General features: G+C 69.4%; 50 protein-coding genes, 1 tRNA gene and 1 pseudogene (1 of these 52 running past the window's edge). 31 read left to right on the forward strand and 21 right to left on the reverse strand.

The features are described 5' to 3' along the window. Window positions 1–93: 93 nt before the first annotated feature. Window positions 94–1425, reverse strand: coding sequence for a hypothetical protein (locus H5T77_RS02765; protein ID WP_292644736.1), 1332 nt, complete (start codon window positions 1423–1425; stop codon window positions 94–96). 113 nt (window positions 1426–1538) lie between these two features. On the opposite strand from H5T77_RS02765, the gene H5T77_RS02770 reads away from it, so the two are divergent. From H5T77_RS02770 to H5T77_RS02800, 7 genes and pseudogenes are all read left to right on the forward strand, one after another. Then, window positions 1539–2243, forward strand: a complete 705-nt coding sequence (locus H5T77_RS02770) for a glycosyltransferase family 2 protein (RefSeq protein WP_292644739.1) — start codon at window positions 1539–1541, stop codon at window positions 2241–2243. After that, a pseudogene (locus tag H5T77_RS25615) lies at window positions 2240–2659 on the forward strand (TIGR04282 family arsenosugar biosynthesis glycosyltransferase); the annotation flags it as partial. The gene H5T77_RS02770 and the pseudogene H5T77_RS25615, both read left to right, overlap by 4 nt. 253 nt (window positions 2660–2912) lie before the next feature. After that, the gene (locus tag H5T77_RS02780) at window positions 2913–3605 is read left to right on the forward strand and encodes a methyltransferase domain-containing protein (RefSeq protein WP_292644744.1); all 693 of its coding nucleotides are present in this window, start codon (window positions 2913–2915) and stop codon (window positions 3603–3605) included. After that, the gene (locus tag H5T77_RS02785; protein ID WP_292644746.1) at window positions 3602–4747 is read left to right on the forward strand and encodes a molybdopterin-dependent oxidoreductase; all 1146 of its coding nucleotides are present in this window, start codon (window positions 3602–3604) and stop codon (window positions 4745–4747) included. The genes H5T77_RS02780 and H5T77_RS02785 overlap by 4 nt, the downstream gene beginning before the upstream one ends. Continuing rightward, entirely contained in the window at window positions 4744–5178 is a 435-nt protein-coding gene (locus tag H5T77_RS02790) for a hypothetical protein (RefSeq protein WP_292644749.1), read from the forward strand. Before H5T77_RS02785 ends, H5T77_RS02790 begins: the two co-directional genes overlap by 4 nt. A gap of 4 nt (window positions 5179–5182) precedes the next feature. Further along, window positions 5183–5869: a response regulator transcription factor gene (locus H5T77_RS02795; RefSeq protein WP_292644752.1), complete on the forward strand. Its 687-nt coding sequence runs from the start codon at window positions 5183–5185 to the stop codon at window positions 5867–5869. A 79-nt stretch (window positions 5870–5948) separates the two neighbouring features. Next, window positions 5949–7100, forward strand: coding sequence for a sensor histidine kinase (locus H5T77_RS02800; RefSeq protein WP_292644754.1), 1152 nt, complete (start codon window positions 5949–5951; stop codon window positions 7098–7100). Here H5T77_RS02800 and H5T77_RS02805 read toward each other — a convergent pair whose 3' ends face one another. Continuing rightward, window positions 7101–7703, reverse strand: coding sequence for a PadR family transcriptional regulator (locus H5T77_RS02805; RefSeq protein ID WP_292644756.1), 603 nt, complete (start codon window positions 7701–7703; stop codon window positions 7101–7103). A 119-nt stretch (window positions 7704–7822) separates the two neighbouring features. On the opposite strand from H5T77_RS02805, the gene H5T77_RS02810 reads away from it, so the two are divergent. The 4 genes from H5T77_RS02810 (at window position 7823) to H5T77_RS02825 (ending at window position 12102) form a co-directional block, all read left to right on the forward strand. Further along, window positions 7823–8923 (forward strand): aromatic ring-hydroxylating dioxygenase subunit alpha, encoded by a 1101-nt coding sequence (locus tag H5T77_RS02810; protein ID WP_292644757.1) that lies wholly within the window; start codon window positions 7823–7825, stop codon window positions 8921–8923. Between the two features lie 10 nt (window positions 8924–8933). Beyond that, complete coding sequence (locus H5T77_RS02815) at window positions 8934–9947, forward strand: PDR/VanB family oxidoreductase (protein WP_292644758.1); 1014 nt, start codon at window positions 8934–8936, stop codon at window positions 9945–9947. A 58-nt stretch (window positions 9948–10005) separates the two neighbouring features. Further along, window positions 10006–11310 (forward strand): MFS transporter, encoded by a 1305-nt coding sequence (locus H5T77_RS02820; protein WP_292644760.1) that lies wholly within the window; start codon window positions 10006–10008, stop codon window positions 11308–11310. Between the two features lie 204 nt (window positions 11311–11514). Beyond that, window positions 11515–12102: a superoxide dismutase family protein gene (locus H5T77_RS02825; protein ID WP_292644761.1), complete on the forward strand. Its 588-nt coding sequence runs from the start codon at window positions 11515–11517 to the stop codon at window positions 12100–12102. A gap of 230 nt (window positions 12103–12332) precedes the next feature. Here the strand turns inward: H5T77_RS02825 and H5T77_RS02830 are convergent, their stop codons facing one another. Beyond that, window positions 12333–13280: an aminoglycoside phosphotransferase family protein gene (locus H5T77_RS02830; RefSeq protein ID WP_292644763.1), complete on the reverse strand. Its 948-nt coding sequence runs from the start codon at window positions 13278–13280 to the stop codon at window positions 12333–12335. 81 nt (window positions 13281–13361) lie between these two features. On the opposite strand from H5T77_RS02830, the gene H5T77_RS02835 reads away from it, so the two are divergent. The 5 genes from H5T77_RS02835 (at window position 13362) to H5T77_RS02855 (ending at window position 18919) form a co-directional block, all read left to right on the forward strand. Beyond that, on the forward strand, window positions 13362–13850 hold the full coding sequence (locus H5T77_RS02835; RefSeq protein WP_292644766.1) for a nucleoside deaminase: 489 nt from the start codon (window positions 13362–13364) through the stop codon (window positions 13848–13850). 76 nt (window positions 13851–13926) lie between these two features. Next, window positions 13927–14532: a TetR/AcrR family transcriptional regulator gene (locus H5T77_RS02840; RefSeq protein ID WP_292644769.1), complete on the forward strand. Its 606-nt coding sequence runs from the start codon at window positions 13927–13929 to the stop codon at window positions 14530–14532. 100 nt (window positions 14533–14632) lie between these two features. Next, window positions 14633–16225 (forward strand): MDR family MFS transporter, encoded by a 1593-nt coding sequence (locus H5T77_RS02845; protein ID WP_292644770.1) that lies wholly within the window; start codon window positions 14633–14635, stop codon window positions 16223–16225. Between the two features lie 92 nt (window positions 16226–16317). Next, window positions 16318–18747 (forward strand): DUF6351 family protein, encoded by a 2430-nt coding sequence (locus H5T77_RS02850; RefSeq protein WP_292644772.1) that lies wholly within the window; start codon window positions 16318–16320, stop codon window positions 18745–18747. 28 nt (window positions 18748–18775) lie between these two features. Beyond that, entirely contained in the window at window positions 18776–18919 is a 144-nt protein-coding gene (locus tag H5T77_RS02855) for a hypothetical protein (protein WP_292644773.1), read from the forward strand. Window positions 18920–18929: 10 nt separating this feature from the next. Here the strand turns inward: H5T77_RS02855 and H5T77_RS02860 are convergent, their stop codons facing one another. Then, window positions 18930–19664, reverse strand: a complete 735-nt coding sequence (locus H5T77_RS02860; protein ID WP_292644775.1) for an SDR family NAD(P)-dependent oxidoreductase — start codon at window positions 19662–19664, stop codon at window positions 18930–18932. 161 nt (window positions 19665–19825) lie between these two features. On the opposite strand from H5T77_RS02860, the gene H5T77_RS02865 reads away from it, so the two are divergent. The 4 genes from H5T77_RS02865 to H5T77_RS02880 are packed head-to-tail and all read left to right on the forward strand — an operon-like array spanning window position 19826 to window position 25414. After that, a complete protein-coding gene (locus H5T77_RS02865) occupies window positions 19826–21943 on the forward strand; it encodes a neutral/alkaline ceramidase (protein WP_292644776.1) in 2118 nt (705 codons plus the stop codon). Continuing rightward, window positions 21943–22896 (forward strand): sphingomyelin phosphodiesterase, encoded by a 954-nt coding sequence (gene sph, locus H5T77_RS02870; RefSeq protein WP_292644777.1) that lies wholly within the window; start codon window positions 21943–21945, stop codon window positions 22894–22896. Before H5T77_RS02865 ends, sph begins: the two co-directional genes overlap by 1 nt. Continuing rightward, the gene (locus tag H5T77_RS02875) at window positions 22893–24209 is read left to right on the forward strand and encodes a D-arabinono-1,4-lactone oxidase (protein WP_292644779.1); all 1317 of its coding nucleotides are present in this window, start codon (window positions 22893–22895) and stop codon (window positions 24207–24209) included. The genes sph and H5T77_RS02875 overlap by 4 nt, the downstream gene beginning before the upstream one ends. Then, a complete protein-coding gene (locus H5T77_RS02880) occupies window positions 24206–25414 on the forward strand; it encodes an amino acid deaminase/aldolase (protein WP_292644780.1) in 1209 nt (402 codons plus the stop codon). Before H5T77_RS02875 ends, H5T77_RS02880 begins: the two co-directional genes overlap by 4 nt. 59 nt (window positions 25415–25473) lie before the next feature. Here H5T77_RS02880 and H5T77_RS02885 read toward each other — a convergent pair whose 3' ends face one another. The 8 genes from H5T77_RS02885 to H5T77_RS02920 all read right to left on the reverse strand — a co-directional run bounded on the left by H5T77_RS02885 (window position 25474) and on the right by H5T77_RS02920 (window position 36584). Then, window positions 25474–26073, reverse strand: a complete 600-nt coding sequence (locus H5T77_RS02885) for a TetR/AcrR family transcriptional regulator (RefSeq protein WP_292644781.1) — start codon at window positions 26071–26073, stop codon at window positions 25474–25476. Between the two features lie 78 nt (window positions 26074–26151). Further along, a complete protein-coding gene (locus tag H5T77_RS02890; protein WP_292644783.1) occupies window positions 26152–27657 on the reverse strand; it encodes a family 43 glycosylhydrolase in 1506 nt (501 codons plus the stop codon). A gap of 8 nt (window positions 27658–27665) precedes the next feature. Next, a complete protein-coding gene (locus tag H5T77_RS02895; RefSeq protein ID WP_292644785.1) occupies window positions 27666–30221 on the reverse strand; it encodes an alpha-L-arabinofuranosidase C-terminal domain-containing protein in 2556 nt (851 codons plus the stop codon). A 10-nt stretch (window positions 30222–30231) separates the two neighbouring features. Further along, window positions 30232–32508, reverse strand: coding sequence for an immunoglobulin-like domain-containing protein (locus H5T77_RS02900; RefSeq protein WP_292644787.1), 2277 nt, complete (start codon window positions 32506–32508; stop codon window positions 30232–30234). Window positions 32509–33064: 556 nt separating this feature from the next. Next, complete coding sequence (locus tag H5T77_RS02905; RefSeq protein WP_292644789.1) at window positions 33065–33628, reverse strand: hypothetical protein; 564 nt, start codon at window positions 33626–33628, stop codon at window positions 33065–33067. A 44-nt stretch (window positions 33629–33672) separates the two neighbouring features. Beyond that, window positions 33673–33981, reverse strand: coding sequence for a hypothetical protein (locus tag H5T77_RS02910; RefSeq protein ID WP_292644792.1), 309 nt, complete (start codon window positions 33979–33981; stop codon window positions 33673–33675). Between the two features lie 788 nt (window positions 33982–34769). Continuing rightward, on the reverse strand, window positions 34770–35300 hold the full coding sequence (locus H5T77_RS02915) for an NUDIX hydrolase (RefSeq protein ID WP_292644794.1): 531 nt from the start codon (window positions 35298–35300) through the stop codon (window positions 34770–34772). 1211 nt (window positions 35301–36511) lie between these two features. Then, a tRNA-Thr gene (locus tag H5T77_RS02920) sits at window positions 36512–36584 on the reverse strand. Between the two features lie 300 nt (window positions 36585–36884). On the opposite strand from H5T77_RS02920, the gene H5T77_RS02925 reads away from it, so the two are divergent. After that, window positions 36885–37811 (forward strand): LysR family transcriptional regulator, encoded by a 927-nt coding sequence (locus H5T77_RS02925; protein ID WP_292644797.1) that lies wholly within the window; start codon window positions 36885–36887, stop codon window positions 37809–37811. A gap of 108 nt (window positions 37812–37919) precedes the next feature. Here H5T77_RS02925 and H5T77_RS02930 read toward each other — a convergent pair whose 3' ends face one another. The 4 genes from H5T77_RS02930 to tmk form a co-directional block, all read right to left on the reverse strand. Further along, window positions 37920–39125 carry a hypothetical protein gene (locus H5T77_RS02930; RefSeq protein ID WP_292644799.1) on the reverse strand — a complete coding sequence of 402 codons (1206 nt, stop codon included), beginning with the start codon at window positions 39123–39125 and terminating at the stop codon, window positions 37920–37922. 248 nt (window positions 39126–39373) lie between these two features. Continuing rightward, window positions 39374–40885: an alpha/beta hydrolase gene (locus H5T77_RS02935; protein WP_292644801.1), complete on the reverse strand. Its 1512-nt coding sequence runs from the start codon at window positions 40883–40885 to the stop codon at window positions 39374–39376. Further along, entirely contained in the window at window positions 40882–42084 is a 1203-nt protein-coding gene (locus tag H5T77_RS02940; protein WP_292644803.1) for a DNA polymerase III subunit delta', read from the reverse strand. The genes H5T77_RS02935 and H5T77_RS02940 overlap by 4 nt, the downstream gene beginning before the upstream one ends. Further along, the gene (gene tmk, locus H5T77_RS02945) at window positions 42081–42731 is read right to left on the reverse strand and encodes a dTMP kinase (RefSeq protein WP_292644806.1); all 651 of its coding nucleotides are present in this window, start codon (window positions 42729–42731) and stop codon (window positions 42081–42083) included. Before tmk ends, H5T77_RS02940 begins: the two co-directional genes overlap by 4 nt. Before the next feature lie 146 nt (window positions 42732–42877). On the opposite strand from tmk, the gene H5T77_RS02950 reads away from it, so the two are divergent. The 7 genes from H5T77_RS02950 (at window position 42878) to H5T77_RS02980 (ending at window position 48064) form a co-directional block, all read left to right on the forward strand. Next, the gene (locus H5T77_RS02950; protein ID WP_292644808.1) at window positions 42878–43495 is read left to right on the forward strand and encodes a DUF4178 domain-containing protein; all 618 of its coding nucleotides are present in this window, start codon (window positions 42878–42880) and stop codon (window positions 43493–43495) included. Then, a complete protein-coding gene (locus H5T77_RS02955) occupies window positions 43492–44013 on the forward strand; it encodes a DUF2617 family protein (protein ID WP_292644811.1) in 522 nt (173 codons plus the stop codon). Before H5T77_RS02950 ends, H5T77_RS02955 begins: the two co-directional genes overlap by 4 nt. Further along, entirely contained in the window at window positions 44006–44515 is a 510-nt protein-coding gene (locus tag H5T77_RS02960; protein ID WP_292644813.1) for a DUF4247 domain-containing protein, read from the forward strand. Before H5T77_RS02955 ends, H5T77_RS02960 begins: the two co-directional genes overlap by 8 nt. 24 nt (window positions 44516–44539) lie before the next feature. Then, complete coding sequence (locus tag H5T77_RS02965; protein ID WP_292644815.1) at window positions 44540–44962, forward strand: DUF350 domain-containing protein; 423 nt, start codon at window positions 44540–44542, stop codon at window positions 44960–44962. Window positions 44963–44988: 26 nt separating this feature from the next. After that, window positions 44989–46530: a polyamine aminopropyltransferase gene (locus H5T77_RS02970; protein WP_292645022.1), complete on the forward strand. Its 1542-nt coding sequence runs from the start codon at window positions 44989–44991 to the stop codon at window positions 46528–46530. Further along, window positions 46530–47555 carry an ion channel gene (locus H5T77_RS02975; RefSeq protein WP_292644818.1) on the forward strand — a complete coding sequence of 342 codons (1026 nt, stop codon included), beginning with the start codon at window positions 46530–46532 and terminating at the stop codon, window positions 47553–47555. The genes H5T77_RS02970 and H5T77_RS02975 overlap by 1 nt, the downstream gene beginning before the upstream one ends. 74 nt (window positions 47556–47629) lie before the next feature. After that, window positions 47630–48064, forward strand: coding sequence for an HIT family protein (locus tag H5T77_RS02980; RefSeq protein ID WP_292644820.1), 435 nt, complete (start codon window positions 47630–47632; stop codon window positions 48062–48064). A 43-nt stretch (window positions 48065–48107) separates the two neighbouring features. Here H5T77_RS02980 and topA read toward each other — a convergent pair whose 3' ends face one another. Beyond that, window positions 48108–50825, reverse strand: coding sequence for a type I DNA topoisomerase (gene topA, locus H5T77_RS02985; protein ID WP_292644823.1), 2718 nt, complete (start codon window positions 50823–50825; stop codon window positions 48108–48110). 326 nt (window positions 50826–51151) lie between these two features. On the opposite strand from topA, the gene H5T77_RS02990 reads away from it, so the two are divergent. After that, window positions 51152–51919, forward strand: coding sequence for a hypothetical protein (locus tag H5T77_RS02990; RefSeq protein WP_292644825.1), 768 nt, complete (start codon window positions 51152–51154; stop codon window positions 51917–51919). On the opposite strand, the gene H5T77_RS02995 is transcribed toward H5T77_RS02990, so the two are convergent. Together H5T77_RS02995 and H5T77_RS03000 are read right to left on the reverse strand one after the other, a co-directional pair. Further along, window positions 51867–53345, reverse strand: a complete 1479-nt coding sequence (locus H5T77_RS02995) for a DUF7059 domain-containing protein (protein WP_292644827.1) — start codon at window positions 53343–53345, stop codon at window positions 51867–51869. The two genes, H5T77_RS02990 and H5T77_RS02995, sit on opposite strands and share 53 nt — an antisense overlap. Before the next feature lie 26 nt (window positions 53346–53371). After that, entirely contained in the window at window positions 53372–53707 is a 336-nt protein-coding gene (locus H5T77_RS03000; RefSeq protein WP_165109518.1) for an anti-sigma factor antagonist, read from the reverse strand. A 183-nt stretch (window positions 53708–53890) separates the two neighbouring features. On the opposite strand from H5T77_RS03000, the gene H5T77_RS03005 reads away from it, so the two are divergent. After that, the gene (locus H5T77_RS03005; RefSeq protein ID WP_292644834.1) at window positions 53891–56203 is read left to right on the forward strand and encodes a DEAD/DEAH box helicase; all 2313 of its coding nucleotides are present in this window, start codon (window positions 53891–53893) and stop codon (window positions 56201–56203) included. 15 nt (window positions 56204–56218) lie between these two features. Further along, a complete protein-coding gene (locus tag H5T77_RS03010; protein WP_292644837.1) occupies window positions 56219–56542 on the forward strand; it encodes a hypothetical protein in 324 nt (107 codons plus the stop codon). Here the strand turns inward: H5T77_RS03010 and H5T77_RS03015 are convergent. Together H5T77_RS03015 and H5T77_RS03020 are read right to left on the reverse strand one after the other, a co-directional pair. Further along, a complete protein-coding gene (locus tag H5T77_RS03015; RefSeq protein ID WP_292644840.1) occupies window positions 56539–56895 on the reverse strand; it encodes an Rv3654c family TadE-like protein in 357 nt (118 codons plus the stop codon). The two genes, H5T77_RS03010 and H5T77_RS03015, sit on opposite strands and share 4 nt — an antisense overlap. 11 nt (window positions 56896–56906) lie before the next feature. Next, a protein-coding gene (locus H5T77_RS03020; RefSeq protein ID WP_292644843.1) for a TadE/TadG family type IV pilus assembly protein crosses the window boundary here: on the reverse strand, window positions 56907–57215 show its 3' portion. It continues 66 nt past the right edge of the window; only the last 309 of its 375 coding nucleotides appear in the window; its start codon lies off the right edge, out of view; the stop codon is at window positions 56907–56909.

Raw genomic sequence — 57215 nt, forward strand, 5'->3', positions numbered from 1 at the left:
GAGACCAACACAGTCCCCTGTCGCGCTCGATAGGACCGTGTTGGTCTCGACACGCTCGGCCGTAGGCGGCCTCGCGGCTCGACCAGCGGGCAGTCACCAGCTCGTGTAGAGAAGGTGCTGGACGAGGAGCGCGGTGAGGAGCTGGAGCGCGAGTCCCGGGCGGCGCCAGCGTTCGGGCAGGAGGGCGCAGCCGAGGATGAGCCAGGGCATGAACGGCAGCCAGATCCGTTCCACCTCGGACCGGCTCATCTGGGAGGCGTCCGCGAGGGCGACCATGAGGACCGCGGCCGCGACCAGGACGACGACCACCCGATCGGCCAGGTTGCGCCGGGCGGCCCACGTGGCACCGAGCCCGGCACCGACGAGCGGCCCGGCGCTGATCGCGAGCGCGCCGAGGTTTCCCCAGGTCCAGTAGGCGCCCGGGCGCTTGTGCGCGATCCCGTCCCAGTAGCGCTCGACCAGGACGGGATAAGCGTCCCACCAGGCGAAGCCGCCGGCTGCGAAGACGAGCACCACCGCGAGCGCCGATGCCACCGCGACCGGGAGCACCCACCAGCCCCGGCCGAGCAAGAGCACGGCGAGAGCGAGCACGCCGGTGAGCGGGAGTCCGTAGGACATCATCACGACGTAGCCGAGGACCAGGCCGGCGAGGACCGCCCACGGCCAGCCCCGACGAGCCCCTGCCCGGCAGGCGAGGGCGAGGCAGCACATCCCCCAGGCCACCGCGACCGCCATCACCGCGTCGGCCGAGACCGCCAGGAACACCGCGCTCGGAGACAGGACCAGGTACGGCGCCGCCGCCCGAGCCGCCTTCTCGTCGCCGAGGACACGGACGGTCGTCATGACCGCCAGCGGCAAGGTCGCGGCGATCACCGTGACGACCAGACCGGCCGCCAGATCACCACCGAGCCCCACCTTCACCAGGAGCACGAAGACGAGCACCATCCCGGGTGGATGCCCGGCGATGTGGACCGGCCAGTTCCCCTCCGGGGCGTCGTACGGGATCCGGGAGACGTACTCACGCAGCAACCCCGGGACGTCGTCGACCGCCCTGGCCGTCTCGAGGTATTCGGTCGGGTTGCCCAGCACCCGCGAGATGCCACCGGGGCCGTCCACCAGCGCCAGTGCCAGCAGCCACACCAGCCCGGCGACGTACGCGACCAGGAGCAGGCGCCGCCAGGGCAGCCGCCTCGCCAGCGGGTCGGCCCAGCGCAGCGACGCGAGCGCGAGCGCCACCGCCGGGAGCGTGCCGATACCCACCTTGACCTGCGGATATCCGTGAAGCGGGGCGAACGTGCCGTCGTCGAGGTGCACCCGTGGCCACACCTGCCAGTCGAAGAGCGGCGGCACGACGATGGCCGCCACGACGATGGCGACCGTGACGACGAGCCCCACCATGGCGGCGCGGTGAGCTGAGGAGTTCACGAGTGCGAGCGTAGGTCCACGACGGCGCGATGACGGCTGACGTACGGGGCCTGTCATCGGACCGTAAGATCTGCGGGCCCCACTGGCGGCGGCACGTTCCTAGAGTCGATCGCATGGCAGAACCCAGCCCCGACACCGCGCCCCACACCGAGCCCGACACCGACCCAGACACCGATCTGGTGCTGCCCTGCCGCGACGAGGCCGCCGCGCTGCGCGAGCTGCTGCCGCGCGTGCCGGCGGGACTCTCCGTGATCGTCGTCGACAACGGCTCGACCGACGGCACCGCCGACGTCGCCCGCGCGCAGGGGGCGCGGGTGGTGTCGGAGTCGCGGCCGGGGTACGGAGCGGCGGTGCACGCCGGGCTGCTGGCTGCCACCGCGCCCTACGTCGTGGTGATGGACGGCGACGGCTCCTTCGATCCCGCGGCCGCGCTGACCCTGGTCGAGACGATCAGGAGTGACGAGGCGGACCTGGCGCTGGGCTGCCGCAGGCCGGTGACTCGCGGCGCCCAGCCGTGGCACGCCAGGATCGGCAACCGGCTGGTGCTGAAGGCGCTGCACCGCCGCACCGGCCTGCGGGTGCGCGACATCGCCCCGTTGCGCGCGGCCCGCCGAGAGGCGCTGCTCGGGCTCGGCGTGGAGGATCGGCGCTCGGGCTACCCGGTCGAGCTCCTCGATCGCGCGGCCCGGGCCGGCTGGCGGGTGCACGAGGTCGACGTCGACTACCACCCCCGGACCGCCGGGACGCGCTCGAAGGTCTCCGGATCCGTGCGGGGCAGCGCCCAAGCGGCGTACGACTTCTGGCGGGTGCTCTCATGACGACGCTGCTCCTCGTCGCCAAGGCACCGGTGCCCGGCCTCGTGAAGACCCGGCTGGCGGCCGACGTCGGCGACGCGGCGGCCACGGCTGTCGCGGCGGCCGCTCTGCTGGACACCGTCGAGGCGTGCACGCTGGCGGTCGGACCGGACCGGTGCCGGCTCGCCCTCTCCGGCGACCTCGCCGACGGGGTCCGGGCGGCCGAGATCCGGGCAGCACTCACCGGGTGGACCATCGCCCCGCAGCACGGCGACGGCCTCGGGGAGCGGCTCGCGAACGCCCACGCCGACGTCACCGGACCAGTCGTGCAGATCGGCATGGACACCCCTCAGGTGACCCCGGCCGGGCTGCTGGCGGTGGCCGGCGGCCTGGACGCGGCCGACGCCGTGCTCGCCCCCGCCGAGGACGGCGGCTGGTGGGCGCTGGCCCTTCGCGACCCCTCCGCCGCCAGCGCGCTGCGCGACGTACCCATGTCCACCCCCCAGACGTACGCAGCCACCCGCTCCGCGCTCGAAGGAATGGGCCTGCGTGTCGCTGCCGGTGAACGGCTGCGCGACGTCGACCACCTCGCCGACATCGCTCCGGTCGCGGCGGCCGCCCCGGGGACACGGTTCGCCGCGGCAGCCGCGAGATCGCCCCGGAGATCGCCGCCGAGATCGCGCGGTCGCCCCGATGACGGCCGTGGCGACGGAGTCGGCGTTCGCGCACGTCTTCGCCAGCGAGCAGTGCCGGGTGGTGAGCATCGACGGCCGGGCGTCGCGACTTCCGGTCGAGGACTGGACCCGCAGCGCCGACGCCGCCGACCTCGCCCTGCTCTCCTACTGCGCCGGGCCGACGGTCGACCTCGGCTGCGGACCCGGCAGGATGACCGCCGCGCTCACCGATCGAGGCCTGCCGTCGCTCGGCGTCGACGTCGTCCCCGGGGCCGTTGCCGAGACGAAGGCACGTGGCGGCCGCGCGGTCTGCCGCGATCTCTTCGAGCCCCTCCCCGGAGAGGGCTGGTGGACCACCGCGCTGCTCGCGGACGGCAACCTCGGGATCGGCGGGGACCCGCTCGCCCTCCTCGCCCGCGTACGCCGGCTGCTGGTGCCGGGTGGCCGAGTGGTCGCCGAGGTGCATCCGCCCGGAACCCCGAGCGGTCCGCTGCTCGCCGAGCTGACCTGCGACTGCGGTGACGCCTCGCGGTTCCCGTGGGCGATCGTCAGCGCAGACGCGATCGGGTCGATCGCCGCCGAGGCCGGACTCGCCGTGAGGCGGCTCGACCCGCTCCCGCATCGCCGAACCCGGGCCCGCCGGTCGGCCTCGGCCCCGCTCACACCCGCCGGAGACCGCTGGGTCGCCGTACTCGTGGAGGACAACGCATGAGAATCCCCTCTGAGGACTCGTTCACCTCGCGCCTGCGCAGCGCCGCGGTCGCCGCACGGGTGGGGCTGTGGCTCGGGATCTGCTTCCTGGTCGCGCTCGCGACCGGGCTGATCAGCCACTACGCCCAGGTCGACCACCAGCCGGTGCCCCTCCCGACGAGCCCGTCGTGGGGCTACCAGGTCACCCAGGGGCTGCATGTCGTCGCGGGCACCGCCGCGATCCCGCTCCTGCTGATCAAGCTGTGGGTCGTCTTCCCCAAGCTCTTCCAGCCGATGCCGCGCCGGGTCCGCGAGGCTCTCCCGACCGCGCTGGAACGCGGTTCGATCGCGATCCTGGTCAGCACCTCGCTGGTCCAGCTCACGACCGGTCTGCTCAACGTCGCGCAGTGGTATCCGTGGGGCTTCAGCTTCCGGAGCACCCACTACGCGCTGGCCTTCGTCGCGGTCGGAGCGCTGCTGGTCCACATCGCGGTGAAGCTCCCGGTCGTACGCGACGCCCTGACCGGGGACGTCGAGGACACCGCCCACGACCGGCCGAACGCACGCCAGTCCGGGCCGGTCAGCCGTCGCGGGGTGCTGGTGCTCGCCGGCACGTCGGCGCTGGCCGCCGCCTTCCTCTACACCGCCGGCACCGTCCCCGGCGTCGGCCGCATCGCGGCCCTGTCCCCGCGGTCACGCCAGCACGGCATCCCGATCAACCGGACGGCCCACTCGGCTGGTGTGGTGGCCGAGGCGAGCAGCTCCGACTACCGCCTCGAGGTCGTCCACGGCACCACGTCCCGGTCCCTGAGCCGTCAGGACCTGGTCGCGATGGAGCAGCGGACCTGCACCCTGCCGATCGCCTGCGTCGAGGGGTGGAGCGCGACGGGCGACTGGGGAGGCGTACGCCTCCGCGACCTGCTCGACCTGGTCGGCGCCCCACCAGGGCGTGAGGTGCGGATCCGGTCGATCCAGACGTTCAGCGCCTCTGCGGACACCGTCCTCCCGCCGAACTTCGCCGACGACGACCGGACTCTGCTGGCGCTCGAGCTCGACGGCGAGACGCTCTCGATGGACCACGGCTACCCGGTGCGGCTGATCGCGCCGAACCGTCCTGGGGTCATGCAGACCAAGTGGGTCTCCCGGATCGAGGTGCTCGGATGAGAGGGGCGCGTGGCGGGCTCATCCTCCTCGGCACGGTCGGGATGGCGTACGGAGCCTGGCTGCTCCTCAGCACACAGGATCTCGGCCAGGTCGTCGAGGTCATGATCTGGCTGGCGGCGGCGGTCGTGATCCACGACGGGATCCTGGCTCCGGCGGTGCTGGCGCTGGGCTGGCTCGGCGGCCGGCTGCTCCCGAGGGCGGTCGCCCGCGGTGCGGTGACGGTGCTGGTGCTGCTCGGTCCGGTGACCCTGGTGGCGATCCCTGTCCTCGGCCGGTTCGGTGCGAAGCCGGACAACCCGACGCTCCTGGACCGCGACTATGTCCAGGGGCTGCTGGTGTTCGCGGTCCTGTGCATGTGCGCCGGTGTCGCCGTCGCGCTCGGCGAACTACGCTCACGACAAACCACCCAGCCGACCGTCGAGGAGGAGTAGACCCATGGCACGCGTGCTCGTGGTCGACGACGACCTCACCGTTCGGGAGGTGCTGGCCTCCTATCTGCGCGCGGGATCGCACGACGTCGTCGAGGTCGGTGACGGCGAGCAGGCGCTGCGCGCGATGAGCGAGCGCCCCGCCGACATCGTCATCCTCGACCTGATGCTGCCGGGCATCGACGGGCTGGAGGTGTGCCGTCGGCTGCGGCTGACGAGCGAGGTGCCGATCATCATGCTCACCGCGCTCGGCAGCGAGGCCGACCGGATCATGGGGCTCGAGCTCGGCGCCGACGACTACGTCGGCAAGCCGTTCAGCCCGCGGGAGCTGGTGCTGCGCGTCGACTCGGTGCTCAAGCGCACCGGCCACTCCGGTGAGGGTGGCGTGGTCTCCGACGGCCTTCTGGTGGTCGATGCCGACCGGCGGGTCGCGACCGACGCCGGGGCGGAGCTGTCGCTGACCACACGCGAGTTCGATCTGCTCCGCTACCTGATCGCCCATCCCGGCAAGGCCTTCACCCGGGAGGACCTGCTCGAGCACGTCTGGGGATGGACGATCGGCGACCGCTCGACGGTCACAGTCCACGTACGCCGGCTGCGGGAGAAGATCGAGTCCGACCCGACCCGGCCGCAACGGCTGGTGACGGTCTGGGGCGTCGGCTACCGCTGGGAGCCCGCGGGCGTGGTCGCATGAGCGAGCGTCAGCGAGCGAACCATCCAAACATCATGCGACCGCGTCCGTATTCTGGCGCTTGCGCTACGGAGGCGGTCGCATGAAGACGGCCGACGCGATCCAGATCGCCCTCGTCGCCGGGGGCGCGGGTCTCGCCGTCGGCCTGGTCGGGCTCGTGGTCGCCTGGCTGACGCGGCGCTGGTCGATCCGCTGGCAGCTCACCCTGGTCGCAGCCGTCGCGGTGCTGACGGTCTTCGGCGGCGTACTCGGGATCGCGTGGCTGATGTTCCTCTCCGGCCACGATCTGCAGGTCCTCACCGTGGTCACCTCGATGGCCGTGGTGGTGGCGATCCTGGTGGCGTTCGTCATCGGCTCTGCGATGGTGCGCTGGTCGGGCGCGGTCCAGCTGCAGGCCCGGGAGATGGCCCTCGGGGGTCATCAGCTGCCCTCGGAGAGCGGGCCGCGCGAGCTCCGGTCGCTGTCGGCCGAGCTCGCCGAGACGCAGCGGCGGCTCGAGGAGGCGAGCGCGCGGGAGGCCCGGCTCGAGGACTCCCGCCGCGAGCTGATCTCCTGGGTCGCCCACGACCTGCGTACGCCGCTGGCCGGGCTGAGGGCGATGGCCGAGGCGCTCGAGGACGGGATCGCGGCCGACCCGCACCGCTACCACCAGCGCATCCGCGTCGAGGTCGAGCGGCTCGCCCGGCTCGTGGACGACCTCTTCGAGCTCTCCCGGATCCAGGCCGGCGCCCTCACCCTGACCCCGGAACCGGTCCTGCTCGGCGACCTGGTCAGCGAGGCGCTGGCCGGCGCCGACCCGGTCGCCCGGGAGCGGCGGATCCGGCTCGGTGGCCAGGTCGAGGACGGTCTCGAGATCACCGCCGACCCCGCCAGCCTGTCCCGCGTCGTCTCCAACCTGCTGATGAACGCCATCCGCCACACCCCCGCCGACGGCACGGTGGAGGTGCACTGCCGGATGACCCCAGGAGACGTACGCAGCGTCGACCTCAGCGTCAGCGACGGCTGTGGCGGCCTGGATCCCGGTGACATGGAGCGCGTCTTCGACCTCGGCTGGCAGGGCACACTCGCCCGCACCCCGACTGCCCCCGAGGGCACCGGCAGCGCCGGCTTCCAGGGCGCCGGCTTCGGCCTCGCCATCGTCAAGGGCCTCGTCGACGCCCACCGCGGCGCGGTCTGGGTCGAGAACCTTCCGACCGCGACCGGCTGCCGGTTCCACGTGCGCCTGCCGGCCTGATCACGCCGGCTCAGTCGACGGCGAGCCCTCCAGCTCCTCGACGAGCAGAAGCCCGCGCTCGGCCCAGGTGATCGCGGCTCGAGCCTGGTCGATCAGGCCGTCGTAGGCGAAGATCTTGTAGCGCACGATCCGGTCCCACTCGCTCGCGTCGTAGTGCTCCAGACGCCGGGCCAGGGTGGGGTGGCTGCGGTCGACGAGCGTGGCGCGGGTGGCCTCGAGCATCGCCAGGTGCTCGGTCCAGTGGTCGCGGAACTGCTTCAGCTCGGCGCGCGCGGCGCCGGGCTCGGCCCACTCCAGGTAGGCCGCCTTGAGGTAGGCGGGCTCCCGCTGCCGGCGGATCTCGATGGGCGAATCCATCCACTCCCGGAAGGCCTTCACCCCGGCCTCGGTGACGGCGTACTCCTTCTTCGTGCCCTTCTTGCCCCATGGCACGACCGCGGACTCGAGCAGGCCGTCGCGCTCCATCCGGTTCAGCTCGGGATAGATCTGCGAGTCGGGCGCGTGCCACACGTGGGCCACCGACTGGCTGAACTGCTTGGAGACGTCGTAGCCGGTCATCGGGCGTGAGGTGAGAAGCGCGAGCAGCGCGAACCTCAGCGACATCGTGACCCCCTCTCCACGTAAAGACCGTGGCCGCGAGCGTACCTGCCTCTTGCCACTAACTATAGAGATAGGTAGTTTGTGACGAGCACAACACCTATCTCCATAGGGAGTTCCCCAAAATGACCACACTGGATTCCCCTCCGGTCACCGCCGCGAGCAAGATCTTCAACTTCCCCCGCAACGCCTGGTACGTCGCGGCCTGGGACCACGAGGTGACCGCGAAGCAGCCGCTCGCCCGCACCGTCGCCGGCCGCCCGCTGGCCCTGTGGCGCAACAGCGACGGCCGTGCGGTCGCGCTCGCCGACGCCTGCTGGCACCGGCTCGCGCCGTTGTCGAAGGGCAAGGTGCTCGGCGACGAGATCCAGTGTCCCTACCACGGCCTGCGCTACAACTCCGCCGGTCGCTGCACGGGGATGCCCGCGCAGGAGACGATCAACCCGAGCGCGATCGTCCCGTCCTACCCGGTGGTCGAGCGCTACCGCTACGTGTGGGTCTGGGTGGGTGACCCCGACCTCGCCGACCCCGACACCGTGCCCGACATGGAGCAGATGGACTCCCCGGAGTGGGCCGGCGACGGCGAGACGATCTACGCGCCGTGCAACTACCAGCTGCTGCTCGACAACCTGATGGACCTCACCCACGAGGAGTTCGTGCACAGCTCGAGCATCGGTCAGGACGAGCTCTCCGAGGCCGAGTTCGAGGTGAGCCACTCCGACCGCGGCGTGACCGTGACCCGCTGGATGCGCGACATCGACGCGCCCCCGTTCTGGCTGAAGAACATGCGGGACAGGTTCCCCGGCTTCGAGGGCAAGGTCGACCGCTGGCAGATCATCCACTTCGAGGCCCCCTCGACGATCCGCATCGACGTCGGCGTCGCCAAGGCCGGCACCGGCGCGCCCGAGGGCGACCGCAGCCAGGGCGTCAACGGCTTCGTGATGAACACGATCACCCCGGAGACCGCGCGCACCTCGCACTACTTCTGGGCCTTCATGCGCAACTACCGCCTGGACAGCCAGACCATCACCACCCAGCTGCGCCAGGGCGTCCACGGCGTCTTCGGCGAGGACGAGGAGATGCTCGCCGCGCAGCAGCAGGCGATCGACGCCAACCCGGACCACGAGTTCTACAGCCTCAACATCGACGCCGGCGGGATGTGGGTACGCCGGATCCTGGACCGCATGCTGCAGGCGGAGGGTCTCCCCGCCGCCGCGGCGAAGTAGGGCGGCGACGATGGCCGTCAACACCCAGACCTGGTGGCAGCAGGGCCGCGTGGCCGAGTGCGACGAGCTCGCCGAGGGCGTACGCCGCATCGTGCTCTGCCCCGACCGCCCCGTCCACGCCGCGCCCGGCACCCATGTCGACCTCCGGCTCGACCTCGACGGGCATGTCCGCAAGCGGTCCTACTCGGTCGTCCGCTCCGAGGACGGTGGCCGCCGGCTCACCATCAGTGTCCAGCTGGCCCCGAGCTCACGCGGCGGGTCGCGTCACATGCACGGACTCTGCGTCGGGGACGTGGTCGAGATGACCGGTCCGGTCCAGAGCTTCCCGCTCGGGGTCGGCGCCGACCGCTACGTGCTCGTCGCCGGCGGCATCGGCATCACCGCCCTGGTGGCGATGGCCGACACCCTGCGCCGCCGCGGCGCCGACTACACGCTCGTCCTGGCCGGCCGTAGCCGACGCGTGATGGCCTACCTCGACCACCTCGTCTACACCCACGGCGACCGGGTCCGGGTGTTCGTCGACGACGAGGACGTACGCCTCGACGTGGAGTCGCTGGTCGGCGAGATCGCCGGCTCCCCCGGGGCGCCGCGGACGGAGATGTACATGTGCGGCCCGATCCGGCTCATGGACGCGATCCGCCGCTCGTGGATGGCCCACGAGCTGCCGGAGCCCAACCTCCGGTTCGAGACCTTCGGCAGCAGCGGCGCCTGGGCGGCCGAGGACTTCGTCGTGCATCTCCCCCAGCTCGACCGCTCGGTCCGCGTCGGCAAGGACAGCTCCATGCTCGACGCGCTCGAGGACGCCGGGGTCGACGTGATGTGGGACTGCCGCAAGGGCGAGTGCGGGATCTGCCAGGTCAAGGTCCTCGACGTCGACGGCCGGATCGACCACCGCGACGTCTTCCTGAGCCAACAGCAGAAGGAGGCGTACACGTCCTTGTGCCTGTGCGTCGCCCGAGCCGCCCGTGGCGAGTCGGAGCCGGGCTCGGCCGACCCCGCCGCCGTCACCCTCCACCTCCCGTGAAACCCCACACCGAAAGAGACCCGAGATGAACCTTCGTGCGCGCATAGACGCTGCCGCGATGACCCCGTACCAGTGGATGGTCGTCGCGCTCTGCGTCCTGCTGAACTGTCTGGACGGATTCGACGTGATGGCCATGGCCTTCACCGCCTCCTCGCTGTCCGAGGACTTCTCGCTGAGCGGCTCGGAGCTCGGTGTGCTGCTGAGCGCCGGCCTGGTCGGCATGGCGGTCGGCTCGCTGGCGCTGGCTCCGATCGCCGACGTCATCGGACGCCGGCCGCTGATCCTGATCAGCGTCGGCCTCGCGACCGTCGGCATGCTGCTCTCCGCGGCCGCCCCGACCGCCGTCCTGCTCGGCCTCGCCCGCGTGGTCACCGGGCTCGGGGTCGGCGGCATCCTGGCCAGCACCAACGTGATCGCGAGCGAGTACGCCTCGGCGCGCTGGCGCGGCCTGGCGATCGGCCTCTACACGGCCGGCTACGGCATCGGCGCCACCCTCGGTGGCGTGGCCGCCCGCGCCATGCTGACCGACCTCGGCTGGCGCAGCGTCTTCGTCGCCGGCGGTGTCGCGACCGGGGCCGCGCTGGTTCTCCTGCTCGTGCTGCTGCCCGAGTCGGTCGACTTCCTGGTCCAGCGCCGCCCGCGCCAGGCCGTCGAGCGGATCAACCGGATCCTCGGACGCCTCGGCCACCCGGCGGTCACCGCGGAGACGCTGGCGGCGACGCCGCGGGCGACGACCCGGCATCGCAGCGGCAACCCCGGCGTACTCCTGAGTGCTGACCTGCGCCGCTCCACCCTGCTCATCTGGGTGGCGTTCCTGGCCACGATGTTCGGCTTCTACTTCGTCAACAGCTGGACCCCGCAGCTGCTGGTGACCTCGGGGCTCTCGGAGGCGGACGCGGTCACCGCCGGCATGATGCTGGCGCTGGGCGGCACGGCCGGCTCGGTGCTCTACGGTGTCGTCGCCTCCCGGCTGGACAGCCGCCTGGTCCTGATCGGCTTCACCGTGCTGTCAGCGGTGACCATGGTCGTCTTCATCACCAGCACCGCGCTGCTCACCGTCGCGCTGGTCATCGGCGTCGTCGTCGGCGCACTCATCAACGGCTGCATCGCCGGCCTCTACACGATCACCCCGGCCGTCTACGGCGCCGAGATCCGCAGCACCGGCATGGGCTGGGCGATCGGCATCGGCCGCATCGGGGCGATCCTGTCGCCGATGCTCGCCGGGCGCCTGCTCGACTCCTCGTGGACCCCGGTCAACCTGTACGTCGGCGCCGCCGTCGTCGTCGCGATCTCGGCCGTCGCGCTGGTCTTCCTGCGCACCGGTCAGATCGCGCGCACCGCTCCTGACATGGCCTCGGCCTAGCTGCGGGGAGCCGGCCCGTCCCGGGTGCAACCGGGACGGGCCGGCAATTTCCGGCAACACCCGCGACGCGGAGATCGAGTTCATCGAGGTCGCCGTCGGGCGCCAGCCCGGTCTGCTCCGCGACGGCTGCTGATCCCTCACGCGGCAAGCAGGTTCCCCGGCGTACGGTGGAGGTGATCGGATCCGTTCTCGTGGAGGTATCCCATGTCCCGTCGTGCAACCGCTGCCACCCTCGCCGCCTGTGGCCTGCTGACTCTCGCCGCGTGCGGCGAGGGGGCAGACTCCGGCTCGAACGACCGCAACGAGGTGAGCGCGAAGCTCGTCGATCCCGATGGCAAGAAGGTCGGCACCGTCGAGGTCGAGGAGGACGACGGGGCCACCCAGATCAACGTCCGGGTGAGCGGCCTGTCGGCCGGCTACCACGGCTTCCACGTGCACACGACCGGCAAGTGCGAGGCCGACAGCGCGGCGCCCGACGACCCGTCGAAGACCGGTGACTTCCTCTCCGCCGGCGGTCACCTCAACCCCGATGACAGTGCCCACGGCGAACACCTCGGCGACCTGCCCTCGCTCCTCGTGAACGCGGACGGCACCGCCGACCTGGAGTTCACCGGCCCCTTCACGCTCGACGACCTCCGGGACGCGGACGGCAGCGCGGTGATGATCCACTCCGGCCCGGACAACTACGCCAACGTCCCGGAGCGGTACGCCCCCGAGGGCCCGGACGAGGACACCACCAAGACCGGCGACGCCGGTGACCGGATCGCCTGTGCCGTCATCGAGGCCGGCTGACCGTCTGCACCGCAGCGGGCCAGACCCAGCGCGCAGCCGTAGTCATGCATGGTCAGGCAGTCGCGCGGAACGAGGTCTCGTACTCCTGCGCCGGCATCCGATCATGCACACAGTTGGCCTCGATAGAGGTCCGGTTCAGCGGGTAAGTCGAGCCACGCTGGCCCAACTGTGTGCGACGTCCGCAACGCAGCGTCGGGTATCGCTCGCGGCGGCAGGCCGCACACAGGCATCTAGTCAGCTGAGCTGAAGTCGTCGAGGACCGCTTCGACGACCAGTCGCGCCTCGGCGACCGCGGGCAGGTCATGGTCATCCAAGGCGCCGGCCATCTGGCTCAGTGCCTTCCAGAGAGCCCACCCTCGCCCTCTGGCCCAGGTCGGGTCGTCGATGCCGAGCCGATCACGCAGGAGCCGACGACTCGAGGGAGTGAGGAGTGTCCAAGCGATCGCCAGGTCGCACGACGGGTCACCGACCCCGCAGGTGCCGAAGTCGATGACGGCGGCGAGCCTGCCGCCGTCGAGCAGCAGGTTCCCTGCGGCGAGATCACCGTGGAACCACACCTCCACGCCATCCCAGCGCGCCGCGAGGGCGTCCGCCCAGGCCGCGGAGGCCACGTCCACGTCGAGGTGACCTTCGAGATCGACGAGGGCGCTCCGGGCGGTCTCGTCGTAGGTGCGCAAGGTGGCGCCGCGATACCAGTTGTGGATGCCGGGTTGTGGTCCGCCGGTGGCGTCGATTCTGCGCAAGGCTCCGAGGAAGTCGGCCAGGTCCTCGGAGAGCTCGGTCGGGTCGGGCACGGTGCTGCGGTCGGCGCACTCACCCCGGAGCCAGTTGTAGATCGACCAGCGGAAGGGATAACCGGCCCCAGGATCGCCCAGCCCCAGTGGAGCGGGGATCGGGACGGGCAGCTGCGGGGCCAGTTCCGGCAACCACTGGTGCTCCTTCTCAACGGCGAGTGCGTACTCGGCCGCGCTCGGCAGCCGCAGGAGCATGTCGTCTCCGAGGTGGAAGGTGAAGTTGTCCCATCCGCCATGGCGCACCGGCTCGACCGGAAGATGCGCCCACTGTGGAAACTGCTCGGCGACGAGACGGCGCACGGTGTCGATCTCGACGATCAGGCGCTTTGGCAGGGGGCCGAGATCCGGCACCTCTTCGTTCGGAACATCGGCGGCAGGGCGCATGGCTTGCAGGCTACTGAGCAGTCCAGGTTGATCGCCAGGAAATAGAACGACATTCACCCCCGCTCCCCGCAGACTGGGGCGATGACCACCGACCTCACCTCGACCGACATGGCCCACCTGCGACGTTGCCTCGAGCTGGCGGCGGAGGCGCTCGCGGACGGTGATGGACCGTTCGGGTCCGTCCTGGCCGACAGCGCCGGCAATGTGCTCCACGAAGGCCGCAACCGGGAGACGTCGACGGGCGACCCGACGGCGCACCCCGAGTTCGCGCTCGCCCGCTGGGCCGCGATGAACCTCGACCCGGAGGCGTGTGCCGGCGCGACCGTCTACACCTCCGGCGAGCACTGCCCGATGTGCTCGGCGGCGCAGGGCTGGGCGGGGGTGGGCCGAGTCGTCTACATCGCCTCCTCGAAGCAGCTGACGCAGTGGCGGGCCGGCTGGGGAGCGGGTGAGTCGTCGGTGCGAGCGCTGCCGATCCAGGAGGTCGCGCCCGCGATCGACGTCGTCGGGCCCGTCCCCGAGCTGGTCGAGGAGATCCGCGCGCTCCACCGGACCGCCGCGGGGGCCTGAGCGCCCCGCCTCGTGTAACGGCAAACACACTCTTCTTGCATTGACTGCAACTTGCACTCACTGCAAGAATAATCCGGTGCCCTCCTCCACCCCGCCTCCGAACGCCCGCGCGCGTCAGAAGCGGGAGCGTCGGCTGGCGCTGATCGAGGCCGCTCAGCGACTGGTCGGCGAGCGGGGTCTCGACGACGTCACCGTGGAGGAGATCAGCTCGGCGGCAGGGTTGTCGCCGCGTACGTTCTTCAACTACTTCGACTCCAAGGACGACGCCGTCCTCGGCATCCAGGAGATCGAGCTCGATGCCGAGGTGCGCGCACAGTTCGTCGCCGGCGGGCCGTCGGGGCGGCTGATGACCGACCTGGAGACGCTGGTCGCCGGCTTCCTCACCAACGCCGACCCCAACATCGAGCAGGGCGAGCGGGCGATGCGACTGATGGTCTCCGAGCCCCGCCTCGTCCAACGACACATCGCCTGGCACCAGCGCGTCATCGGCGAGCTCGAGGAGCTGCTCGGCGAGCGACGCAAGGCGCGGCCCTCGCCCGTCGACGACGACACGATCGGGATGGTGGCCGGGCTGCTGATGCGGGCGAGCGCGCTCGCCTGGGCACGCTCGGGCTACGAGGGCGACGCGGTCGCCCATCTGCCCGAGGCGGTCGCTCAGCTCCGCCTGCTGCTCGACGACTAGCCGCCTCAACCTCTCGGGACTTCGTACGTCACACGGGACCCGTGTGTCGCCACCTCGTCAACACCTCTTCTCTTCAACACCTGCCTGGAAGGTTCCGCTCATGAGTCATACGGTCGCGCCCGACGCGCCCGACAAGCCGCTGGTCGTGCTGACGCCACGTACGATCTGGCTGATCTTCGGGGCCCTGATGGCCTCGATGTTCCTCTCCTCCCTCGACCAGACGATCGTGAGCACCGCGATGCCGACGATCGTCGGGGAGCTCGACGGGGTCGAGCACCAGGGATGGGTGATCACGTCGTACATCATGGCGATCGCGATCGTGATGCCGTTGTACGGGAAGTTCGGTGACCTGTGGGGTCGTCGCTGGCCGTTCCTGGTCGCCGTCACGCTGTTCACGCTCGGCTCGCTCTTCGGCGGGATGGCTCAGACGTTCCCCGAGCTGGTCGCCGCCCGCGGTCTCCAGGGGCTCGGTGGTGGCGGGTTGATGATCCTGTCGCAGGCGATCATCGCCGACATCGTGCCGGCCTCCGAGCGCGGCAAGTACATGGGTCCGATGGGGGCGCTCTTCGGTATCTCCGCGGTCATCGGGCCGCTCCTCGGCGGCTGGCTCACCGCCGGTCCGGGCTGGCGCTGGACCTTCTGGATCAACGTACCGATCGGCATCATCGCGTTCGCAGTGGCCTGGTTCGCGCTGCGGCTGCCCTCGCACCGCTCCAGGCGGCCGGTCGACTGGCTGGGGATCATGTTCATGGTGCTCTCCACCTGCGGCATAGTGCTGCTGACCTCGTGGGAGTCGCTCGGCCACGACGGCTACGACTGGTCCTCGCCGCAGCTGCTCGGGCTGCTCGTCGGCACCTTGGCCTCGGTGGCCGCCTTCATCGTCGCCGAGACCCTCGCCCCCGAGCCGCTGATCCCGCTGCGCCTCTTCAAGAACCCCACCTTCACCGTGACCACGCTGATCGGTCTGGTGCTCGGGATGGGCATGTTCTCGGCGATGGCGATGCTGCCGACCTTCCTGCAGATGTCGACCGGTGCCTCGATCACCGGCTCGGGGCTGCTGATGCTGCCGATGATGGCCGGCATGATGTTGACCGCGATCGGCTCCGGGATCGCGATCTCGAAGACGGGTCGCTACAAGATCTTCCCGATCGTCGGTCTGACCGTCACCGCGGCCGGGATCGCCTGGATGACGACGATCTCGGGCGACATGTCGATGGTCGTCTTCGGGCTGATGATCTTCGTGCTCGGCGCCGGGATGGGCCTGGTCATGCAGACCATCGTCCTGGCCGTCCAGAACGCGGTCGACCCGCACGAGCTCGGCACCGCGACCTCGGCGAACAACTTCTTCCGGGAGATCGGTGCGACCGTCGGCACCGCGCTGTTCACGACGGTCTTCACCACCCGGCTGAGCGACAACTTCGAGGGGCTGGCGGCGAAGATGGAGGCCTCGGGGCTGATGCCGGCCGACGGGTCCGGGTTCTCCGGTGGAAGCCTCACCCCTGCCGCTGTCGAGAGGCTGCCGGAGCCGCTCCACAGCTGGGTCGTCAACGCCTTCACCGAGGCGCTCGCACCGGCGTTCTGGTATCTCGTGCCGCTGGTCCTCCTCGGGCTCGTGCTCGCGCTGTTCCTCAAGGAGGTCAAGCTCTCCGACGAGGCCGGCATGGTCGCGCGCGGGGAGGCGGTCGCCGGCTGAGGCTTCCTTGACGGTCGCCGTGGCAGCGGGCATTCTCCTGTCACCGCGAGCGTCTACTCGAGGGACGGGCGCAGCTCTCGGAAAGGCATGCCATGCCCGCTCGCGCCCTGCCCGTCTCGATCGCCACGGCGGCCGCTCTCCTCGTGAGCACGCTGCTCGGCGTCGCCCCGGCTGCGGCGGCGCCCGCGCCGGCCGAGGACATCGTCGTGGAGACGCTCTCCAACCGGGCCGACCTGGTCTTCGACGGCAACGCCCTCGTGCGGATCACGCTGCCGGACGACGCCGACCCGGACGACCTGCGGGTGTGGCTCGATGACACCCGCCACTCGTCCACCCGCAAAGGTGACCGTGACGTCACCGCCGCCTTCGCGGAGCGGCCCAACGGCGAGATCGAGGGCGTCGTACGCGGCCTGCGGGTCGGGACCAACGAGCTGACCGCACGTCTTCGGGACGGTCGCGGGGCCTGGCTCACGATCACCAACCACCCGCGCGGCGGACCGATCTTCTCCGGACCGCAGCTGCAGCCGTGGCGCTGCCAGCCGACCGCGACGGACGAGCAGTGCAACCAGGAGCCGGCGATCAGCTGGCTCTACAAGTCCACCAACGCGCTGCTCGACGGGTTGCAGCCCTACGACCCCGCGAGCCCTCCTCGTGACGTCGCCACCACGACCACCGACGAGGGCGTGACGGTGCCGTTCGTCGTCCGCGTCGAGACCGGCTACCAGAACCGCGACCAGTATCGGATCGCCGTGCTCTGGCAGCCCGGCGAGCCGTGGCGGCGCTGGAGCCCGCAGCAGCAGTGGAACAACAAGCTGTTCATCCCGCACGGTGGCAGCTGCGGGGTCGACCATCAGGTGGGCGAGGCGCCGACCAAGGACTATGCCGGCACCTTCGACCTCGGCATCCCCGTCGTCGCGGACGCGTTCGGGGACAGCCCAACCGTCGCCCTCGGGCGTGGCTTCGCGATGCTCTCGACCGCGCTGGCCAACACAGGCCACAACTGCAACGTGACCTCCGCCGCCGAGTCGCTGATGATGGCCAAGGAGCACCTCGTCGAGACGTACGGCGACCTGCGCTACACGATCGGCAGCGGCTGCTCCGGCGGCTCGATCGCGCAGCAGACGATCGCGAACGCCTACCCGGGGATCTACCAGGGCCTGGTCGTCACCTGCTCCTACCCCGACTCGCTCTCGCCGGGGCTGCAGTTCTCCGACTACCACCTGCTCCGCAAGTACTTCGAGAGCTCCGAGCGGCTCACCGACGGCAAGTTCTGGAACCCGCTGCAGTGGGCGGCGGTCGAGGGACACCTGCTGCCGGTCAACGCGGTCGTCGCCGACGAGGGCCTGTTCAAGCAGGCGGTCATGCCGACGCACCCGTGCGCCGGGGTCAGCGACCAGGAGCGGTACGACGCGAAGGACAACCCCGGCGGCGTACGCTGCTCGATCATCGACGGCGCCATCAACGTCTTCGGCCCGCGGCCGGAGAGCGTGTGGACGCCCCAGGAGAAGCAGATCGGGCGTGGCTTCGCGGCCTCGCCGCTCGACAACACCGGGGTTCAGTACGGCCTCGAGGCGCTCCGCACCGGGACGATCACCCCGGAGCAGTTCGTCGACGTCAACGAGAAGGTCGGCGGGCTCGACATCGACGTCCAGCCGCGGGCGCAGCGCTCGGTCGGCGACCCGGCCGCGCTCACCAACGCCTACCGCAGCGGCATGATCAACACCGCCAGCAACCTGTCCGAGGTGGCGATCATCGACCACGGCGGCCCCGACCCCGGTCTCGCGCACGACGCGCGCTGGGCGTGGGCGATGCGCGACCGGATGACCCGGGAGCAGGGCCACGCCGACAACCAGGTGATCTGGTACGGCGTGACCCCGATGATCGGCGACCCGAGCTACTCCAAGGAGGCGCTGCTGGCGATGGACCGGTGGCTGGCCTCGGTCGAGGCCGACGAGCGTGACGTACCGCTGGCGGACAAGGTGGTTCAGGACCGCCCCGGCGACCTGCACGACCGGTGCACCCAGACGCAGGGCGTCTCCAGCGAGGACGGTCTCTTCCTCCCGGTCGCCGACCCGCTCGTGGACGATCTGACCGGCGGCGTGCTCGACGGTCTGAACGGCGCCCTCAACCCGGTCCTGGATCCCGCGCTCAACCTCGTCGTCGACCCGGTCTCGGACGTGGTGTGCGGGCTCGGACCGGTCAGCGACCTGGTCAAGACCGACTTCGCGACGCCGCGGATCGTGGCCGGCGACAACAACTACTCCGACAACGCCAAGTGTCACCTGAAGCCGCTGCGTCGCACCGACGACTACGGCGCGTTCGGCCTGACCGACGCCCAGTGGGCACGCCTGCAGAGGGCGTTCCCGAGCGGGGTGTGCGACCACAGCAAGCCGGGCGTCGGGTTCTCGGAGACCGTGCCGTGGTTGACCTATCAGCGGGCCGACGGCTCTGTCGTCTACGGCGGTACGCCGATGGGTGCGGCACCACGCTCGGCGCCGTTCGGAGGCGCGACCGACGAATAAGACCAGCAGCCCTTCATGGTCGCCGGCGATGCAGGACCGGCTCATCCGCGAGGGCGACGCCCTCACCCCGGAGAACCCGTACGCCGTCCACACCCGGGAGTCGAGCCACCTCGGCTGGCTCGTCCACCCGGCGCCGGCCGCGGAGCTCCTCGCGGAGATCGCGGCCGGCTGACCGGGCCTGTCTACCAGGGCACAGGGCCGTTCGCGTCGAAGAACGTCCCCGACGGAGCCTCGTCGGGCAGGGTCGCGGCCCGGTGGACGACCTCGGCGGCCTGGTCTGCCGTGGTGGGTGCGTTGTCCCGGCTGATCGGGGTCAGATCGGTCTGCACGAAACCCGGGCAGATCGAGGTGACCTTGATGGCGGTGTCTGCAAGAGCCTTCGCCAGCGCGATGGTGACGCTGTTCAGCGCCGCCTTGGAGGACTGGTAGGCAGGCACGACCGTGCCGTAGTACGGCGACTCCGGATCGGTCTGGTCGGCCATCGACCCCATCGTCGAGGTCACGTTGACGATGCGGGCCGCCTCGCTCTTGCGGAGGAGCGGCAGGAACGCCTCCAGGACGGCGACCGCGCCGAGCACGTTGGTCTCGTAGGTGGTGCGGAACATCTCGAGGTCGACGACCTCGGCCGGCTCGGCGTTGGTCGCCTCCGGGAGGACGCCGGCGTTGTTGACCAGCATGTCGAGGTGGCCGTGGGCCGCGGCGACAGCGTCCGCGGCACGCTGCACGCTGTCTCGGTCGGTGACGTCCACCTGAAGCGCCGAGGCCGAGTGGCCGGCCGCGGCGAGCCGGTCCACGTGCGCTTGGAGATCCTCGGGACGGCGTGCGGTCAGGATGACGTGTGCACCGCTCTGGGCGAGGCGGCGGGCGGTGGCCTCACCGATCCCGCGGCTGGCTCCGGTGACAAGGGCGACCTTCATCTGCTTCCCATCGTTCGAATTGGTTGTTCCGTGAACCATTCAACGGACTGCGGGCCGGTAGTTCCGGCGGTAATCGGACGTCACAGAGGCTCTCTGTCCACGAAGTAGGTCATCTGTCCAGGACTATTGACCGAGTGAGATCGAGCAGGCATCCTCCTGTTATGAGGCACGTCACATGGAGGACCACCGGGGCTGTCACGTTGCTGGCGGCCGCCACCCTCGGAATCACGACGTTGCCGCCGCCGACCTCGGCGAGCGGCGCCGACACGACGTACGCCTCGACGGCGCGCGCCAACCAAGGAGCCGGCGACTATCTCGTCGGCCGCGGCATCGCCGACGTCACCGGCGAGGTGGCCGAGGCCGGGATGATGGGGTACGCCGATCTCGGCCAGGTCAGCAGCGGGCTGCACATGCGCCAGCGCGCCCGTGCGTTCGTGATCGGTGACCCGGAGTCGGACGAGCGCGTGGTCCACGTCCTCGCCGACGCGGGGATGATCTTCCAGAGCGTCCGCGACGCCGTCCTCGCCAAGCTCGAGCAGCGCTTCGGAGACACCTACACCGAGCGCAACGTGATGCTCACCGCGACCCACACCCACGCGGCGCCGGGCGGCTACTCGCACCACACGCTCTACAACATCACCACCCTGGGCTACCACGGGAAGACCTTCCGCGCCCTCGTCGACGGGATCGTCACCTCCATCGAGCGGGCCGACGCCGACCTCGCGCCGGCCGAGCTGAGCGTGTCGACCAGCGAGCTCACCAACGCCAACGTCAACCGCTCGAAGACCGCGTTCGACCGCAACCCGGAGGCGGACAAGGCCCACTTCCCCGGTGGCGTCGACACCCGAAGCACCACCCTTCAGGTGCGCCGCGACGCCCCCGACGGGTCGACCAGCCTGGACGGGATCATCAACTGGTTCCCGGTCCACGCGACGAGCATGTCGACCGACAACACCCTGGTGAGCCCCGACAACAAGGGCTATGCCGAGTACGCCTGGGAGCGGCTCGCGCGAGGCGTCGACTATGTCGAGGACAGCCGCGACCCCGGCTTCGTGGCCTCCTTCGCGCAGACCAACGCCGGCGACATGTCGCCGAACCTCAACCTGCGGCCCTCCGACGGCCCGACCACCGACCAGTTCGAGAACACCCGGATCATCGGCACCAGGACGTACGACGCCGCCCGCCGCGGGCTCGGTGACGACCGGTCGCTGGCCGGAGGCGTCGACTCCCGGATCGTGTACGTCGACTTCGCGAACACCGCGGTGCGCCGCGAGTTCACGCCGGACGGGAAGCCGCACAGCACCTGTCCGGCCGCGCTCGGCGCGTCGTTCGCCGCTGGCAGCACCGAGGACGGTGGTGGCGGGCTGCCGATCTTCAAGGAGGGCAAGGACGGCGGCAACCCCGCGGTCGCGACGATCTCCGAGGCGCTCTACACCGCCAGCCCGGCGCTGCGGGCGTGCCAGGCGCCGAAGGAGATCCTGCTCCCGGTCGGGGCGCTCGACATGGTGCAGCAGAAGCTGCCGGTGCAGCTGGTCCGGATCGGCGACCTCTACCTCGTCGGGGTCCCGGCCGAGGTGACCGTGGTGTCCGGCCTGCGGCTGCGTCGCGCCGTCGCCGAGGCGGTCGGCACGGACCTCGACAACGTGCTGGTGCAGGGCTACACCAACGCCTACGCGCACTACCTGACCACGCCGGAGGAGTACGACGCCAAGGAGTACGAGGGCGCCTCGACGCTCTTCGGGCGCTACGAGCTCCCGGCGTTCATGCAGACCGTGGCCGATCTGGGTGCCGCGATGCGCACCGGGGTCGACGTCCCGCTCGGGGCCAAGGAGCGCGACCGCAGCGCCCTCCAGCTCCCCTCGCCGCAGGGCGCTGTGGTGGCCGATGCGCCGCCGATCGCCAAGAAGTACGGCGACGTGCTGACCGCGCCGGCTGCGACGTACCGGCCCGGCGACCAGGTGAGCGTGACGTTCGCCGGCGCGCACCCCAACAACGATCCGCACCACGAGGGCAGCTACCTGACCGTGGAGCGGCGCGTCTCGACGAGCTCGGCCGCCGAGCCACGCTGGCAGCGGGTCGCCGACGACAGCGACTGGTCGACGAAGCTCCACTGGGCACGCTACGGCGTCGCCGCGTCGAAGGTGACGATCACCTGGGACGTACCGGACGGCGTGGAGCCCGGGAGCTACCGGATCCGCTACTTCGGTGACGCCCGGAGCCTGCTGGGGAACGTCCGCGCGATCAGCGGCACCAGCCCGACGTTCACGGTGGTCGACTGATGCGCGCCGTGACAGCGATGGTCGCGGCGGCGTGTGCCATCGCCGCGATCGCAGGCCCCGGTACGGCGCCGGCATCGGCATCCGCCGGTGAAGACCTGGCGAGGCCTGCCCGGACCGGCCTGAGCATCCTGACCCACAACGTCGCGATGCTGCCGGCGATCGCCGGCGGCAAGGCCAACGCCACCAGGGCGGAGCTGATCGCGGGGGCCGACTATGTCCGCGGCCACGACGTCGTGGTGCTCCAGGAGGCGTTCGACAACGGCCCCTCCGACACCCTGAAGTCGCGCCTGGCCAGCCGGTATCCCCATCAGACGCCGGTCCTCGGCCGCTCCCGCTCGGGCTGGGACGAGACGCTGGGGTCCTACTCCGCGCTCACCCCCGAGGACGGCGGCGTGACGATCCTCAGCCGGTGGCCGATCACCCATCGCACGCAGTACGTATACGCCGACGGCTGCGACGCCGACTGGTTCTCCAACAAGGGCTTCGTCTACACCCGCCTCGACGTCGGCGGCCGCCCGGTGCACGTGGTCGGCACCCATGCGCAGGCCGAGGCCGCGCTGTGCTCGGACGCAGCCGCGACCCGAAAGCGGCAGTTCACCGAGCTCGACGGCTTCCTCGACGGACTGCGGATCCCGGCCGACGAGCCGATCGTGATCGCCGGCGACCTCAACGTGATCAAGGCTTCCCCGGAGTACGACGCGATGCTGTCCACGCTGGACGCCACCGCCCCGTCGTACGCCGGTCACCCCTACACCTGGGACCCGGAGACCAACCCGCTGGCGTCCTCGGGCGGGCGCGAGCACCTGGACTACGTCCTGTTCCGGCGCGGCCACATGCAGCCTCGGGGGTGGACCAACACCACCCTGACGCCGACCTCGCCGCCCTGGAGCGCGGGCGGGACGACCTACACCGACTACGCCGACCACTACCCGGTCAGGGGAGGGATCTCGTGAGCTGGCAGAACTGGGCAGGCACCGAGCGGGTCACGCCTGCGCGCGTGGTCGCACCCGCGACGACCGACGAGGTGGCGGCCGCCGTCAAGGCGGCCGTCGGCGACGAGCTGCCGGTGCGGATGATCGGATCCGGGCACTCGTTCACGGGGGCGGCGGTCGCCCCGGGCGTACAGCTGGTTCCGGACCGGCTCGACGGCGTGCACTCGGTCGACCGCGAGTCGGGCCTGGTGACGGTCGCCGCGGGCATCCCGCTGCACCGGCTCAACCCGATCCTCGCCCGGCACGGCCTGGCGATGGAGATCCTCGGCGACATCGACCGGCAGACGCTGGCGGGCGCGATCTCGACCGGCACGCACGGAAGCGGTGCGGAGTTCGGCAGCATCTCGACGCAGGTACGCGGCCTCGAGCTGGTGCTCGCCGACGGGTCGGTCGTGGAGTGCTCGGCGACCGAGCGGCCGGAGCTGTTCGAGGCCGCGCGGGTCTCGTTCGGCGCGCTCGGCGTGATCACCAAGGTGACGCTGCAGTGCGTGCCGCTCTACGCGCTGCGCGCCATCGACGCGGCGGCGCCGCTCGAGGACGTGCTCGACGGCGTCGACGAGCTGGTGGCTGACAACGACCACTTCGAGTTCTTCTGGTTCCCGCACACGACGACGGCGCTGACCCGGCGGTTCCAGCGGCTGCCCGGCGACACCGAGCTGCGTCCGATGAGCCGGCTGACTCGTACGGTCGACGACCGGATCGTCACCAACATCGGCTTCGAGGCGATGCTGCGGGCCGGCACCCGGTTCCCGCGCCTGGTCCCCGGGATCACCCGGTTCGTGACCAAGGCGCTCTCCGCGCGGGACTTCACCGACCTGGCGCCCAACGTGTTCGCGTCGGAACGGAACGTACGTTTCCGCGAGGGCGAGTACTTCGTGCCGCGCGACACCCTCGTCCCGGCGCTGCGCGAGCTGAAGCGGTGGGTCGACACCCACGATGAGCCGGTCTCGTTCCCGTTCGAGGTCCGGTTCGTACGCCACGACGACATCTGGCTCTCGCCGGCCTACCAGCGGGACTCGGCCGTCGTCGCCTTCCACCAGTACCACCGGATGCCGCACGAACGCTGGTTCGGCGTCTGTGAGGACGTCCTCGGTGCCGCCGGCGGCCGGCCGCACTGGGGCAAGATGCACCGGCTCGACGCGTCGGCGATGCGTGAGCGCTATCCCCGCTTCGGCGACTTCGTCGCGCTCCGCGACCACCTCGACCCCGCCGGGGTCTTTGCCAACCCCTACCTGGACCGCGTGCTCGGCCCAGCCCCGGAGGCCCGACGATGACCCTGACCCAGCCCGGCGGCCCCGCCCGAACTCCGTGGGTGGACCTGCTCGCCGCGACCGAGCACCTGGACCCGCCGTTCGCCGTCCTCGACGTGGCGGCGGTGCGCACGAACGCGCACCAGCTGGTGCGCCGTGCCGCCGGGAAGCCGATCCGGGTGGCCAGCAAGTCGATCCGAGTGCGCTCGGTGATCCGGGATGCCCTGGATGTCCCCGGGATGTCCGGCATCCTCGCCTTCACCCTGCCCGAGGCGCTCTGGCTCGCCGAGGAGCACGAGGACGTGGTCGTGGGCTACCCGACCACGCACCGTGAGGCGCTCCGGCGGCTGGCCGAGGACGACGAGCTCGCCTCCCGGGTCACCCTGATGGTCGACAGCCCCGACCACCTCGACCTGACGGCCGCGATCGTCGGCCCCGACGGTCCGCCGATCCGGATCTGCTTGGAGCTCGACGTCTCGCTCCGGCTCGCCGGCGGCCGGGTCCACCTGGGCGCTCGTCGTTCGCCGGTGCACGCACCGGAGGAGGCCGCCGCGCTGGCGCGCAAGGTCGCCGCCCACCCACGCTTCGAGCTGGTCGGCCTGATGGGTTACGAGGGCCAGATCGCGGGGATCGGCGACAACCAGCCCGGCCTGCGCAGGTTCGCGGTCCGGGAGATGCAGCGGCGGTCGGCCGCCGAGCTCGCCGAGCGTCGCGCCGACGCGGTCGCCGCTGTTCGGAGCGTCGCGCCGTTGGCGTTCGTCAACGGAGGTGGCACCGGCAGCCTCGAGCTCACCGCAGCCGAGCCGGCGGTCACCGAGGTGGCGGCCGGCTCCGGCCTGTTCGCACCCCGCCTGTTCGACTTCTACACCCGCTTCCGGCCCCAGCCCGCGGCGTACTTCGTGCTCTCGGTCGTACGCCGCCCCTCCCCCCAGCACGCCACCGTGCTCGGCGGCGGGTGGATCGCGTCGGGCGCCGCCGGGAAGGACCGGCTGCCGACGCCGGTGTGGCCGCCGGACCTGTCGCTCGTCGACCAGGAGGGTGCCGGTGAGGTGCAGACGCCGCTGGCGGGGCCGCGGGTCGATGACCTCGGCCTCGGTGACCACGTCTGGTTCCGGCACACCAAGGCCGGCGAGCTCTGCGAGCATGTCGACGAGATCGTCCTCGTCGAGGGCGCCCGGGTCGTCGACGTGGTCCCCACCTATCGCGGCGAGGGGAAGACCTTCCTCTGAGAAGTCCTCGTCCGTCGGTCGAGCCGCGAGCGCCAGCGAGCGTGTCGAGACCAACACGGTCAGGAGGGCTGCTCGACCAGACCCAGCAGCTGGGTTGCGGCCAGATCGATCGCCGCGCCCGCGGTCTCCGCGTCGCCCTCGTTGAGGTAGAGCAGCGTCAGTCCGTCCACGATCGCGGTCAGGTAGCGCGCCAGCACCGCGACGTCGACCGTCCAGGTCACGCCGGCGCTGGCCGCGAGCCTCTCGATGACCGTGGTGTGCGCGTCCAGGTAGGTGCGGTACTGCAGCCGGGCGATCTCTGCCAGCGCCGGGCTGCGCGTCGCGTACTGCGTCAGCTCGTAGGTCACCCGGTGCTCGTCGGGGTTGTCCAGGACGTGCTGCCAGTAGGAGGCCAGCCCGCCGCGCAGCTTCTCCTCCAGCGTTCCCGGGCCGTCGATGATCTCCAGCGCCGGCGCCAGGGTGTGACCGGTGATCGTCGTGATCACCTGCTCCAGGAGCTCCTCCTTGGAGCGGAAGCAGTAGTGGAAGGTGCCGAGCGGCATGTCGGCCTCAGCCACGATGGACCGGGTCGTGGCCTGGGCGACGCCGTCGCGCGCCATCACCTGGATCGCGGCCTGGACCAGCAACCGTCGTCGTTCGTCTGCCGCCACCCTTGCCACGTGACCAAGACTAGCGTCCAAGACGGAGGCGACCTACCGGACCGGACGTGCGGTCCGGTAGGTCGCAAAGCCGAGCTCTCAGGTCAGAGCGAAGGTGCTGGAGCGTCGTCCTGCCGTGCCACCGACGGTGAGCGCACCGCGGTGGTGCTGGAGACAGCCGTCGCGGTCGGTCGCCACCTGCAGCGAGATCCCGCCCTTGACCGGGATCCGGCGGAAGCTGGCCGCAGCGGCGTACGCCGGCCCCGGCTCGACCGGGTCGATCCGGATCGTGTCACCGGCGACCCGGACGTACCTGTCGGGGAAGTTGACCGACTGCAGTGACTCCGACCCGTCGCCCGCCAGCCCGGGCACGAACCGGAACTGGCTGTCGGCGAGCTCCCTCGGGGCATGGTCCACCCGCAGCGTGTACTCGTAGTGGCGTACGAACGAGCCCGGCGCGTCCAGCGGGGTGAGCCGCACGATCGGCCCGCCCTTCCCGACCGGCACCCCGAACATGGGGGTGCCGTCCGCATGCCACACCACCTTCTGCATGCGGGCGTGCCGGTTCGGGTCGTAGAGGGGGTCGCCGGTGATGTCGCGGTAGTCCCGGGCGTGGTAGACGAGGACGTCGGTCACGCCGTCCTCGGCGACCGTGAACGAGTTGTGCCCCGGACCGTACTGTCCGGTCTGCTCATTGGTGGTGAACACCGGATCGGGGCTCTTGACCCACGACGCCGGGTCGAGCAGGTCGGCGTCCGCCGCAGCGGTGAGCAGGCCTATGCAGTAGCGCGAGTCGGTGGCGCTGGCCGAGAACGTCATGAAGACGCGGCCGTTGCGAACCAGCACCGCGGCTCCCTCGTTGACCTTGTAGCCCTGCACCTCCCAGCTGCGGGTCGGGGTCGCGATCCGCGCCGGGAAGGTGCTGATCGCGAACGGGGAGCTCATCTCGGCGATGTAGAGGCTGGTGTTGACCGCGATCTCGGGCTCGCTCTGCGCCCAGACCAGGTAGCGGCGGCCGGCGTGCTCGAACGTGGTGGCGTCGAGGGCGAAGCTCTGCCATGGCGTGATGATCTGCTGCGGAGCACCCCAGCCCGCGGGGTCGCGCGGGTCGGCGAGCGTGGACTCCATGACGTACATCCGGATCCGGAAGACGTCGTCGGAGTCGCCGGCCGCGAAGTAGACGTACCAGCGGCCGTCGATGCGGTGCAGCTCGGGTGCCCAGATGTGGCCGCCCATCTTCCCGCTGGCAGGGCGGCGCCAGATCACCGACTCCGCTGCGGTGGCGAGGCCGGCCAGCGAAGCCGATCCGCGGATCACCAGACGGTCGTACTCCGGAACGGAGCCGGTCAGGTAGTACATCCCGTCGACGGGCGGGGTGACGAACGGGTCGGCCCGGCGCTCGACGAGCGGGTTGAGGGTCGGCACTCCCCAGATCTCGGCGTCGCTGGGCATCGGGGTGGGCGGTGCCGCGGCGGCGGGCGCGGCGTACCCGGCGAGGGCAGCGGCCGCTCCGAGGCCGACCCCGGCCTGCAGCAGGTGGCGCCTGCTGAGGCCGGCCCGGAGGCTGAGATGGTTCAGGTGGTCGAGGTGGTTCAGGTCGGACATGGGTGCTCCTACCGGGTCTGGATGCGGATGAAGGTCACGGAGTACGGCGCGAAAGTGCGGGTGAAGGTGCTGTCCACGCCGCGGATGGTGCTGGTGACCGGCTTGATGGGTTGCGCCGTTCGGGTGTTCTGCTCCTCCGGGTCACCGCTGATGACGGTCATCTCCGCCTTGGAGGCGACCTTGGCGCCGAGGTCGATGCGGGTGACCGCCGGCTCGGCCTGGGCGTTGACGACCTTGACGATCAGGTCGCCGGTCGCCTCGTCACGGGTGACCACCTGCGCGAACGGCTCGGTGACCTGATCGTCGTCGAACTCCTGGAAGAGCTGACCGTCGAGGAAGAGCCGGACGTGGGTGCCCCGGACCTCGACACGTACGTCGTAGGTGCGTCCGGTCTCGACCGAGTGGCCCTCACGGGCGACGAGGGTCTCCTTGCCGCCGTTGGTGGCCTTCTCGACGACGGTGCGGGTGTTGTTCCAGCCGCCGATGTTCCACCAGTAGAGGTTGCCGGAGTCCTTCACCCCGAACGCGACCAGGAAGCCCTCGGAGCCGGACAGCTTCTTGGCCTTGAGCTTGATGTCGTAGTCGCTCGAGGTGATGTCCGCGGCCCCGACCAGGGTGTCCTGAGCGGCCGCGTCCGTCTGCGTGTAGGCGCCGTCGACGACCGACCAGCTCCCCCGGTTGGCCAGGGGGCTCCAGCCCTCGGCGTCCCCGTCCTCGAAGTCGTCGGCGAACAGCTCGGTCCCGTCGGGTGCGGTGACCGACACGTCGTCGTACGCCGCGGAGGTGGCCCAGGTGGAGAGGCCGATGCCGCCGGTGATGGGCTTCGGCTGGATCACGTCGCCGGTCGCCTCGCTGGGGACGACCCGGTCACCCACGTTGTTCATGAACAGCTTCTGGACCTCGTAGTTCGCCGAGCTCCAGGACTGGTCGTTGTCGAACCAGATCATGTCCGGACGCCACTGCACGTTGTCCACGTTGGCGAGCAGCGGGGCGTAGGAGGCGAGCTGCACGACGTCGGCGTTGCGCTCGAGCCCGGTCATGAACGCCGCCTCGGACAGTGCGTTGAAGAGCTTGTTGTCCTGGGAGGCGTACTCACCGAGGAAGACCTTCGGCCCGTTGCGGTCGTAGCTGTCGTAGCGGTCGTTGTTCTGCAGGAACCAGGTCGGGGAGTTGTAGTAGTGCTCGTCGACCATGTCGACGCCGGCGGCCGTGTTCTGCGCCCAGTGCTGGTCGAAGAGCGCGCCCTGGTCGTCGGGGCCGGAGTTGCTGATGATCGTGATCTCCGGGTAGCGCGCCTCGATGGCCGCGCGGAACTTCTCGAACCGCTCGAAGAACTCCGCGGGCAGGTTCTCCTCGTTGCCGACCCCGAGATGAGTGAGCCCGAACGGCTCCGGGTGTCCCATCTCGGCGCGCAGGCCGCCCCACTCGGTGTCGACCGCGCCGTTGGCGAACTCGATGAGGTCGAGGGTGTCCTGGATGTGGCGCTGCAGCAGCTCCTCGTCATCGGTGGCCCGGTTCTGGCCGCAGCCGGTGACCAGCGCGGGCACGACCGGCAGCGGCATCGACCCGACGTCCTCGGCGAACTGGAAGTACTCGAAGTAGCCCAGGCCGTAGGTCTGGTTGTAGCCCCAGAAGTTGGCGTTCGTCGCCCGCTCCTCGACCGGGCCGACGGTGTCCTTCCACTGGTAGGACCGGGCGCGCTGCCAGCCGGAGGCGGCGTCGTAGCCGGACATGCTGCCGGTGTTTACGAGACAGCCGCCCGGGAAGCGGACGAACTCCGGCTCGAGCGCCGCGATCTTCTCGGCGAGGTCCTTGCGCAGCCCGTTCTCGCGGCCCATGAAGGTGTCCTCGGGCATCAGCGAGACCATGTCGAGGCGGAGGGTGCCGACGCCCTCCCCCTGCAGCCACAGACGTGCGGAGTCGGTCGTGGCCTTCGCCGTGAAGGTCCCGGCGTACTTCGTCCAGGTGTCGTCCTTCACCTGGATCCGGACCGGATCGGCGTACGAGGTGGCGCCGGACTCGTCGCGCAGCGACACGGTCAGCGGCGTGCCGCCGGCGGTGTCCGAGCGTGCCCAGACCGAGAAGTCGTAGCTCTTGCCGGCCTCGAGCGCCACACCGTTGTTCCAGCCGCTGTTCGAGACGCCGTACGTCCCGCCGGCGGCGTTGGCCAGGGAGAGCTGTAGATAGGTGCGGTTGCGCTCGTTGAGCCGGGAACCGTCGTTGACGGGGGTGGCGGTCCCGTTACCCCCGTCGACGCCTCGCGGGGTCCAGGCGGTCATGCCGGTGTAGGAGCGGTTGTCGACGGGCAGGAACTCGAAGGACCGGTTCCGCACCAGCTCGGCGTAGAGGCCGCCGTCGGCGGCGTAGTTGATGTCCTCGAAGAAGACGCCGTACATCGAGTCGCTGATCTCGGGCCCGGACTCACCGGTGTGTGCCGTGATCGTGTAGTCGGGTTCGGGCGGGGCGGCTCGTCTGTCCGCGGCGAGGCCGGGCGCGGCGTAGGCCAGGGGCAGGGCGAGGACGGTGGCGGCGGACAGGACGGTCAGCAGTCGGAATCTGTGCACGTTGGTCTCCTCAGAACACGCGGTAGGCGGTGCGGATGCGGTCCAGCTCGGCCTTGGTCACGGGCAGGACGGTGCCGTGGCGGGGCCGGCTGGGAAGCTGGTAGTCGCTGGAGATTCGGAAGAAGCCCGACTCCAGGTCGGTGGTCTCGAACGGCACGTACCCTCGGCCGCCGAACTCGTCGATGAACAGGTACCACTTGTCCTCGGTGTTGGACTTGAAGATCGTCGGCCCCTCGCCGCGGTCGATGCCCGGGTTGTCGGCCGTTCCCTTGCCGATGCACTCCGCGACGAAGCTCCAGTCCAGGTCGAGCAGCGAGGTGGCCTTCTCCTCGACGATGAACTTGCTGCAGGGCGTGGTGGAGGTGTTGTTCCGCTCGTCCTTGGTGAACCGGTAGTAGGTCCCCTCGTGCTCGGCGACGGTGGAGTCGATCACCGAGTAGCCCGGGTCGATCCACACCTCGGGCTCGCTGAAGGTTCGGAAGTCCCGGGTGGTGACGTAGACCATCCGGTTGTGGGTGCTGCCGGCATGCTCGGGGTCGTTCTTCTCATAGAGCTTGGAGGCCCAGAAGACCACGTACGCCCCGATCCCCTCGTCGTAGTAGGCCTCCGGCGCCCAGGTGTTCCCGGCCTGGGGCGAGGACACCCGGACGTGTCGCTGCTCGGACCAGTTCACGAGGTCGGTCGACTCCCAGACCTCGATGTGCCGGCTCCCCTGACGCTGGGCGGCGTCCCAGTCCCCGTTGCCGTGGATCTTGAGGTCGGTGGCGATCAGGTAGAACTTGTCGCCCTCTGGGGAGCGGATGATGAACGGGTCGCGTACGCCCTTGTCGCCGTGCTGCGACCGCAGCACCGGCTCGCCGCCGTTGAGCTCGTCCCAGTGGAGCGGGTCGTTGCCCTTGCTGGCGGCGAGGTAGACCTGCTCCCCGTCGGCCGTTCCCTCGCCCGTGAAGTAGGCGAAGGTGTAGCCCTCGAGCGGCTCCTGCTTCGGCAGCGGCAGGACCGTCAGCCGGAACTTTCGCTTCTCCTTCGTCTTGCCGAGGTTGACGGTGGCGTTGAGCGCCAGGCGGACCGGGTTGTTGCCGTACGCCGGCCGGTCGACCTCGCCGGTCGGGGTGACGACGTCGGGCTCGCTGGATGTCCAGCTGATGCTCGTGCCGTGCAGGCCCTGGGTGGGCAGGGTGATGTTGCCGCGGATCTCGTCGGCGTCCCAGACCCGGAGCGCAGCCGCGGCGCGGGTGACCTTCTCCTCGTCGCTGATGTCGGCAGGCACGTTGACGGTGAACTCCTCGGACCGGCTCTCGGAGCCGTGGGCTGCGGTGGCGGTGAGCGTCACCGCGGCATCGGGGCTGCCGTGGGGCGGCCGGGTGACGGCCCCGGTCGCGGAGACGACTTCCGGGGCGGAGGAGGCCCAGGTGAAGGTGGAACCGTTCGGGCCGCTGCTCGGGAGCGAGAGGTCACTGACGACGCGGGACGTGTCGCCCAGGTCGAGCCAGGTGAGGTCGCGCTCGACGCGCTGCTCGTCGGTGACGTGGCCCAGCTCGTGGACCTCTGCCGCCGTCAGCGCCCGGTCGTACATCCGGAAGTCGCGCACCTGACCCTTCAGATGACGGTCGTTGCTGTAGACCGACCGGCCGAGGTAGTTCGCGGTGGTGACCCCGTTGCCGATCTGGCCGGGCGTGATGGTCACGCCGGTGCGGCGAGCGACCTCGACACCGTCCTCGTAGAGCACCGCGGTGCCGTCGGCGAGCGTGTAGCTGATGGTCTTCCAGGTGTCGCGGGCCAGGTTGCGGCCGGCCGTCACCGTCTGCTCGGTGCTCCAGTTGCCGGTGGCGATCGCCGTCCGGTAGGCGTTGCCGGTCGTGAACAGGTAGCCGTTGCCCGATCCGTTGGAGCCGGTGTTGCCGAGGCCCCAGATGAAGTACGGCGTGGCCTGGTCCGCCGCGATCTTCACCTCGAGCGAGACAGTGATCGACGTCAGGCCGGCCATCACGTCGTTCGGCAGCCTGACGTGGCCGTCGGTGCCACCGAGGGACAGCCCCTCGCCGCCGAGCCAGGTCGCGTCACCGGCCAGGGTGCCGTCGCGACCGGCGCCCGACTCGTCGACGACCGTGGTGCCGGTGGTCTGGTCGAGGGGGTAGTGGACAATGAGGCCCGCGTCGCTCGCACCTTGCGCCGGCGCGGTGGTCACCAGGCTGGCCAGAATCAGGGGCAACGACGCGAGCGCCGCCAGGGTGCGCGCGAGATGCTTCCGGCGCGGGTTGTGTTGGGTCAGGGTCGACTGGTCCATCTGCGCGCTCCAGGGTCAGCTGTGACAAACGCCGGGCCACCGATGTGATGTGACTGCCATCACTTCAATGTGAGCGCTAACATTCTCAGGAGGTCCATGCAGTCGTCAAGAGTCGCCAGGCAAATGATGTGAGCGCTCACATATTGCTGGCGCGGACGGGGCCGAGGACGAGAACGAAGAACCCCCAGCCGTACCTGCCGTGTTCTGGCTGGTCAGACGAGCGTCTTGATCACGGCGGTTACCAACCGAGCAGCAGCGAAAGGGCGCCAAAATTGATGGTGCCCAAGTACAGGGCGACAACGAGTACGGCAATCATCCAGAGCCAAAACCGACTCTGGGCCAGAATCCGGTCGTCGTCGGCCCTCGGGGCCTACGGCAGGTCCCCGCTTCAGGCGTTCACCCCACACCACGTACCCGACGAATTCGGAGCCGTTCAACAGCGATGTAATGGCTTCACCGCAAGGAAGGGGCACTCCCGCCCGACTGCGAAGGCGAGGAGGCCGCGCTCGCGGCCGAAGGCCGCCTTGAGTCAGTAGAGAAAGTTCTCACGCGATCATCACGGCCGCACGTGAGATCGCCGGGTCCGGATTAGGTGCTCCAAGGACAGGCCAGCTCCGATCGCTGAGGCGACGACCGGGGACGCGACGAGCAGTCGGATGCCGGCCGTTAATGCCGCTTGATACGTGGCTTCGTCGATGACCTGGAGGTCGCCGTGGTTGTTGAGCGTGTATGTGTCTGTGACGGCGTCGTAATGAGGTTGGCCGCTTGTCAGGTCGTCGAGACCAGATAGCGCCACAGCGACGCCGAGGAGCGCGCAGGCTAGGAGCGCTCCCAGGATTGGCAGCGGTGTGCTGGGAACCCACCACTTTGCGCCGACGCTCGCCGACTGGGCCGCGACAAGTAGCCAGACCGCCCACCCCCACAGCAAGAAAGCCAGCATGAATGGGCCAACGAAGAGATTCTCGTCCCCCGGGGTGCTCGGCACAAGGAAGGTGCGTAGGTCGATCAGCAACGCCGCAACCAGGTTGAGAGTTGCCAGGCAGACAATGACGCTCGAGGCGAACCGCGCGTAAGGCGATGCGAGAAACCGACGGGCGGTGTCAGGCTTCAGGCGCGTCATTCAAAGCCACGTTCTGTTCTGGGCTGAGGACACGTGCGATCCACTCACTGGAGCACCATGCCAACCAACTCCATCAGGATCCGCACACATCCCGCCAGGCCGGCAACCAGAAGCATCACGGCAGTCGCGCCGAAGAACACGGTGCCGAAGGTCTGATTCAGCTTCTCGCCCGGTTTCAGCTCCTGCCACTCAAGTCGTCGCCACTCGAACTGGACGGGCCACCTCGAATGGACCTCTTTGTCGAACAGTCGTCGATTGTATTGGACGATCCAGCGCCACCACATCAGTGACAACCAGGCAAGAAGTGCGCCGAGTGCCAGCATGGCCCCAGTGACGGGGATGAGCGCGACCACGAGACCCGGTCCTTCCGACAAATGTTCGCGCCAAAGTTAGCCGAAGGGAGACCGCCTCGTCAGGGCTTCGGCGATGCGGGCGCGCAACTGGCCAACTCCCAACGATGGACGGAAGAACTGGAGCGGCGTCGTGTCCAGCCCCCTACGGTCAACCGAACGTATGCCGTATCGCGATCTGATCTAGGTGCAGAGTTGCTCCGACGCCGGACACGAAATGACACGAGACGGCGGTCGCGTCGTCATGCCGCTTTCCTCGAGATGCTCCCCCGCGGCCTCGTCGGCCTCGCGGGTGCGCCGCACCAGCTCCACCGCCGGACTCAAGGAGTGGATGGGTCACGAGTCCGATCGCGACCACGAATCTCTACCTCCACTTCCTCGCAACGGTGCCCATGAGTACGGGCTCGACCGTCTGAACGAGGAGCGGCAGCCACGGTCGAAGAAGGGCCGCAAGAAGGGGCCTGGAACGGACTCTGAGGAGGGTCCGGGGGCCACCGGGGGAAACAAGAGCGGGAGGCGGGCGAATGACAAACAACAAACCCGGCCCTCACAACCATGTTCTGGCTGTTCAGGACCGGGTTTCTGTCGGAGCCGCCTGTCGGAATCGAACCGACGACCTTCTCATTGCGAGGGCATGTCGGCCCAGCATCATGCGCTTACAAACGGCATCAGACGTTGCGTCTGTTGCACCACATTCCGCCCTCGGGGGGGATCGCATCGGCCAGGCAGGCAGGGTCACCTATCGTTCCCGTGGGGCCTATTCGCCGACACCCCGGGAGCTCTCGAGACTTTCACTCATAGAGTTGCACCGGCTCTCGGTCGCGGAGGTCCAGTGCGCGGTCCATGAGGTCCGGCAGAGCTGGTGGGCGCAGGACAAGGGCCTCGGGGCCCGTGAGGTCTGCTCGGGTCCACCAGCGTGCGTCACGGAAAACCCGACGCTCTCCGTCAGACAGTCCATTGTGTGTCAGCTCGGTGTGGTGGATGCGACAGGCGAAGTAGTGCTCCTCGCTGAGGATAGGGCCGCGGTCCGGCAGGATCAGAGAGATGGTGCGCACCGCGATTCGAGGGCCGATGACTGCGTCCACGATCCCGAGCTCCTCGGTTAGCTCGCGCCTGAGCGCCTGGTCGAAGGTCTCGGCGCCCTCGAGCCCGCCGCCCGGCGTCAACCAGTAGCGAAGCAGGTCCGGCCTGGATGGGTCCACAGGTGCTAGATCCTCGTACTCAAGCAGAAGGATGCGGTTCCGGCCGTCGAGGAGGAGGCCGCGGGCAGAGCGCCGAAGGTCGCGCGTGCTCTGGCCAGTGTTGGGCGATGCGGTGCTCATGAAGTCTCCATGCTTGGGCTGAGGGTCGACAGGGGCGAGTTGGTTGCGAAGTAGTTCCAGGTCCGAGCAGATCACGGCTAGACAGCCTTGAGCGACTTTGGCCGGGGCGTCGTCGACCAGGAGCCCCTCCTCCCCTGGGCCCGCGAAGGAGGCCCAATTTTGTTCCACCGGCCGCTGTGTTCCACCGGTTCGCCTGCGCGCGTGCGTAGGGGTTTGCTTCCTGGAACACCCGCGGTGAACGCGACGTTTTCCTAGGTCAGAGTCCGGTTCCACCGGCGTTCCACCGCCAGAATCTGTTCCACCGGGCACCGCGCCGGCATCCCCTCCACGCCCAGTATCAGAACCCCTCCACATGTTGCTGTCAGACGACAAACTCATCACCCGCGCGAACGTGGAGACCGATCGCCTACTGAACGCGCCGACCCAAAACGACGTGCGACTCTTCATCAGAGTCACGACAAGGATCGAGAGCGCGATGTGGGGAAACATGACACTTTGGGCCGGATGACAGGTGGCGAGAGCGGAAGGGGCTGGAAGAGTGCCTACCGCTTCGAGGGGTCCCCGGAACATACTTGGACATGCCCCCGTCTCTCCTACTCGCCGGCCTCATCCCTCATTGTCTACCCGGAGACTCGCTGGCAGATCGCGGGCGTCAGAGACCTGGAACTCGAAGAGCGCGCCGGAGAGTTGTTCGGGAACAACGCGCAGCATCCTGACGCCTGGGATAGAGCCGTAGGACCGATGGAGGTCGGGATTGGTGCTCCATGCATCCCAGCGGAGCAAGTCGATACCTCGATCGCGCGCAACCGCTGCCGCACAGTCGACCAGCAGCCTGCCAACACCGGGCCGCCCATGAACGCTCGCCACTTCGCGATGTAAAGAGCTGGCGTTGAGAGTTCGGCGTCAGTCCATAGCCCGGCGGGCGGTCGAGGGTAGATGGCCAGTGTGCCGACGATCCGGCCGTCGTCGCCCTGGAGCACCCACGTCGTCCTTTCGGCGATGCTCGCACGGACGACCGCTGCCTGATCCCGGGTCGACCACTGGTCCAGCCCACCGTCGCCGACGAGACTGGATTGGCCCGTCTGAACGGCGCGGGGGGGAATCCGGGGGGGGAATCCGGGGGGGAATCTTCACCGAAACGGCAGCGCTAAACACGAAGAACCCCCGCCTACCTGCCGTGTTCTGGCTGGTCGAACGGGGGTTTCTTTCGGAGCCGCCTGTCGGAATCGAACCGACGACCTTCTCATTACGAGTGAGACGCTCTACCGACTGAGCTAAGGCGGCGTACCGTCAACTGTTACCGCATGAAGCGGGTTTGGCTGAGCGGACCGGACGAGTGTACCGAGACTGCGCGCTCGATACTAAACCGGTGCGCGTCGACCTGCTCCTCGATGGTCATGTGGGCGGGCTTGCCCTTGCCGATGAGGCGGCCCAAGCGGCGTACGCCGTGCTTCATTGTTGTTCTGCTCCCCTGTGAAGATGTATCTGCCACCGACTGTGGACACAGCGGTGGTGATTCAAGGATGACCGGTGGCGACTCATAGAGGTAGGCGATCTTTCCTTTAAAAGACATAGGATGTCTCTATGTTGTCGCTGCACCAGCTCCGCGTGTTCCTCGCGGTCTACGAGCACGGCTCGCTGACCGCGGCGGCCGAGGCGCTCGGTTATGCGCAGCCGTCGATCTCGGAGCAGGTCAGAGGCCTGGAGCGTACGCTCGGCGTCCAGCTCTTCCGACGCGTCGGGCGCGGGGTGGTGCCGACGGGGGTGGCCGACGAGCTGAGGCCGCACGCGGAGCGTACGGTCGCGGCCGCCGAGGAAGCACGCAAGGCCGTCCAGGCGGTGAAGCAGTTCGAGACCGGCACCATCCGGTTCGGGATGTTCGGGATCGCGCGGCTCTATGGCGGCGCCAGCCTGGTCGCGGACGTGCTCGATCGATACCCCGGCGTCCGCGTCGAGCTGATCGGACAGAACTCCGCCGAGGTCCAGGACGACCTGCGGCGTGGGCGGCTCGAGGCTGCGATGCTCTCGGTCAGCAGCGTCTCCGGGGAAGGACTGAAGGTCACGCCGGTCGCGCGCGACGAGCTCGTCTACATCTCGGCCGACCCGGCCCACCTGGCCACGCCGGTCACACCCCACCGGCTCTCGCTGGCCACCCTGGTCATGTCCGACACGACCTGGAGCGCTGAGGACCCGACCCGCGTCACCATCCGCAACCTGCTCCACGAGACCGGCCGCAACCCGCCGAGCCGGATCGAGGTCGAGGACATCGAGACGGCGGTCGAGCTGGTCGGGATGGGCTACGCCGACGGCGTCATCCCGAAGGGCGCCGCCGAGCAGCTGCTCCCCCGGCTCGCGCCGAAGGCCGGATGGGTGTCACTGCGACCCCGGACGTACGACACCTTCGCCATCGTCCACCGCAACGACGCCACCCTCTCCCCCGCCGCCACCCTGATGATCGAGCTGGCCACCAAGCGGATCCAGGCCATCGCGGACCCTGTCCGCCCACGCTGAGTCGGTAGTTCTGTCGGCCGAGAAGGTAGTTGTGGGCGGCGAAACCACAGTTTCGTCGCCCACAACTACCGATTCGACCCGTCAAAAGTGCGGACTCGGCGGGTCAGCTCAGTCGCAGCCGTAGCCGTCGTTGTCCCGGTCGAGACGCCACGGGTCAGAGCTGTTGTTGACCCGTACCGGCTTCTTGTACGCCGGGATCTGGCCGCAGTCGAGGTCGTTGCCGCTGGTCGCGTTGTAGACCTTCACGCCGTTCCGGTACGTGTAGTCCAGGCCTGAGGTCGTGGCGGTCGTGCTGCCACGCTTCCGCAGGTAGAACGACCCGGACACGTCCGCCGCACGCGTCGCATCCCCGGCGAACTTCCAGCGGTAGTACCGACTGGCCGTCGGCGCGGTGATGACGGCGCACTTGCCGTAGCGGCTGGTCACGCAGGACGTGACGTTGGACCAGCGACCGCTGGCGCGCTTCTGCAGGTAGATGCGCTTGCCCTTGAATGCCTTGCCGCCGGTGGTCAGCTTGCCGACAACCCGGTAAGACTTCTGGGCGTACGCCTTGGCGGAGACCTTAACGACCGACGTGGCAATCTTGGGGACGGTGATGGCGGCGCTGTACTTGCCGCCGTAGCCGAACCGGTAGGTGGCGCCGCGCGTCCCAGTGGCCGCAACCCAACCGGTGGAGCCCGTCGTACGGCGGGTGACCGTCTTCCACGTGCCGCTGGACCGGCGCTGGATCGCCACCGATTTCCCGGCGAGCGCCTTGCCGTAGTCCTTCAACTGGGACTTGATGGTCGTGCCCGACCGGCTCGCGGAGAGGGTGTAGGCGTGGGCAGCCTTAATGGAGAAGGCATCGGTAACGACCGCCGAGTCCGTCAGGTTGCCGAACTCGTCTGAGGTGAAGACGAAAGCCTGGGCGCGATAATTGCCGACCGGAAGGAAGGAACAGATGTCGCCTTCGGCCAGCCCCTCGGTGAACCCGCCGCCCTCGATGTAGTTGGTGACGTCGTCTCCTTGCGAGTCGAAGACGGTCACCTCCCACCTCACAGTCGGGTTGGTGAACTCGTCGGAGTGGTTCGCGCCGAACGAGACATCCACGTCAACGGGGATCTTGGTTCCCGCTACGCCGTACTCGTTGCAGTTCTGTGCCTTCTTGACGTCGTTGACGGTCAGCGTGGCCGAACCTCCGATGTACTCCAGCGGTGCGGTGTCGGCGTGTGCGGCCTGTCCGAGGATGACTGGCATGGCAGCGGCAGCCAGCGACGTGGCGATGACCGCAGAAAGCTTGTGGATCCGTGCACCGGAGCGCGCTCGTGTGATCACGAAATGTGACCTTCCTTCTCGATGTGTCGACGCCTCCTGCCAAGGCGCGGGATGAACATCGCGCCGGGGAGACGGAGAAGAATTGTCCGGTGAAAGGAGCCGGCCGTCATGCGCCAGATTGGGTACGTTTCAACCGGAAGAAGGCAGGCTTCGCCTGCCTGTCCCGCGAGCGTCGAGACGCCGGCGGCCGTGTTGGTCTCGACACGTCTCCGCCTAGCGGCTCCGACGGCTCGACCAGCGGGGCGGCGTCAGCACTCCAGGCCGTCGTCGGGGACCTCGCCGTCGACGAGGTAGTCGTCGATGGCGTCGTCCACGCAGCCGTTGCCCTGCATGTAGCCGGTGTGGCCGTCGCCGTCACGGGAGACGAGTACGCCGGAGTCCAGTGCCTCCGCGAGGTCCTCGGCCCACTCGTAGGGGGTGGCCGGGTCGCGGGTGGTGCCGATGACGACGATCGGGTTGGAGCCCTCGGCGTCGATCTCCGGCTCGGGCTCGGTGGCCTCGAACTTCTGCGCGGCACAGCCGGTGAGCATCCAGGCGAGGGCGGCACCGAAGGTGGGAGCGGCCTTCTCGAAGGCGGGCAGCTCCTTGCGTACCTCTGCCGGGGTGAGACCGGAGGAGTCGTCGAGGCAGTTGATCGCCCAGTTGGCCTCCATCGTGTTGTTGATATAGGTGCCCTCGGGACCGCGGCCGGCGTACTGGTCCGCGAGGCTCATCAGCTGGGTGCCGTCACCCTTCAGCGCCGCCTCGAGGGCGTCGGTGAGGTAGGGCCAGTAGGACTCGACGTAGAGCGGGGTGATCAGGCCGTAGAGGGCGTTGCCGGCAGTCAGCTCCCGGTCACCTGCCGGCAGCGGCTCGGCGTCGATGTCGGCCAACAGCTTCTGAACCCGCTCGACGCCCTCGTCGACGGTGTCACCGAGGAAGCAGCTGCCCTCGTCGACGCAGTTCTCGACATAGGAGCGGAGCGCGACCTCGAAGCCCTTCGCCTGCGCCAGGTTGGAGTCGATCACGCTCAGGCCGGGGGCGATCGCACCGTCGAGCACGAAGCGGCCGACGCGGTCGGGATAGAGCTCGGCGTAGGTCGAGCCGAGCTGGGTGCCGTAGGAGGCGCCGAAGTAGTCGAGCTGGTCCTCCCCGAGCGCTGCCCGTAGTACGTCCATGTCCCGGGCCGCCTCGACGGTGCTGACGTGGGCGGAGATCCCGCGTCGCTGGGCCGCGCAGCCGTTGGCCATCTCGACACCGGTGTCGACGTAGGCCTTCTCCTCGGCGGGGTCGTCGGGGTCGGGGTCGACGGCGATGTAGGAATCCAGGGCGTCGTCGGGGAGGCAGTCGACCGGGGTGCTCTGCCCGACACCACGCGGGTCGAACCCGACGATGTCGTAGGAGTCGCGGACCTTGGAGCCGAAGGACTGGTTGTTGTAGAGGGCGTAGTCGATGCCCGACCCGCCCGGGCCACCCGGGTTGATCGCCAGGGAGCCGATCTTCTCCTTGTTGGCCGGGTCCTTGATCACCGCGACGTCGATGGTGCGGCCGGTCGGGTCGGAGTAGTCGAGCGGGACCTCGAGGGTCGCGCACCGGAAGGCGCCGTTGCACTTCTTCCAGTCCAGCTCCTGGCTGTAGAAGGACTGCAGCCCTTCGGACGGGGCCGCGGTCGCCGACGCGCTCGGGCTCACCCGGTCGGCGTCGGGGGTGCCGCCGCCGGCACCACAGCCGGCGGTGAACACGGCCAGGGCGGTCAGGGCGATCACGACTTTGGGTTTCACTGATCTCCTCCGGGTGGCAACAGCGCCACCATCATGGCTTCCAGGACCAACTGGGGCTGCACGTTGAACTCCAGCAGCTGCTCTCGGGCTTCGAAGATCGCACTGATGCGCTGCAGGTTGAGCTCGGGCGTGGAGCGCTCGACGAGCTGCTCGATCTCGCGCCGGTGCTCCTCGTTGACAAGCGCCACGGGAGCACCGGCGGCCAAGGTGATCGCGTCGCGATAGATCGAGACCAGGTCCATCAGGCCGCGGTCGATCACATCGCGGTGGCGGCGGGTGGCCCGGCGCTTCTGATCCTTCTCGAGCGCAGCCAGCGCAGGACCGTATTCACGCGGACGCCGCCCTCGGTCGACCACGCCATAGCCCACGTCGAGGTCGGACTTCTCTTTCGCGTCGAGGTCGGCGGTGACCGCGTCGGCCTCCTCCTTCGACACCGCGGCGAGCTCGCCGGCGGCCCGGAGCGCGTCGGCGAGGGTGGTCAGCCGGGTCGGATACGCGACCACCTGCTCACGTCGCCGACGGGTGTCGTCGTCGCGGGCCAGCGCCTTGGCCCGGCCGATGTGGCCCTGGCTCGCGCGCGCCGCGTAGGCGCCGCGCGCCTCGTCGACCCCGAGCGTACGCTGCAGGAAGGCCGACACGTCGGGGGTCGTCGGGGTGGTCAGGGTGACCAGGCGGCACCGGGACCGGATGGTCGGGAGGACGTCCTCGACCGTCGGCGCGCAGAGCATCCAGACCGTGCGGGCGCCGGGCTCCTCGACCGCCTTGAGCAGCGCGTTGTTGGCCTGCTCGGTGAGCCGGTCGGCGTCCTCGATGATCAGGATCTGCCAGCGGCTTCCAGCCGGGGAGAGGGCGGCCTGCCGCACCAGGTCGCGGATCTCGTCGACCCCGAGGGTCAGCTTCTCGGTGCGGACCAGGTTGACGTCGGCGTGGCTCCCGGCGAGCACCGTGTGGCACTCGTGGCAGTGGCCGCAGCCACCGTTCGGGCACTGGAGCGCAGCGGCGAAGGCGATCGCGGCGTTGGAGCGTCCGGAGCCTGGGGGCCCGGTGAAGAGCCACGACTGGGTCATCCCCTTGCCGAAGCGGCGCCCGAGGCCATCGGCCGAGCCGGTCGCGGCGGTCTGCAACGTGGAGATGATGTGGCGCTGGCCGACGAGGTTGTCCCAGACCGACCGACCGTCCCAGGTGGTGGCGACGCTCATGCGCTCACCACCTGGCGGAGCTTGGGTTCGAGACGCGCCAGCACCGCCGCATGGATCTCCTCGACCGGGGCACGGGCGTCCAGGACCAGATAGTGACCGGGGTCCCGCTTGGCGAGCGCTACGAACGCCTCACGCACCCGCTGGTGGAACTCCACCGACTCCTGCTCCATCCGGTCGCGCTCCTCGAACCGGGTGAACCCGGCCGTCGGATCCAGGTCGAGCAGCACCGTAAGATGAGGCCTCAGGTCGGCGGTCGCCCAGCGCGCCACCTCCTCGAGCTGCGCGGTGTCCAGGACCCGGCCGGCGCCCTGATAGGCCAGCATCGAGTCGACATAGCGGTCGGTGATGACCACCTGTCCTCGATCCAGCGCCGGGCGCACCATCGACTCGATGTGCTCGGCTTTGTCGGCAGCGAACAGGAGCGCCTCGGTCCGGTCGTCGAGATCGCCGGTCTCCGGGGACAGCACGATGCGGCGTACGTCCTTGCCTACGGCCGTGTCCCCCGGCTCGAAGGTCAGCAGGACCTGGTGGCCGCGGGCGGTCAGCGCCTCCTGGAGCAGCCGGGACTGGGTGGACTTGCCCGCCCCCTCGCCACCCTCGAAACAGACGAAGACGCCGCGCTCTGCGTAGACACCCGGAAACCTCACGAAGCAAACCTACGGGGTGACACCGACAACCGCCGCACGCCGCACGCCGCACCCGCCCTCTGGAATGGCGCTATTGGCTGCCGTACGGCACCGCCACCAGGTTAAGGTTCGAGGCGCCCCCCACACTGATCCATTAGGAGTCACAGGTGACCTACGTCCTGATCGCCCTGCTGCTGGCCGCCCTCGCGGTCGCGGCCTACCTGCTCTGGAAGAGCCGGCAGCAGCCGACGGCACAGAAGGAGCCCGACGACTTCATCGGTGACCAGCACAAGCACGCCTCCGACCAGCTGCGTCAGGTGCGCAACGGCGACGTCATCGAATACCTCGGCCACAACTGGTTCGTCCGCGGTCGGATCGACTTCGACGAGCACGGCTACCGCTGGACCGAGCACATGCTCGACGACGCCGAGGGCAAGAAGTGGCTCTCGATCGAGGACGACGAGAGCTTCGAGGTCTCGCTGTGGCACGCGATCCCGCTCGGTGACATCGAGCAGGGCGCCGTGGGCGACCGTGACGTCATCGTCGGCGGTGTCGCCTATCGGCTCCAGGAGAAGGGCACGGCCAGCTTCACCGCGACCGGCGCGACCGGCACCGCGCCGTCCGGGACGGCCGACTACGCCGACTACAAGTCGGTCGACGGCAGGCTGCTCGGCTTCGAGAAGTGGGGCAGCAACTGGGAGCCCTCCCTCGGCGAGGTGCTGCAGCCGTTCGAGCTGACCGTCTACCCCTCCACCGACCGGCCCGCGACCCTGGACGACGAGTGACGCTTCTCGACGTCCCGTTCGTGGACGTACGTGGCGACACCCTGCGCTGGACCCTCGCGCCGGTCCCGTGCGCGCCGTTGGCTTCCCGGACGGTGCTGCTCGAGGGTGGGATGAGCGTCACGCTGAGCGTCCTGGGCGCCAGCCACCAGGTCGTCGTACGCCGCGACGACCGTCCGCTCCTGCACGAGACCGTCGCGTGCGGGATCGCCGAGGCCGCGCCGCTCGCCACGGAGCACGCGACGGGCGGCTACCGCCTCGCCTCGCACGTGAGGGAGGTGGGGCCGGACGAGCTTGCCGCGGAGGCGTCGCGGCTCGTCGAGGGGTTGAGCGGGCGTACGGACGCCGTCGTCGCGCACTTCCCGGGCGACCCGCACGCGGTGACCGCCCTGGCTCTGGACGGGGTGGGCGGCACGTCCGCCGGGGAGATCACCTGGCGCACCTGGCACACCTACCCACAGACCGGTGAGATCGTCGCCACCACCACCAGCTACCGGCCTGAGGAGGTCGCACGTGTCTGACCCGTATCCTGGCCCGAACAGCTCAAGCGGGGGCCCGAACCGCAAGCTGATCGGCTGGTCGATCGTCGCCGTCTGCGTCGTGATCGCCCTCATCATCGCGATCGTCGTCTCCTCGAACGACGGGAACAGCCCTGAGAAGTACCTGCGCGACAACTTCGACCACGTGAGCGGCACCGACCCCGACACCGACGCCGGGATCGTCTTCGAAGACGACGGCGCAGTGACCTCGGTCGCCGACAAGATCGCGGCCGACACGAAAGCCGACGAGAACCGCGCCGACGGCTCCAACCAGTACCTGCGCTACGACGACGACTGGCTGGTCGTGGTCGAGCCGCGGGAGCCGTCGGGATCGACGATCACCCTCTACGAGTACGACCGCGGCTATCGCAATCACGCCACCGTGATCGGACTGTGGGGCTGGAGCAGCTTCTACGGCCGCAACACCGGTGGCGGCAGCAGCGGCGGTTCCTTCCGCGGCGGCGGCAGCGGATCCGGCAAGTGACCACCTCAGACTTGGAGATGAACGATGAATGACCTGTTGAGCGGACTGCTGTCCACCGTCGCCTTCGCAGCCCTCGGGCTGATCCTGCTGGTGATCGGCTTCTACGTGATCGACCTGCTCACGCCCGGCAAGCTGGGGCAGCTGATCTTCGTGGAGCACCGCCGCGACCCGGCGCTGCTGCTCGGCTCCTCGGTCCTCGCGATCGCCACGATCGTGGCCACCTCGATCTACACCGCGGAGGTGGACACGCTCCACGGCCTCGCCGGGACCGCTGCGTACGGATTCGTCGGGATCTTCCTGCTGGCGGTCGCCTTCGTGATCCTTGATCTGCTGACGCCTGGGCGGCTCGGTGAGCTGATGACCGACGACAAGGACGACCCTGCGATCTGGGTCACCGTCGCCGTGCAGCTGGCCGTGGGCGTGATCGTGGCGGCCTCGATCACGTGAGTCTCACGCTTCCCTCGTTGACTGCGATGCCGGAGGGACGGGCGGCCCGGCTGCTCGTCCTGGCGGCGGTGTTCGTCTGCGCCGCCTGCGGGCTGGTCTACGAGCTCGCGCTGGTGACGCTGGGAAGCTATCTGCTCGGCAACTCGATCGCGCAGACCTCGTTGGTGATCGCGGTGTCGATGTTCGCCATGGGCATCGGCGCCGTGCTCGCCAAGCCGCTCACCGCGCGGCCGCTGCGCGCCTTCGTGGGCGTGGAGATCGCGCTGGCGGCGGTCGGCGGCGCCGCGGTGCCGGCGCTCTACGCCTCGTTCGCGTGGCTGCATCTCTACACGCCGATGATGCTGCTGGTGACGTTCCTGATCGGCGCGCTGGTCGGCGCCGAGATCCCGCTGCTGATGGAGCTGCTGCAGCGGCTCCGGCGTCAGCAGGCCTCGCACGCGGTCGCCGACATCAACGCGGTCGACTACGTGGGTGCGCTCCTCGGCGGGCTGGCCTTCCCGTTCCTGCTGCTGCCGACGCTGGGGCTGCTGGTGGGGACCGTGGCCACCGCAGCGCTCAACGTCATCGCGGCATGGATGGTCGGAGTGGCGCTGGCCGGCTCACGCGGACAGCGCGGGCTCGTCTCGGCGGTCTGCGGCGTGCTCGCCGTCGCGCTCGGCACCACCGCGGTGATGGCCGACAGCTTCGAGCTCAGCGCCCGGCAGGCCCTCTACCGCGACCCGATCATCCACTCCGAGCGCTCGACCTATCAGGAGATCGTGGTGACTCGAGGCGCTCCGGTCGGGCCGGAGTTCGACGACGTACGCCTCTTCCTCGACGGTGACCTGCAGTTCTCCTCGCTGGACGAGTACCGCTATCACGAGATGCTCGTCCACCCGGCGATGAACGGTCCGCACCAGCGGGTCCTGATCCTCGGCGGCGGCGACGGTCTCGGGGCCCGCGAGGTGCTGCGCTATCAGTCGGTCTCTTCGGTGACGCTGGTCGATCTCGACCCTGCTGTGGTGTCGCTGGCGCGTTCCTTCGAGCCGGTCTCGTCGCTGACGTCGGGCTCCTTGGAGGACTCCCGGCTGACGTACGTCGCCGCCGACGCGTTCTCCTGGGTGCGGGACTACTCGGGGGCGCCGTTCGACGTGGTGATCGCCGACTTCCCGGACCCGGACTCGACCGCACTGGCCAAGCTCTACTCGGTCGAGAACTACAGCATGATCGCGCGGCTGCTGGCTCCGTCCGGGCGGATGGTGGTGCAGGCGGGCAGCCCGTTCTTCGCCCCGGACGCGTTCTGGTCGGTGAGGCACACGCTCGCCGAGGCCGGCTACCGGACCACGCCGTACCAGGCCGACGTGCCTTCCTTCGGCAACTGGGGATACATCCTGGCCGGACGGGAGCCGTCGGCTCCGGCCCTCGCGCTCGACGACGAGGCACCGGGCGGGCTGCGCTACGCCAGCGACTCCGTGCTCGCGGCCGCCTCCTCGTTCCCGCCGGACCGTGCCGAGCGGCCGACCTCGGTCACCACGCTGCTGGATCCGGCGATCCTTGACTACGCCCGGAAGGGCTGGGTGGGTTACTGATGTTCTTCCTGATCCGACTGGTCCGACGGACCTCTCAGCACTCCGCGTGGGTGCTCCCGCTCGCGATCACCGGCTTCGTCTTCGTCACCGGCTGGATCGCGATGGCGTTGGCCCAGCCGGGCAGCGAGATCGCACAGCCGGCCAACTACTGGTGGTGGTTCCTGGTCACCGCGACCACGGTCGGCTACGGCGACTTCTTCCCGGAGACCACCGGGGGCCGACTCGTCGGGGCGTACGTCGTCTTCGGCTCCATCACCACCCTCGCCATCTTGTTCAGCCGGATCTCGGCAATCATCGAGAACGCCAAAGGACGCCGCATGCGTGGAGAGATCGACTTCAGCGGACACAACCACATCGTTCTGCTCGGCTACACCGCCGGCCGCACCGAGCGGCTCCTGGTCGAGCTGCTCGCCGAGCCCGAGCGAGAGGTCGTGCTCGCGACCTGGGAGGACCAGCTCTCCGAGCACCCGCAGCCCGGAGAGCACCGCCTCCACTTCGTACGCGGCGACATCACCGATCTCGACGTGCTCGCTCGCACCGGCCTGTCCGGTGCGCACAGCGTCCTCATCGACGCACGCGACGACAACGAGGCGGTCACGCTCACCGTCGCCGCCAACGCGGCTGCGCCCTCGGTGCACACGATCGTGGCGCTGCGGGATCTTCGGGTGCAGCGCACGATCTTCCGCGTCGACACCACCGTCCACTGCATCCAGTGGCACAACACCCAGCTGATCGCCGAGGAGCTCAGCGATCCGGGGATCGCGGAGGTCTACCAGGAGCTCGCCACCGCCGGCGGCAAGGGCACCTACTCGCTCACGGTTCCTTCCGGGGCGGCGACGGTGGCCGCCGGCGCTTGGCAGTCCGCTCTCGGTCGCTCGCACAGCGCCACGGTCCTGGCTGTCCGCACCGACGACGGCATCCAGGTCAGCCCGTCGTGGGACCTTCCCATCGCTCCTGGGGCGCGGCTCTTCTACATCGCTGACGAGCGCCTGGACTACGGCGAGGTCGCCGGGTCGCTCGGCTGACGGGTGGGTCTCGCGGGTGAAAGAAAAGTTTCTTTCACCCGCGACGAGACAGTCGGTCGAGCTAGGTTGCCGCGATGGACTGCTACAACTGCCGCAACAGCGCCCTCGAGTCCCTGCCGCCACGCGAGTCGATCGTCCGTACGCCGCACTGGCGGGGCGGCCACGCGTTCAACACCACGCTCCCCGGTTGGTTGGTCCTCGCACCGATCCGGCATGTCACCGCTCTCGACGAGCTCCCGGTCGAAGCCCACGCCGAGCTGGGCACGCTGCTCGGCTCGTTGTCGGGCGCGTTGCGGGCCGTGACCGGGTGCGTGAAGACGTACATCATGCAGTTCTCCGAAGCCGAGGGGTTCGATCACCTGCACGTGCACCTGGTGCCCCGGATGGCCGATCACCCTGCTGGCCTGAGGGGTCCGAACGTGTTCGCCTACATGACCGACGACGAGACCCAGTGGGTGTCCGAGGCCGAACGCGACCGGCTGGCGCTGGAACTTCGCAGCCGGTTGTGAAGCTGAGAGTGGCCAATAGGCAACGCTCAGCTTCACAACCCGATCAAGACTTCTTGGCCGCAGCCTTCTTGGTCGTCTTCTTGGCGGTCGATTTCTTCGCCGGGGCCTTCTTGGTGGCCTTCTTCGTGGCCTTCTTGGCCGTCTTCTTCGTGGTCCGCTTGGCGCTCTTCTTCGCCGGGCCCTTGGCCCGCTTGTCGGCGAGCAGCTCGGCGGCGCGCTCGGCGGTCAGGGTCTCCAGGTCGTCGGCGGCGCGGAGCGTGGCGTTGTATTCACCATCGGTCACGTAGGGACCGAAGCGGCCGTCCTTGACCACCATCGGCTGCCCGGAGACAGGGTCGGGGCCGAGCTCCTTGAGGGGCGGCTTGGCCGCGGCACGGCCGCGCTGCTTCGGCTGGGCGTAGATCTGCTCAGCCTCCTCCAGCGTGATCGTGAGCAGCTGGTCCTCGGAGCTCAGAGTGCGGGAGTCGGTGCCCTTCTTCAGATAGGGCCCGTAGCGACCGTTCTGCGCGGTGATCTCCTCGCCGTCGGCGGCGGTGCCGACGACCCGCGGGAGGGTCAGCAGCTTGACCGCGTCCTCGAGCGTGATGGTCTGGAGACTCATCGACTTGAAGAGGCTCGCGGTGCGGGGTTTGGCGCTCTTCTTCGCGTCTTCCGGGAGCTGCTCGGTGACGTAGGGACCGAAGCGGCCGCTCTTGGCGACGACGGTGAGCCCGGTCTCGGGGTGGACGCCGAGGTTCAGCTCCTCACCGGCCGGGTTGGCGAAGAGCTCCTTCGCCTTCTCCAGGGTGAGCTCGTCCGGAGGCAGGTCGTCGGGGACGTTGGCACGCACCGCGAACGGGGTGCCGTCGTCGCCCGGACCCTCGATGTAGGGGCCGTAGCGACCGACTCGGAGGTTGACCCCCGACTCCGGGTCGCCGACCGGGAACGTCGCCAGCTCGCGGGCATCGATGTCGCCGAGACCGTCGACCAGCGGCTTGAGACCCTTGACCCGCTCGGAGCCGAAGTAGAACTCCCCGAGCTCGGTGGTCATGTCCTTGACGCCCCTGGCGATCTCGTCGAGGTTCTCCTCCATGCTCGCCGTGAACCGGTAGTCGATCTGCCGGGGGAAGTGCTCCTCCAGCAGCCTGACCACCGAGAACGCGACCCAGGCAGGAACCAGGGCGGTGCCCTTCTTGAAGACGTAGCCACGGTTGATGATCGTCTGGATGATGCTCGCGTAGGTCGACGGGCGGCCGATCTCGCGCTCCTCCAGCTCGCGAACCAGGGTCGCCTCCGTGTAGCGAGCCGGCGGCTTGGTCTCGTGACCGTCGGCGGTGAGGCTGGCCGCGTTGACCGTGTCTCCCTCGGCGAGGTTCGGGAGCCGGGTCTGCTGGTCGTCGGAGGTCTGCTCGGCGGAGTCGGTGCCCTCGACGTACGCCTTCAGGAAGCCGTGGAAGGTGATCACCCGGCCGGTCGCGGAGAAGACCACGTCCTCGCCGGTGGCCGCCTGGGCGCCCAGCCGGATGGCGACGGAGCGGCCGACGGCGTCCTTCATCTGGGAGGCGACGGTGCGCATCCAGATCAGCTCGTAGAGACGGAACTGGTCTCCGGTGAGGCCGGTCTGCGCCGGCGTCCGGAACGAGTCACCGGCGGGGCGGATGGCCTCGTGGGCCTCCTGGGCGTTCTTGACCTTGGAGGCGTACGTCCGGGGAGTGTCGGGCAGGTACTCGGCGCCGTAGAGCTCCCTGACCTGAGCGCGGGCCGCGTTGACGGCGTCTCCGCTCAAGGTCGTGGAGTCCGTACGCATGTAGGTGATGTGGCCGTTCTCGTAGAGGCGCTGGGCGACCGACATGGTCGTCGACGCGGTCATCCCGAGCTTGCGGCTGGCCTCCTGCTGCATCGTGGTGGTGCGGAAGGGGGCGTAGGGGCTGCGCTTGTAGGGCTTGGACTCGACCGAGCGGACCTCGTAGGTCTGTCCCTCGAGACCGGCCACCAGGGCCTCGGCCCGACCGCGGTCGAGGTGGACGACCTTGTCGCTCTTGATGAGGCCGTCGGGACCGAAGTCGGTGCCGCGGGCGACGCGGCCGCCGTCGATCGAGGTGATCTTGGCCGGGAACATCCGCGGATCGTGCTGCGAACCGGCGTCGAAGGTGCCGGCGAGGTCCCAGTAGGAGGCGGTCCTGAAGGCGATCCGCTCGCGCTCGCGGTCGACGACCAACCGGGTGGCGACGGACTGGACCCGCCCGGCGCTCAGCCGGGGCATGACCTTCTTCCAGAGCACCGGCGAGATCTCGTAGCCGTAGAGGCGATCGAGGATCCGTCGGCTCTCCTGAGCCTCCACGAGGTCCATGTCGAGCTCGCGCGGGTTCTCCGCGGCCGCGAGGATCGCGGGCTTGGTGATCTCGTGGAAGACCATCCGCTTGACCGGGATGCCCTTCTTCGGCTTCAGCTCGTCGAGGAGGTGCCAGGCGATCGCCTCTCCCTCGCGGTCCTCATCGGTGGCGAGGTAGAGCTCGTCGGCGTCCTTGAGGAGCGACTTGAGCTTGGCGATCTGCTTCTTCTTGTCGCTGGGCACGACGTAGTAAGGGGTGAAGCCGTTGTCGACATCGACGCCGAAGCGTCCCCACGGCTTGTCCTTGATCTTGGCGGGAGTGTCTGCCGCGCTCTGCGGAAGGTCGCGGATGTGCCCCACGGAGGCCTCGACGACATACCCCTGTCCGAGGTATCCGCCGATCTTCTGTGCCTTCGCCGGGGACTCGACGATCACCAACTTGTGTGCCACTGACGTCCTTATCTCACTGCAGCAGAGCCTGGCACCACTGACAAGCTCTGGCGAGCCACGTTAGCGCGTGTCTCCAGCCGGCATGGGTCCAGTCACCGCGGTTCATGCGGCACTGAGCTCTCGGACAACATGGCGTGTTGCCTTGGGCGCCGCGAAGACAATACCTAGCACGCTCAGGAGCGGGAGCGTGAAATCGGTGTCTCATCGTGGTCACCGCCGGATTGCCTCCGAGACGGCCGAAGAGCGGCTCGAACGGTTCTGTCGGTGGTCGTCCGTATGGTGTCTTCCGAGGACGGCGAGACCAATCAACCGAGAGGTCTCTGCTGATGAACGACACCGAATACATCGACGCTGAATACATCGACTACGTGGAAGGTCTGGCCACTCCCCCGGAGCATCTGGTGTGCTCCGAGTGCGCGCAGCTGCTCACCCGGACCAACCTGATCCTGGAGCGGCTGGAGGCCGAGCTGACCAGGCCGCGCTGGGTGGAGCCGGCGACGCCGTCGCGACCGGATCACGAGGTGGCGCTGGACTGGCTGGCCGCGCTGTGCGGCGGCCACGAGGCGGTCACCGCGCTGGATGCCGCGCCGCTGACCGAGGACGCGCTGGATCTTCCGATCGTGGAGGACTCGGCGGGGCGTACGCAGCTGGAGGCGGTGGCCGCCCTGCTCGACGAGGTCGCGGCGGACTTCCCGGTCGAGGTCGGCTTCGCGCTCCGGCGGGCGCTGCTGCGGCTGTGGGAGATCGACCCACTCGTCGTCGACCGGCCCACCCCACCGGCTCATGTGGCAGCCGGGATCGTGTGGACGGTCCTGGGCGCCAACGGACTGGCCGGGCCGGGTGGTCTGGTCACCGCGACCGCGCTCAAGGATCGGCTGGGCGTGAAAAAGATGCCGTCGGCCTACGGCAAGCAGCTGGCCGCCGCGCTCCGCGGTTTCTGGCCGTGGCAGACCCAGCGACCGTGGGGTCTGCGCGACCTTCCCGACCTCGAGCCGCTCGGCTATCCAGACCTGCTCGTCTCGAGCGTGCGCAGACGCCTGATCAGGCTGCGGGACCAGGCGTGCCTTGTGCGGGACGGAGGAAGCCCTCGCTGACCAGCTCCCGGGCGATCGGCAGATAGCTGCTCCGCACGACCGCGGGGTCGCGGTCGAGGATCTGCGCGAGCGCGTCGAGGATCTGGCCGACAGCCAGGTCACCGTCGCAGGCGCCCGCGAAGGCAGCCTCGATCGTGTCGGCCTGGCGGGCGCGCCGCAGGCCGCGCTGCTGGCGCAGCACGACGGTGCTCGGGTCCTCGGCGCCGGGCTGGCCGAGAGTCTCCTGCTGGACGTCCTCGGCGAGCACCAGGATCGACTCTTCGGTGACCTCGACGCGAGCGGCGTCGCCCCATGCCTTCAGCGCCGGCGCGATCGGCTGCTCGACGTCGTAGGGCCACTCGAGGAGTTCGCGCTTCGGGTTGCTGACGTCGGTGCGGTGCAAGCTGATCCAGCCGAACCCGACGCCCTCGATCCGCTGCTCCTCGAACCACGAGAGCCAGGTGTCGTAGCGGGTCAGGTAGTCCTCGGAACCATGGTGTCCGGAGTCCTTGAGCCAGAGCTCGACGTACGACGCCGGGTCGAGCACCTCACGCTGGACCACGAGCGCGTCGACGTCGTTGCCGAGCCAGCCCTCGAGGCGGTCGTCCCAGGGCTGGTCCTCGGAGATGATCCAGTTGCCCAGGATCTGACACCAACCACCCTCGGTGAGAATCCCCGGCGCGGCCCTGACGATGTCCTCGACCACCCGGTCGCCCGGGAGGCCGGAGTCACGGTAGACCAGGCGCTCGCCGGTTGCCGGGCTGATCACGAAGGGCGGGTTGGTGGCGATCAGATCGAAGCGCTCACCGGCGACGGGCTCGAAGAACGACCCGTTGCGTACGTCGATACGGTCTGCGACGTCGTTGAGCGCGGCGTTGAACGCGGTGATCCACAGGGCTCGCTGGTTCACGTCGGTCGCGACCACTCGGTCGCTGTGCGTGGCGAGGTGGAGGGCCTGGACACCGCAGCCGGTGCCGAGGTCGAGCGCGGTGCCGACCTGGTCGCGGATGGTCAGCTGCGCGAGCGAGGTCGAGGCCGGGCTGACCCCGAGCACGTGCTCGGGGCCGATGCGCTGGGGGCCGCCGTCGAGCCCTGGGGTGAGGTCGGAGACGACCCACAGGGCGGTGTCATCGGTGGCGTACGGGCGGACGTCGAGACGGGCGGCAACCTCGCCCACCGACTGCTCGAGGATCCCCTCGACGGCAAGCCGATCGACGAGCCCTGGGAGGGCCGCTTCGGCGTGGTCGAGCGGCACCGTCGTCTGCAGCAGGAAGAGTCGGATGAGGGTCTCGAGCGGCGAGCCACCGTGGGTGCGCCGACGGCCCGGCAGGGTCTCGTTTCGGCTCAGCGCGCTGTGAGCGGTCGGACCGAGCAGCTCGGCGACGGAGTCGTAGGAGAAGTCGGCCTGCTGGAGGGCTTCACGAAGTCGGTGCGGGAGATCACTCACACCTGGAGCCTAATGCGCTACCAGCGTCAGCCTGCGGCCGCGCCCTCGGCGCTGGCGTGGATGTCGAAGACCTTGGCGAGGCCGGTGATCCGGAAGATCTTGAGCAGTCGCTCCTGCGTGCAGACGAGACGGAGCATGCCGTCGTGCTGGCGCACCTTCTTCAGTCCACCCACCAAGACGCCGAGGCCGGTGGAGTCGAGGAACTCGACGGCTTCGAGGTCGACGACGATGTCGTAGTGCCCTCTGGCGACGAGCTCGGTGATCTTGTCTCTCAGTTTCGGCGCGGTATAGACGTCGATCTCGCCGCCCACGGCCACAACGGTGGCCGAGTCGAGCTCGCGAGTCGCAAGCGTCAGATCCACTTCGAAGTTCTCCTGCCAAGGAACGTGAGACAACCGGCTCAGGTATCGACCATCCGCGAGTCCGATACCCGGAGTCGATCGTAATGTAACCACGGCTCACCAGGATGCGCGCAAGAAACTCGCAACGTCATCCGCTAGATACGGGACCGCAGGCGTGGCGGCCATCCGGATTCTGGGAGAATCATGAAGGTGTTGACGACAGCGACCGGTGATCTCGTACGCCGGCTGGCTGCCGTCCCGGGCCGCGAGGACCGGCTCGCCCACCTCGAGCAGGTTCCGCCGAGAGAGGCGGTCTACGCAGACTGGCCGACCTGGGCTTCGGCCGAGGTGGTCGGCGCCTTCACCGCTCGCGGGATCGAGCGGCCCTGGCAGCATCAGGCGGTGGTCGCCGAGGCCGCCCACGATGGCAGCCACGTGATCGTCTCGACCGGCACCGCCTCCGGGAAGTCGCTGGCCTATCAGCTGCCCGCGCTGACCGCGATCCGAGACGGACGTGGTCCACGTGGCGAGCGCGGCGCCGGCGTCCTCTACCTCGCTCCCACCAAGGCCCTCGCCCAGGACCAGCTGAGCGGGCTGCGCGAGCTCGGCGTCGACGTGCGCGCGGTGACACACGACGGCGACAGCACCCGGGAGCAGCGGGACTGGGCACGCGACTTCGGTGAGTACGTCCTGACCAACCCCGACATGCTGCATCGGTCGCTGCTTCCCGGTCATCAGCGGTGGGCCGCCTACTTCCGTTCGCTGCGCTATGTCGTCATCGACGAGTGTCATCACTACCGTGGCGTCTTCGGGGCCCACGTCTCGCACGTGCTGCGGCGGCTGCGGCGCATCTGCGCCCTCTACGGCTCGTCGCCGACGTTCATCCTGGCCTCGGCGACGGTCGCCGAGCCGTCGACGACAGGCGAACGGCTCATCGGCCTTCCCGTGCTCCCGGTGACCGCCGACGCCTCGCCGCGCGGCGAGCTCTCGATCGCCCTGTGGCAGCCGCCGCTGACGACGTACGCCGGGGAGAACGGCGCCCCCGTGCGCCGCGCGGCCTCCGCCGAGACCGCCGACCTCCTCGCCGACCTGGTCTCCTCGGACGTGCGCACCCTGGCCTTCGTACGCTCCCGGGTCGGCGCCGAGCAGGTCGCCCTGACCGCAGCCGCCGAGCTCGCCGAGGTCGACCCCTCGCTGCCGGGCCGCGTCGCTTCGTACCGCGGCGGCTACCTGCCCGAGGAACGCCGGGCCATCGAGGCGTCGCTGCGCTCCGGCGAGCTGATGGGCCTGGCGGCGACGAACGCCCTCGAGCTCGGCATCGACATCAGCGGGCTGGACGCTGTCTTGCTGGCCGGCTATCCGGGCAGGCGATCGGCCTTCTGGCAGCAGATCGGCCGTGCCGGGAGGGGCGCGGGCGACGCACTCGGCATCCTGGTCGCCCGCGACGACCCGCTGGACACCTACCTTGTCACCCATCCGGACGCGCTGCTCGGCCAGCCCGTCGAGGCCACCGTCTTCGACCCGGCGAACCCCTACGTCGTCGGTCCGCACCTCTGCGCCGCCGCGCAGGAGCTGCCGCTGACGGAGCCGGACCTGCCGCTCTTCGGGCCGGGCGCACGCGAGATCCTGGACAACCTGGTCGCCTCGGGGCTGCTGCGCAAGCGGACTCGTGGCTGGTACTGGACCGACCGACGCCGAGCAGCCGATCTTGCCGACATCCGCTCGTCGGGCGGCTCGCAGGTGCAGTTGATCGAGGCCGAGACCGGCCGGGTCGTCGGCACGGTCGACGCGGCAGGCTCGCACGCGAGCGCTCATGCGGGCGCCGTCTACGTCCACCGCGGCGAGACCTATCTCGTGCACGAGCTCGACCTCGACGAGAACGTCGCGGTCATCTCCCGCGACGACCCCGGCTACTCCACCTTCGCCCGGGAGATCACCGAGATCTCGATCGTCGCCGAACGTGAGCATGCCGGCTGGGGAGAGTGTCGTCTGGCGTACGGCGATGTCGACGTCACCCACCAGGTCGTCTCGTTCCTGCGCCGGCGCCAGCCGAGCGGCGAGGTGCTCGGGGAGGAGCTCCTGGACCTCCCCGAACGTACGCTGCGCACCTCCGCCGTCTGGTGGACCGTGCCCGCCTCGGCCCTCGAGGCGGCCGGCCTGGAGAAAGCGGACATCCCGGGCGCCGCCCACGCCGCCGAGCACTGCTCGATCGGCCTGCTGCCGCTGATCGCGACGTGTGACCGCTGGGACATCGGCGGCGTGAGCACCGCCTCCCATCCGGACACCGGCATGCTCACTGTCTTCGTCTACGACGGTCATCCCGGTGGCGCCGGGTTCTCCGAGCGCGGGTTCCGTGCCGCCCGGGAATGGCTGGGCGCCACGTTGGAGACCATCGAGGCGTGCGAGTGCGACGACGGCTGCCCCTCCTGCGTGCAGTCGCCCAAGTGCGGCAACCAGAACAATCCGCTCGACAAACAAGGTGCGATCGTGTTGTTGCGGCGACTGCTCTCCGAATAGGCCTACTCTGGGGAAATGTTGATCTTGGGCCTAGTGCTGATCGTCGTCGCAGCAGTCCTCATCGTTCTGGGTCTCTTCACGACCGGCAACGGCAATCTCGATGACCCGACCGCGACCATGCTCGGCCTGCCGGTCGGTTCGACGCCGATCTTCGTGATCGGCCTGGTCGCCGGTGTCATGCTCCTCTTCGGTATCTCGCTGACCAAGTGGGGCGGCAAGCTTCAGATGAAGTACATGAAGCAGAAGCGCGAGATGCGGACCATGGCCAAGACGCTCCAAGACGCCGAGACCAAGACCAACATCGAGCCCAAGTCCGAGCCCCGGCCCGAGGACATCTAGGATGAGGGCGGACCCGTCGGGCCCGCCCTTGCCTTGGCGATCGGATCTCCGGGTTGACCGAGCCAGCGCGGTCCCTCGACCCGCACGGTGACGGTGACGTCCTCTCCTGCGATCTCACAGGACTCCAGCGTGGCCCCGTTTCGGTCGGTGATCGTCGCTGCTGCCGCGCACGCGTCGCCGGAGACCTGGAGCGCGTCGGCTCCCGCCAACGCAGCCAGATCGGCGGCGGACTGGGCGGTGCGGTGGGCAACGAAGACCGCGCCCACCACACCCAGAGCCGCACCGACGAAGAGCAGCAGCCCGATCGCGCCGACGGCGAACGGCGCTGCCGATCCACGCTGGTCCTGAGCCACTCGAACCGGCCTCACTGCTCCCCCTGCCTCGTCTCGGTCGCAGCGACCGCCTCGCCCCGCACGGTCACACCCGGCAACCAGCTGAAGATCCCACCCGGCCCGGCAACCCGGGCGCGGGCCGAGGCCACGACCTCCTCGGCACCGGCGCTGACATGCACCTGGGTGCCCGCTGGTCCGACCCGACGGCCGCGAGCGACGGCGGCACCGCTGTCATCCCCGCGGGCGACGGCCCGAGCGGTCTCGCGGGCCGCGTCGACCACCTGGATCTGCGCTGCTCCCACCGACAGCAACCACACCAACCCGATGGTCACCGCCACCAG

It is taken from the genome of Nocardioides sp. (genome assembly GCF_014360585.1).
Classification (GTDB): domain Bacteria; phylum Actinomycetota; class Actinomycetes; order Propionibacteriales; family Nocardioidaceae; genus Nocardioides.

What these genes read in the sequence shown, in the direction of transcription:
- H5T77_RS02770 (WP_292644739.1), top strand. Translation starts at nt 1,539, where the DNA reads ATGGCAGAACCCAGCCCCGACACCGCGCCCCACACCGAGCCCGACACC.
- H5T77_RS02780 (WP_292644744.1), top strand. Translation starts at nt 2,913, where the DNA reads ATGACGGCCGTGGCGACGGAGTCGGCGTTCGCGCACGTCTTCGCCAGC.
- H5T77_RS02785 (WP_292644746.1), top strand. Translation starts at nt 3,602, where the DNA reads ATGAGAATCCCCTCTGAGGACTCGTTCACCTCGCGCCTGCGCAGCGCC.
- H5T77_RS02790 (WP_292644749.1), top strand. Translation starts at nt 4,744, where the DNA reads ATGAGAGGGGCGCGTGGCGGGCTCATCCTCCTCGGCACGGTCGGGATG.
- H5T77_RS02795 (WP_292644752.1), top strand. Translation starts at nt 5,183, where the DNA reads ATGGCACGCGTGCTCGTGGTCGACGACGACCTCACCGTTCGGGAGGTG.
- H5T77_RS02800 (WP_292644754.1), top strand. Translation starts at nt 5,949, where the DNA reads ATGAAGACGGCCGACGCGATCCAGATCGCCCTCGTCGCCGGGGGCGCG.
- H5T77_RS02805 (WP_292644756.1), bottom strand. Translation starts at nt 7,703, where the DNA reads ATGTCGCTGAGGTTCGCGCTGCTCGCGCTTCTCACCTCACGCCCGATG.
- H5T77_RS02810 (WP_292644757.1), top strand. Translation starts at nt 7,823, where the DNA reads ATGACCACACTGGATTCCCCTCCGGTCACCGCCGCGAGCAAGATCTTC.
- H5T77_RS02815 (WP_292644758.1), top strand. Translation starts at nt 8,934, where the DNA reads ATGGCCGTCAACACCCAGACCTGGTGGCAGCAGGGCCGCGTGGCCGAG.
- H5T77_RS02820 (WP_292644760.1), top strand. Translation starts at nt 10,006, where the DNA reads ATGACCCCGTACCAGTGGATGGTCGTCGCGCTCTGCGTCCTGCTGAAC.
- H5T77_RS02825 (WP_292644761.1), top strand. Translation starts at nt 11,515, where the DNA reads ATGTCCCGTCGTGCAACCGCTGCCACCCTCGCCGCCTGTGGCCTGCTG.
- H5T77_RS02830 (WP_292644763.1), bottom strand. Translation starts at nt 13,280, where the DNA reads ATGCGCCCTGCCGCCGATGTTCCGAACGAAGAGGTGCCGGATCTCGGC.
- H5T77_RS02835 (WP_292644766.1), top strand. Translation starts at nt 13,362, where the DNA reads ATGACCACCGACCTCACCTCGACCGACATGGCCCACCTGCGACGTTGC.
- H5T77_RS02845 (WP_292644770.1), top strand. Translation starts at nt 14,633, where the DNA reads ATGAGTCATACGGTCGCGCCCGACGCGCCCGACAAGCCGCTGGTCGTG.
- H5T77_RS02850 (WP_292644772.1), top strand. Translation starts at nt 16,318, where the DNA reads ATGCCCGCTCGCGCCCTGCCCGTCTCGATCGCCACGGCGGCCGCTCTC.
- H5T77_RS02855 (WP_292644773.1), top strand. Translation starts at nt 18,776, where the DNA reads ATGCAGGACCGGCTCATCCGCGAGGGCGACGCCCTCACCCCGGAGAAC.
- H5T77_RS02860 (WP_292644775.1), bottom strand. Translation starts at nt 19,664, where the DNA reads ATGAAGGTCGCCCTTGTCACCGGAGCCAGCCGCGGGATCGGTGAGGCC.
- H5T77_RS02865 (WP_292644776.1), top strand. Translation starts at nt 19,826, where the DNA reads ATGAGGCACGTCACATGGAGGACCACCGGGGCTGTCACGTTGCTGGCG.
- sph (WP_292644777.1), top strand. Translation starts at nt 21,943, where the DNA reads ATGCGCGCCGTGACAGCGATGGTCGCGGCGGCGTGTGCCATCGCCGCG.
- H5T77_RS02880 (WP_292644780.1), top strand. Translation starts at nt 24,206, where the DNA reads ATGACCCTGACCCAGCCCGGCGGCCCCGCCCGAACTCCGTGGGTGGAC.
- H5T77_RS02890 (WP_292644783.1), bottom strand. Translation starts at nt 27,657, where the DNA reads ATGTCCGACCTGAACCACCTCGACCACCTGAACCATCTCAGCCTCCGG.
- H5T77_RS02900 (WP_292644787.1), bottom strand. Translation starts at nt 32,508, where the DNA reads ATGGACCAGTCGACCCTGACCCAACACAACCCGCGCCGGAAGCATCTC.
- H5T77_RS02905 (WP_292644789.1), bottom strand. Translation starts at nt 33,628, where the DNA reads ATGACGCGCCTGAAGCCTGACACCGCCCGTCGGTTTCTCGCATCGCCT.
- H5T77_RS02915 (WP_292644794.1), bottom strand. Translation starts at nt 35,300, where the DNA reads ATGAGCACCGCATCGCCCAACACTGGCCAGAGCACGCGCGACCTTCGG.
- H5T77_RS02925 (WP_292644797.1), top strand. Translation starts at nt 36,885, where the DNA reads ATGTTGTCGCTGCACCAGCTCCGCGTGTTCCTCGCGGTCTACGAGCAC.
- H5T77_RS02940 (WP_292644803.1), bottom strand. Translation starts at nt 42,084, where the DNA reads ATGAGCGTCGCCACCACCTGGGACGGTCGGTCGGTCTGGGACAACCTC.
- H5T77_RS02965 (WP_292644815.1), top strand. Translation starts at nt 44,540, where the DNA reads ATGAATGACCTGTTGAGCGGACTGCTGTCCACCGTCGCCTTCGCAGCC.
- H5T77_RS02970 (WP_292645022.1), top strand. Translation starts at nt 44,989, where the DNA reads ATGCCGGAGGGACGGGCGGCCCGGCTGCTCGTCCTGGCGGCGGTGTTC.
- H5T77_RS02975 (WP_292644818.1), top strand. Translation starts at nt 46,530, where the DNA reads ATGTTCTTCCTGATCCGACTGGTCCGACGGACCTCTCAGCACTCCGCG.
- H5T77_RS02980 (WP_292644820.1), top strand. Translation starts at nt 47,630, where the DNA reads ATGGACTGCTACAACTGCCGCAACAGCGCCCTCGAGTCCCTGCCGCCA.
- H5T77_RS02990 (WP_292644825.1), top strand. Translation starts at nt 51,152, where the DNA reads ATGAACGACACCGAATACATCGACGCTGAATACATCGACTACGTGGAA.
- H5T77_RS03005 (WP_292644834.1), top strand. Translation starts at nt 53,891, where the DNA reads ATGAAGGTGTTGACGACAGCGACCGGTGATCTCGTACGCCGGCTGGCT.
- H5T77_RS03010 (WP_292644837.1), top strand. Translation starts at nt 56,219, where the DNA reads ATGTTGATCTTGGGCCTAGTGCTGATCGTCGTCGCAGCAGTCCTCATC.